Source organism: Clostridium tetani (assembly GCF_900167265.1).
Classification (GTDB): Bacteria; Bacillota; Clostridia; order Clostridiales; family Clostridiaceae; genus Clostridium_G; species Clostridium_G tetani.
Genome location: NZ_FUWT01000010.1, coordinates 1 through 57671, shown reverse-complemented (window position 1 = coordinate 57671; position 57671 = coordinate 1). Strand labels below are relative to the sequence as shown.

Sequence of the window (57671 nt, the reverse complement as noted above, 5' to 3'; positions counted from 1 at the left end):
TAACATTTGATGCTCCAGTTACTGCTAAAAGAGCCACCTTTCCCTTATATTTTCTTAATTTATATTCTAAATCTGTCATATCTAATCTTCCAAATTTATCTACTCTTATAAAGTCCATTTTAAATTTTCTCCAGGGTAGTATATTGGAATGATGCTCCATTTCTGTAGAAAGTATTATTTTATCAGGATCTTTATAATAGATCATATTTGATAATTTATTTATACCCTCTGTAGCATTTTTTACATAAATTACATTTGAATTATTTATATCTCCCTTTACAAAATTTAAAACTATCCTCCTCCCTTTTTCGTATACATCTGTTGAAATTTGAGATTTATACCCCATACCTCTATGAGCCGATGAGTAGTATGGTGAAAATCTTAATATATCATCAATGACTTTTTTAAAAGGGGGAGTGGTGGCAGCATTATCAAAATTTATATATCTTACATATCTATTGTTTGATGTCGGAACTAGAGTATTTGCACCGACTATCAAATCACTATATCTCAAAATAATCACTCCCATAATATAATGTCCCATTTATATATATTATGTAGTTTTGTTGTTAAGGTTTATATTTTTTTAGCCTCCCAAAGTAATATCCTGATTTTGATACCAATTTAAAGCATCATAAAAATGTTCTTTTTTAAAATCCGGCCAAAGGTCATCTATAATATAAAAATCAGAATAAACCGTTTGTAATGGTAAAAACCCACTTAATCTACATCTTCCGCCCCATCTTATTATTAAATCTATTCTAGATATTTCAGAAGAGTGTATATTTTTTATTGTATTTTTATACCTCAACTTTTTTCCTTCTTTATAATCTTTTATATCCCAATCCCATCCATAGTTTACTAAAAAATTTATTTTAATGCCCCCTTTTCCAAATTTAGTTCTACGGGTAAATGGAATAAGTTCTTTGGGAAATAAATCCGACTCATAATCTCCTACTACCAAAAGTTCTGCATCCTTTTTGCATAGTGACATGACAGCTTCAACACAAGCCCTTCTAAATTCCGTAGTTTGATCCTTAGGTCTTTTATTATTATCCTTTGTAAAACCATAAAAAGTTAATTCTTTTATACCTAATTCTCTGCATAAATCATACATTTCAAATCCTGGTTGTAATCCATATTTATATCCATCTTTTTTTTGCATATTATTTTTCACAGCCCATCTTCTATTGCCATCAGGTATTATTCCTATATGTTCTGGTAGTCTTTTAAATCTATCTATATTCATATATTAACTCCTTTAATATTATTTTCTCTTAAATATATTTCTCTTTTCTTATTTTATCCATATTCTATATATTTAAACTTATTTATAATATTAAAACTAAAAGGTCATCCAAATTGGATGACCTTTTTATATCTAGTAATTTTACCTATTGATTATAGGTTTCTTTGATATGCTTCTACCATTCTCTTAACCATTTCTCCACCTACAGAACCATTTTCTCTGGAGGTTAAGTTACCTTTATCCATGTTGTCATAGTTAGTTAATCCTAACTGATTTGCAACCTCCATTTTGAAATTGTTTAATCCTTGTCTTGCCTCTGGTACTAATATTTTATTTGAGCTATATCTTGCCATTGTTATTACCTCCTCTTAAAATTTATTTTTTATCTTGTGGTCTACTATCATTTTCTGCAGAATAGGGCAAAATTATTACAGAAGATTGTAGGAAATTGAGTTAATTTGTAGATAATTAGTATAAAACAACCACAACTTGTTAAAAAATAATTTTATATATATAATTAACTCGTAGCATAAAAAAACTGTGATACAGTTTTTTATTAATGAATAACTAACAATGAATAATAAACAATTTAGGTGGATTTTCTTACACTACGTTACAGAAAATCTTTAATTTTAAATATAATTGAAGATTAAGAATGATTTCAATGAATAGTTCGTTTAGAAAAGCTAAACATCAGTTTTTTATAAAATTAAAATTTTTTCGTAATGTTAATGAAGAAAAAATGTCTACAATTGTTCATTGTTCATTATTCATTATTCATTAAATAAGTTGTTCATTAAATAAGCCGGAGGTGATGTGATGAGAAAAGAGTACATAACTTTTCCTCAAGATATGCCTATAAAAATATCCTTTGCAAGTATAAAAGAATATCCCTTTCATTGGCATAATTCTATTCAAATTATTTTTGTATTAGAAGGCACCATTAAAGTTACTATTGAATCAGGGACCTATGAACTTGTTAAAAATGATTTAGAAATTATTAATGTAGATGAAACTCACAGAATTTTTAGTACTGATAAAAATAATAAAGTTTTAATTTTTTATTTTGATGTATCTTTTTTTGAAAAGTACTATAATGACATGGAAAATATATTTTTTTATACCAATACCTCTGATGATGGAGCACAAAATACTGTAGAGTATGATGAGCTTAGAACAATGCTCTCTATATTACTTTGTGAGTTTGTTCAAAAACAAGTTGATTATGATAAGGAAATTGAATCTACTTTAGTAGATTTACTTTACCACTTAATAAATAATTTTCATTATCTTATGTATGAGCAAGAGGATTTTAGAGAAAATAAAGATCAGCTTGGAAGATATCATAGAATAGCAAAATATATTTATAATAATTATAATAATAAAATTAGCCTTCAAGATATAGCAGATAAAGAGTTTCTAAGTACTCATTATCTTTCCCATGAAATAAAATATGCCCTGGGATATAGTTTTACAGACCTTCTAAACTTAACCCGTGTGGAAGAATCCGTTAAACTTTTATTAAATACAGATAAGACAATTTCTGAAATATCCGAAGATGTGGGCTTTTCCCACACCAGATATTATAACAAACATTTTAAAATTCATTATAAGATTTCTCCAAGTCAATTTAGAAAAAAGTATAAAGTTGATGAAGAAACTTTTCAAAATCAAAAGAAACTTACTTTCTTTGAATTAAAAGATAGTTTAGACTATATATATGCTTACCTTCAAAATTACGACAGATATAATTTTGAAAATAAAATTGTAAAAGTCCGCATTGATGTTGATGATGAAATAGATGAATTTGATAACTCCTTTAAAGATGTAATTAATATAGGGGATGCCTTTGACCTTCTTTTAGAAGACAATAAAGATATTCTAGAAGAAATTCAAGAAGAAATTTCCTTTAAATATGGTAGAATATTCAATCTCTTCTCCTCTGATATGGGGATATTTCCTTCCTGTAAATTTTTTAATTGGAATAGAGCTAAATCTGTTTTAGAATACATGGAATCTATAAATTTAAAACCTCTCATATTAATAGATTCTAATAATTTTTCTGAAGATGAATTCATGAGGATTTTACAAAGTTTTATAAATTATTTTGTAGATATAGAAGGAATTGATATATATAATTTAAGATTTCAATTTAGTTCACATATAGAAAAAGAATTAATTAATAAAATTAGCAATTTACTAAATTCTTACGAATTAGATATTTGTGATGAAGTGTTTTTTGATTCCTTAGATATAAATTTAATTTATGATACGGCTTATATGATACCTTATATAATAAATAAAACCATTCAAAAGAATAAAAATTGGAATAATTTAAGAGCTTTTGATGCTCTAGATAGACAGGTTAATCTTACAAATGAAGTCTTCTTTGGATATCCTGGAATTGTAAATGACATGGGCATTAAAAAACCTTCTTATTATGCTTATTATCTGTTAAATAAATTAGGCGACACTATGGTCTGCAAAGATGATGGGTACATTGTTACGAAAACTGAAGATGAATATCAAATACTTTTATATAGTTATAATGAAGATTTAGATAAACTTATTAAATTTGAAGACTTCTATAAATTAAGAGGTTTTAAAAATACTATTAAGCAAAAACTTTCTATTAACATACTAAATATTCCTACAGATACTAGAATGACTGTATATGAAGTAAATGAAAAAATAGGTTCTTCCTATAGTTACTGGAAGGGTATGGGAAGTCCAATAAGGCTTAATAAAGAAGAAAAAGAAATCCTTCATAAGGCTTCCTTTCCTAAAATACATTTTAGATATGCTAAAAAAAGTACTGTTTTAAATATAATTTCTGAACTACAAAGCTATGGAGCTACTTTAATTTTAATTAAGAAAATATCAAAGCACCTTAAATAAGGTGTTTTTCTGTTTTTTGTAAGCTTATGTAAATTTTAAATTATCCCACATTAGTACCTTTATCTCAGCACTTAAGGGAATGCAATGGCTCATACATATAATCTATAATAGAATATATAGATTTGCTTAATTTAACTGCAAAAAAATTATGAGGTGATATAAATGGGAGTTAATGACAATATTTTTGAAAGCAATAATATAGGAAAAACTCTTTTCAAACTTGCAGTTCCCTTAGTGTTATCCTTACTAGTAGCGGAACTTTATAATTTAGTAGATACAATATTTGTAGGACGTTATGTAGGGCCTAATGCAATAGGTGCCTTAACCATAGCCTTTCCTATACAAAGACTTCTAATTTCTGTTGGAATACTTATAGCAGTTGGTACTTCTACTTTTATTTCAAGAAGTCTTGGTGAACGAAATTATAATAATGTAAAAAAAGGAATATTAAACTCTATTAGTTTAACCATAGTAGCAATTATAGCTATATCAATTTTAATATACATTTTTAGAAAACCTATTATATATAAACTTGGAGCTAGTGATATATTATATCCTCTAGCAGAAGAATATATATCCATAATACTTTTAGGAGCATTGTTCCAATCTCTAACAGTTGTATTTTCATATATATTAACGTCCTTAGGCAATACTAAAATAGGATTATATGCAAATATGATAGGTGCTATGATAAATTTAATTATAGACTTTGTCTTGGTAGCAAATTTTAACATAGGCATAAGAGGAGCTGCAATAGCCACATCTTTATCCCAATTATTAGGTTTTGTTTATGCTTATTATGCATTTAAAAAGGTACAAAAAAACTTAAACTTTAAATTTTCTTTTACTTTAAATTTAAGCCTCCTTTGGATAATAGTTTCTGTAGGATTTTCAAGCTTTATAGTAGAATTCTCAGATGCTATAAATGCTGGACTTTTAAATAACTTACTACATGCTTCTGGCGGAGATGAAGCTGTAATTATAATAGGTGTAGTTACTAAACTATCTATGTTTATGTATATAACAATAATAGGAATAAGCATCGCAATGCAACCAATTATAGCTTACAATTATGGTGCAGGAAATTATACAAAAATGAAAAAAGCTTTAAAAGTAGCTATAATAGCTGTTATGGGAACATCTATTATTTTCTGGCTTGGTTTTCTTGTATTTGCAACACCTATTATAGGATTTTTCTTAAAGGAACAAGCCTTATTACCTAGAGCCGTAAAAGCCTTTAGATTGTGTATATCTTTACTTCCATCCGTTGGAATATATTATATTACCATATATTATCATCAAGCTCTTGGTGAATCTACAAAATCCTTCTTACTTTCAATTTATAGACAAATAATAGTATTCATACCGATAGCTATACTTCTTATTGGAAAATTAGGAGTACTCGGTGCATGGATAGCTTATCCATTATCTGATATAATATCAGCGGTTACATCTATTTACTTTATTAAAAAAGCACAAAAATTTGATTTTCAAGCCAATGAATCATTGAATAGAAAATACAATTCCCTTGTTAATTTTTAATTAACAAATTAAATACTATTTAAAACTTTTATAACAAAAGAAAGGAGCTAATGCCCTAGCTCCTTTCTTTTTTTGAATTTATGGATTACATACCTTACATGGAATATATCCTTTACTTTTTGCTTCTTCTAAAGATATAGCAATTTTGCTCTTTGTCAGGCTTTTACATCCCTCTTTATGATATTGTTCACCAGTTTTAGTTATATAAACTGCTTCTTTATCCTTTACTGTGTTATTATTATTTTTAGAATCATCAGCCACATTCTTCCCACTTTTTTCAAAATGAAAATTTATAGCATTTCCATTAGATGTTGCTATTATATTTCCCTTTTCGTCTGTTCTGTAAAAAGATATATTATTAGCTTTTAGCTTATCTAAAGTCTTTTCTGTTGGATGTCCATATTTGTTATCTTTTCCAACAGATATAACTGCATACTTAGGGTTTACCTTCTTTAAAAAATCCTCTGTAGTAGAACTGTTACTACCATGATGACCTACTTTTAAAACATCCGCACTAATATCTAGTTGCTTTTTTAAAATTTCACCTTCTGATACATCTTCTGCATCACCTGTGAATATAAATGAGTTATTTCCAAATTTTAATTTAGTTACAATAGAATAGTTATTCACGTCAGTATAAGAATCACTACTTGGTGCTAATATTGTCCAAACAGCATTTCCTAAATTATAACTCTCTCCTACTTTAGGGGTAGTTATTTTAAGTCCTTTATTATTTATAGCAGTTACAACACTTTTAAAAGTTTGAGTATTTGCTGTAGCCTTAGGCATAAACACTTGTCCTATTTCAAAATTATTTATAACTACATCTAATCCACCTATGTGGTCTTCATGAGGATGAGTACCTATTACATAATCTAATTTTGTTACACCATGGGATTTTAAATAATCTACTACAACTTTTCCGGAAGAATTCGGTCCACCATCTATAAGCATGTTTTTTCCATCTTGCTGAATTAAAATTGAATCTCCTTGTCCAACATTTATGTAGTTTACTTTTAAATTTCCTATTTCTTTATCTGTATCTAATTTACCTTGAATACTTTTAGCTACATCATCACTAACTACTGCACTTCCACCTAATATAATTACATTTTTAAACTTACAATCTTTTACAAAAGACATAACGGAGGTTTCTATTTTATTTGAAACCAATACTATAGGAGAATTAGTTTTAGATGCTAGAGCACTTCCTGAAAGAGCATCTGGATAATTGCTTCCCGCTGCTAAATATATATTTTCCAAATTTGCCTTATCAAAAAATTCTTTTAATATTGCTGCATTGGTATCATACCTACTATTTCCAAACAATCTTTTAGGATTTTTCAAATCTTTTTCAATAGTAGAACTTACAACTCCTTCGCCTCCTATTACATAACTTTTTTCATAAGAGTTTTTTCCTATAAATTCTTCTATCTCTAAAGGTAAACTTTCTTTTCTAGTTAAAAGTATGGGCATTTCCTTGTTAGCTGCTATAGGAGCTATAGATAAAGCATCTGCAAAGCCTAGTCCATTTGTTACTACAACACCCTTTGATGTACCTATTTCCTTTGCTACTTCTACACTAGTAGTAAATCTATCTTTACCATATATTCTTTTAGTTTTTATGTTTAATTTATTAATTTGTTCTTCTGCACTTTTAGATACAGAACCTGCTCCACCTACTATTATTACATTTTTTGCTTTGATTTTTCCCAATGCTTCCTGTGTTTTTTTGCTTAAAGTTTTGCTTTCAGTAAGAAGTATTGGAGCATCATATTTTTTAGCTAATGGTGCTGCACATAAAGCATCTGCAAATCCTTCTCCGCTAGCTATTATAGCATAGTCTGAACTTTTCCATCCATGTTCAGATATGGATGCAGATGTTTCATATCTGTTTGCACCACTTAATCTTGTAGTACTGATTTTTGTGCTAGTCTCTGCATTAACCTTGATATTAGATGTACCTGCTAAAAAGGATAATGCTACAAGAAAAGCTGCTAATTTTTTATTAACTTTTTTATTCATGTCAAACCTCCCTATATTTTGTATTTATTAGTCGTTTTTTATTATAATTTGTAGATTTTGTTGTTTCAATAATTACATAATGGAAGGTATTGAATAACTATGCACGTAATGAAAATATATCTAAAATAGGAATAATAATTAGCTATTTTGTTAAACATAATTACATGAGTAAAGGAGAGATATCTATGATTGGATTATTAATAAAATTAGTAATTTGTCCTATAACTTTGATATTATCAGATTCTATATTAACAACTTTAAATTTTGCTTCTATATATCAAGCTATAATAGTTGGAGTTGTATTTGCTATTTTTGCTCACATTCTAGAAGTGTTTTTCTTAATGCCAACTATGATTTGGATGAATAATTTACTGGATTTTATTGCTGCCATTTTTGTTATATATTTAAGTCAATATTTTATTTCAGGTGCTTATATAACTTTAACTGGTGCAACCCTAGCCTCTATTTTTATTAATGTTACTGAACTTATTGAGCACTATTATTTAGTTAGAAGCGGTAATGCTAAAAAAGATATTTAAATTTTGCATAAAAAAACAAATAAAAAGAATCATTGAACTCTTTTTATTTGTTTTAGTTTATATTTCTTAATTATTTGCATTCTTCATTCTTATGCTTTTCAGTCTTATGCTCCTTATCTGTATCTTCATAAACATTTATATACATCTCTTTTATTTCACTAATAAGTGGATATCTTGGATTTGCCACCGTGCATTGATCATCAAAGGCTTGTTCACTCATTTCATCTAAAGTTGCATAGAATTTTTCTTTAGGAACCCCAGCTTCACTAATAGTTTTAGGTATTCCTACTTTTTCATTTAATTCATCAATAGCTTTAATTAAAAGCTCTACTTTTTCATCATCTGTATTTCCTCCTAAATTTAAATGATCTGCTATCCTTCCATATCTCCATTTAGCATTAGGATATTTATATTGCGGATACGAAGCTTGTTTTCTAGGGTTATCAACTGCATTAAATTTGATTACCTCATTTATAAGAAGAGCATTAGAAAGGCCATGGGATAGATTATGCATTGCTCCTAATTTATGAGCCATGGAATGACATACTCCTAAGAAAGCATTGGCAAAAGCCATACCTGCCATAGTAGATGCATGTGCCATCTTTTCTCTTGCCTTTATATTATTAGCTCCTTCATTATAAGCATCGGGTAAATATTTAAATACAAGTCTTATTGCCTCTAGGGCTAAACCATTGGTATATTCTGAAGCAAGTACAGATACATATGCTTCTATACCATGAGTTAAGGCATCTATACCTGATGCTGCTGTTAATTCCTTTGGTATATTTAACATTAATTCAGCATCTATTATAGCCATATCTGGAGTCAACTCGTAATCAGCTAAAGGATACTTAATTCCTGTATTCTCATCGGTAATTACTGCAAAGGGAGTAACCTCTGAGCCAGTTCCAGCTGTAGTTGGTATTGCAACCATCATAGCTTTTTCTCCCATTTTCGGAAACTTGTATACTCTTTTTCTTATATCCATAAATCTCATAGTAAGATCTTCAAACTTCACATCAGGGTGTTCATACATTATCCACATGATTTTTGCAGCATCCATAGGCGAACCACCACCTAGGGCAATAATTGTATCTGGTTTAAAACTTTTCATATCTTCAGCACCCTTTTTTGCCGTTTTTAATGTTGGGTCAGATTCAACATCAAAGAATACTTTGAACTCAATTCCAATTTCCTCTAAAATCTTTTCTATTTTTTCTGCAAATCCAAGATTATAAAGTACTCTATCTGTTACTATAAAGGCTCTTTTTTTCTTCATATCCTTTAGTTCATTTAGTGCCATAGCAAGACAGCCATATTTAAAATATATCTTTTCTGGAACTCTAAACCATAGCATATTTTCTCTCCTCTCAGCTACACTTTTTATATTTATTAAATGTTTAACTCCAACGTTTTCTGAAACAGAGTTTCCTCCCCAAGTACCGCAACCTAAAGTTAATGATGGCTGAAGTTTAAAATTATATACATCTCCCATGGCACCTTGAGATGCAGGCATATTTATTATTGTTCTTCCTGTTTTCATAGTAAGACTAAATTTGTCCACTCTATCTTTTGACTTTACAATATTTGTATATAAAACCGAAGTATGCCCTCTTCCTCCATCTTCTATTAATGTTACAGCTTTATCTAGCGCCTCATTAAAATCCTTTACTCTATACATAGCAAGAACAGGGGATAATTTTTCATGAGCAAAGGGTTCATCAATTTCTACCGATTTAACTTCTCCTATAATAATTCTACTGCTTTGAGGTATTTCAACTCCCGCTAGTTTTGCTATTTTATAAGGAGGTTGTCCAACAATATCAGGATTAACTGCTCCATTTATTAGTATTATATTTCTTAGTTTATCTACTTCATCTCCTTTTAATATATAAGCTCCTCTTTCTTCAAACTCTTGTTTAACATCTTCATATACTTCATCTACTACAAGTACTGATTGTTCTGATGCACATATAACTCCATTATCAAAACTCTTTGACATAATTATTGAGTTTACTGCCATTTTTATATGTGCTGTTTCATCTATAATTGCTGGTGTATTTCCAGCACCAACACCTATGGCAGGTTTTCCTGAAGAGTATGCAGCTTTAACCATTCCAGGTCCGCCTGTAGCTAAAATCATATCTCCTTCATGCATAAGTTTTTGAGAAAGCTCTAGGGAAGGTTCATCTATCCATGCTATTATTTCTTTTGGAGCTCCAGCATCTATTGCTGCTTGAAGAACTATTTTAGCAGCAGCAATGGTAGATTTTTTTGCTTTAGGGTGTGGAGAAAATATTATTCCATTTCTAGCTTTTAGACAAATAAGTGCTTTAAATATTGTTGTAGATGTTGGATTAGTAATTGGAATAATAGCTGCTATAACTCCTCTTGGTTCCGCTACCTTAGAAATTCCAAAGGATTCATCCCTTTCAATAATTCCACAAGTCTTTTCATCTTTATATTTATTATAAATGTATTCTGATGCAAAATGATTTTTTATTACCTTATCTTCAATAATTCCCATACCTGTTTCTTCTACAGCTAGTTTAGCCAGTTCTATTCTTGCCTCATTTGCAGCTATAGCTGCACTTCTAAATATCTCATCTACCTGTTTTTGATTATAATTTGCAAATTCTTTTTGTGCCTTTCTTACATTTTCTATCTTTTCCATAAGCTGTTGAACATTTTCTACCTTCATAATTTAGTCCCCTCTCTTTTAAATAATTTTCAGTTTTTATAGATATAACATTTAATTCAATAGTATTTCCAACTTATTCGTTAAATATATAACAATTAACTTTACATATATTCTCTTTGTTATGTTAATTATATAACAAATATTCAAACTATTCAATTTTATATCTGCTTATTTAAACCGCTTTTAGCCATATATTTCACGTTTAATAACTAATTCTGTTATTTACTCTTGAATTTATCTAAAAAATTAATTAACTATTTAACAATTTACTATATATGTACTATTTATTGTTGTTATTTTTTATACAATCTTTTTTTAAAAAAACTTCTTTTTAAAAAGCAAATTCCTCCTAATTAAGTAAACACTACTAAAAAGTAATTCCTGCAATTCAAACCGCACACCTAGATTAAATTGATGCGCGGTTACTTAACTTTAGTAAAATATTTTTTAATCTAATTAAAAGCTCTCCAAAACTGTCCTCTCATATCTATAATAGCCATAATATCCTTATAAGGTATCCTAAAAGTAGGAAATCCCGCTGCATAAGGAGCAATTTCATAGGGTTCAAAGTAAATATATAATTCACTTTCTCCTATATAAAATGGTTGGTTCTCTTTTATACCTTTAAAAGCATCTGGAAAAACATAGGAATACTGTTCATCATGTTTTATTTGATAATCTATAATATCACTTAATACTTTTACATAATCACTATCTTTTTTAAATAAATCTTCTAATTCATAAAATTCTCCACTTATAAGATCTATATGAGGATATATCTTAGTAGGCATACCATGAGCTGCACCAAAATAATAAAGATATCCATTAAGCTCTAAAACTAATAGATTCTTTTTGAAAAATTCTACTGAAAAATCTCCAAAATAATTATAATCAAGCTGTACATCCGCTTCTATATATTTCACCTGAGAAAGTTCTTCTAGCTTTTTATTTACTCTTTTTTCTTCCTCTTTATCTTTCATACCTGAAATTTCAGGATAATACACTAAGTAATCTTTATTTAGTCTATACCTTTTTTCTATAATTTTATATTTATTATTAAGTGGAATTTCCTTGTTTTGTTGCCATATTACTTTTCCTGTTTTATCTAAATAAGATATTCTAAAGTCCACATCAGCTTTAATTATATCTTTTTTAAACTCTAATATACCACTTCCGCTTACTGCTGGTAAACTTTTAACCCTAACTCCGCTTTTATCAATAAAAAATGTATCCTTATCACTATAAGCTGATGCTAATCCATTTTTATAATCTGACACTCCATAGTAAATAAAGTCCGTAAGAAATTTTCCGTTATTATCCGCAATGGCATATTTAGAACCTATATAAGGTTTATCTTCTAAAATAGCCTTTCCAACAGCTAACCTTCCCTCTCCTAATTTATTTATATCATTATATTTTGCTTCAATTACGAACTTTCCCTTTGTATCTATAAGTCCATATTTATTTCCATAGTCTTTGGAAGTATTTACTATGGCTCTTCCCTCACTAAAAGCTCTAGCTTGTGTAAAATTAGGTTTTATAACAATATTTCCTTCTTTATTAATATATCCAAATTTGCTATCTGGTTTTTCCTGAAAAGCTAAAAGACCTTCACTAAGGTTTCCAACTAAATTATATTTATAGATATTTAATGTTTGTCCATTCCTATCTATAAGCCTAAATTCATTTTCTTTAACTTTGACTATAGCTTTTTCATCTTTAAAATCACCAGCAGACTGGTATCTAGCAGGTATTATCTCCCTTTCTTCTTTATCTAGATACCCATAAAAATATGCTCCATTATCACCCGAATTACCAAATACAGCCCTTCCATCTTTATAGGTTCCTATATAATCATAAGCTTTCGAAGTGACTTCACGCCCTTTTTCATCTATTACTTTAAAGCCTCTAGAGTCTATTACTGTAGCACGTCCTTCTGAGAATTCTGAAATAGATTCATATTTAGGTTCCACCACATATTTTCCAGATTGATTTATAATACCATAAAGGTTATTTAACTCAACTATAGCAAGACCATTATTTTGGAAATCAAAAGCTTGACCATATTGAGGTTTAATAATTAATTCTCCTCTATTATTTATATATCCCCATAAAACTCCCTTTGCAGTTTTTATGGAGGCTGGATATAAATTAATAGCTGCCTCTCTACATTTTAGTTTATTTAATATGTCTTTTTTTAATTTAATTAAAACATCTCTAGGTGGATACTCAAGATTTAAATTTATAGCCTTATTAATCGAAATTAAGGCATCTTTATACATACATGATTTAAATTGAGCATCTGCAAGATAGTACCAATAAAAGGCTGCATCGGGAATTTCTTTTACTCTTTCTTTATAAAAAGCCACTACCCTAGGAAAATAATAGGGATATACATCTTTAGCAGGAATTAACTCTCCATTTTCAAATCTATATACTTCAACTTTATAAGCATTACCTGTATCATGGATCCATAGCGCTATTTCACATATACCATCATAGCCGCTACATCCTTTCATATCTTCTACTTCAATTTTACTGTAATAAACCTCTTCTTTAAGTAAGTGTTTATAACCCTGTGGAGTGTACTGAATTATATCTAATTGAGCCCAAATAGCTCCAACTTGCCATCCCACAATTAGGCTATTTATGTTTTTTTCTGTAATTCTTGCAACCCCTAAGTAATTTATACCATATCCTCTACCTTTTATGTTTGCTACTACATACCATAGATTTTTATATCTTTTTAGTATAGTAATATAAATTTCTCCTTGCCATTTATATCCTACAATTATTTCTGGTATTCCATCTCCATCTAAATCAGCTATGCATATTGCTGGTTTTTTATGAGGTTCTTCTAACATTATAATTTCCGCTCCCCATGGTAAACACTTCTTTATAAAGCTTATTAAATTTATTTTATATTTCATATCAAAATCCTTTATAATTACTTCAGAAATATTATATGCAAAAGCCTTTAATATGTGCATATAAATTCATTAAGCTATATATTTTTAAATCCTTATTAATATATTATTTATATCTTCACTTACCTTTAATCTTTCCTCATAAACCCATTCTTCATCAAAGGGCAATTTAAGAGCCTTTGATGAAGAATAGTAAAGGTTTATCTTTTGATAATAAGTTTCTAGCTCATAAAGGGTTTTAAAAGGATATTTAGGTTTTGACAATCCCTTTCTCTTAGCTATAAAAATCTCATCCATATAATTTAAAAATGCACGCATTAAATCTGAATTTCCAACATCAAAAGGAATTTTTAAAAGTTGCCATTGTATACTTTCATCTAATTTATAAAATTTTATACTATCTAAAACTATTAAATATTCACTAATATCCATTTTTCTGTAATGAGGAATTTTTTCTTTTTGGGTACTCCAAATAGCTAATTTTTCCCTAAGGGGTAATCCTTTTATTTTTAATATAGCTTCTGTGGGTCCCACCACCGCCTTATCTATTGTTCTATCTTCAATATCTATCATTTCTTTTATAAAGTTTTGAGTGTTACCATAGGATGAAACATATCCAATCTCATATATTCCCTTTCTACCTGCTCTTCCTGCTATTTGTTTAACTTCTTGGGAGTTTAAATACCTTATTTCACTTCCATCAAATTTTTTAACATCCATAAATATTATTCTTCTTATGGGCAAGTTAACTCCCATGCCTATAGCATCGGTGGTTATCAAAATTGAAGATTCTTTATTTATAAATTGTTTATATTGTTTTTTTCTAACCTCTGGTGGTAAATCTCCATATATTAAACTGGATTTTATCCCCATATCAGCATAATTCTTAGCTAATTGAAGTACTCTTTTTTTAGAAAATACCACCAGAGCATCGCCTTCTTTAATATCTCTATAAGAAAAAGATTCGAATTCCATTTCCAATGGTATATCCCTTTTGTATTCTTTAAATTCATATTCATCCTGGCAATCTTCTACTATTTCTGTTATGATATCTTTTGAATTTATTGCTCCACATATATGTATTTCCTCACAATTTAAACCTAAAAATGCCCTTGTCCATGCAGCTCCCCTTTCATCATCATCTATCATTTGAATTTCATCTATTATTGCCACATCATAAACTTTATTAATATCTAATTTTTCTATGGTGCAAGATGTATGTGTAGCATTTTCTACTTTTATTTCTTCCTCGCCTGTTAATAGATTACATTTTATACCTTCATTATTTAATCTTTCAAAATTTTCTAATGCTAGTATTCTTAAAGGTGATAGATATATTCCATGTTTTGACTCCTTTAATTTTTGCATAGCATTATAGGTTTTTCCTGTATTGGTTTCTCCTAAGTGAATATAAAATTTCCTAGTAAGTTTTCTAGCTTCTTCATATTCATCTTTTGGGTTTTTAGGAAATACTGTATCAAATTTTTTATATATCATTTTTGGAATATGACTTGTTATTAATACAGTCATAATTCCAGATTTTAAATAAGCTTCATAATTATCTTTTACTACTTCGTGAAATTTAAAATCTGTATTATTATTTTTATTATAATTATTTATAATCCTTATGGATATATCCTCTAAAAGATCTAAATATCTTTCATAAACTCTATTAAAATCTCTAAAATTTTCATTTTTATATTCACCTAATGCCTTTAATTTTTTTCTAACCGCTGCTTCATGATCCCATAGAGCATTGTTTTTGGTATGCTTTACTATGTTCTCCATTTGATCTATTTGATGTTTTATCTTTCTAAAGTTTCTTTCCATTGTTCTCTTTTTCATAATACTCCTCCGATATAAAAACACATTCTTAACTTTTAATATCCCCTATTACTCTAATAATACCACCATTTCAAATTTTTATCTGATTTTATTATAGTGAATAAATCTATATCATATGAGCAAAAATAATTTAGAGAAGAGGTGAAAATATGGATAATGAAACTCAATTTATAAATAGTTTTCCAAAATCTATACCTGGTCAACATCAAACAAAGCATCCTGGCATTGAATCTATTATGAACCCAAGACCTATATTTGATAATCCAAACTATGTAGCTTCGGACAAATTAAAGGATAAAGTAGCTTTAATTACAGGAGGAGATAGTGGTATTGGAAGAGCTGTAGCTCTAGCTTATGCAAAGGAAGGCGCAGATATTTCCATTGTTTATTATGATGAGCATGAGGATGCAGAGGAAACAAAGGCTTTAATAGAAAACTTAGGTAGAAAATGCATACTAATTCCTGGTGATATAACAGATTCAAACTTTTGTAATAATGCTGTTAATGAAACTGTAAATTCCCTTAATGGTCTTCATATTTTAGTAAATAATGCCGCAGTACAATATACTCAAAATAGTATAGAAGACATAACTGAAGAACAATTAGAAAAGACATTTAGAACAAATATATTCAGTATGTTCTATTTAGTAAAAGCAAGCATTCCACATCTTAAACAAGGAAGTTCTATTATAAATACAGCTTCCATAACAGCTTATAAAGGAGATGAATTACTAATAGATTATTCCTGTACTAAGGGAGCTGTAGTAACCTTTACAAGATCCCTTGCTCTATCTTTGGCATCAATGGGTATAAGGGTAAATGCTGTGGCACCTGGTCCTATATGGACTCCACTTATTCCTTCTTCCTTTGATGTAGCTAAAGTAGAACAGTTTGGTAAAAATACTGCTCTTACAAGACCTGCACAACCTGTAGAATTAGCAGGTGCATATGTATATTTGGCCTCCTGTGATGCATCTTATGTAACTGGGGAAATAATACATGTAAATGGCGGAAAATTTGTAAGTGGATAAAATAAACCTATCACATATCTTTAAAAATATGTGATAGGTTTACAATTATTATATATTAATAAGACTTTCTACTAAAGTATGTATATTCTCTAGATATTTAATACTTTCTCCCTTTTCACCATATAATTTTATTCCTTCATCTTCTTTTCTAAAGCTAAAAACTTTTTTTCCCTGTTCTAGTGCGTAGGAAATTAATTGTACATTATCTTTATTAATTTCCCCTATTTTATAAGCTGAATCTATTACAAAAGATACATTATCTATCATAGATTTTGCCTTTTTAATATTTATATCTTTTATGCTTTCAAAGGCATTTTCTTTTAATACGGAAAGCCCCATAGTTCTTGCTATTTCATAATCCACATCATTTTCATGCAATATACCTGTATAAAAACCTATATTGTATTTTGTAAGTACTCTAAATATAGGAGCTCCACAACCACCTCCACCTATAACAAAAGCTCTAGGCTTATTAGTATTTGAAAGTTCTATAGAACCTAACAGATTATTAAAATTTGCATCTTTTATTCCATATAATTTTTCTATACCTTTTTCATCTACTACATCTTCTGGAGTTCCATAGACAATTATATTTCCTTTATTAACAAGAGCTACCTTATCACAGCTTTTCAGTGCCATATCTATTTCGTGAAGAGATAATATTACCGTTATTTTTCTTTCTTTTGTAAGTCTTTTTAAGATTTCAATAAGTTCTAATCTATGTTTTATATCTAAATGAGTTGTAGGTTCGTCTAAGACTATAACCTGTGGTTCTTGTGCAAGTGCTCTTGCCACTAGTACTTTTTGCTTTTGCCCATCACTTAATTCATCAAAATAACATTCTTTTATATCTTCCGCATTTACAATTTTTAAAGCTTCCATAATCTTTTCTATATCCTTATCACTTAAATATCCGAAAAAACCTGTGTAAGGATATCTTCCCATAGCCACTACATTAAAAACTGTCATTAGTCCACCATTAAATTTATTAGTTAAAACTACAGACATTTTCTTTGAAAGTTCTTTATTGGCTACATCCTGAATATTTTCCCCTTCTATATAGACTGTACCTTTTATAGGATCTAAAAGTTTGGATACAGTTCTTAAAATAGTTGTTTTTCCTGCTCCATTAGGTCCTAAAAGACAAAGGATTTCTCCCTTTATTAAGTTTATATTTATATCTTTAACAACTATTTTACTTTCATAGCCTACAGAAAGGTCTTTAGTACTTAAAGTTATCATAATGAAGCCCTCCTTTTAAGGATTAAATATATTACAATAGGGGCTCCAATAAAGGATGTTATAGCACTAATGGGCAGTTCTATAGGAGCAAATAAGGTTCTGCAAATTAAATCACAAAATGCTGTTACTATAGCTCCCAAAATAACTGTACCTGGAATTAGTACCCTATTATCAGAAGTTTTAAAAATAAGTCTTGAAATATGAGGAACTGCAAGACCAATAAAAGCTATAGGACCTGTAAAAGCTGTTACTACAGCAGTTAAAATACTTGCAATTAATATAATTATTAATCTAAATTTTTTTATATTAACACCCATGCTTTTAGCATATTCCTCTCCCATTAAAAATGCATTAAGAGGTTTTACTGTAAAAAAAGATGCTATTAATATTGGAATACCTACAGATGTAAGTACCCCTACATTGTTCCATGTAAACCCTGAAAAACTTCCCTTTGTCCACATGATAAAACCGTATAATTGTTCTTTATCTGCAAAGGCTGTTAAAATATTGGTTACAGCACTACAAATATATCCTACCATTATACCAATAATTAAAAGGGTTATTATATTTTTTACTCTCATGGCAAAGACTACAACTAACATCATAACCAATAATGATCCTAAAAAAGCACCAAAAACTAACACATAAGGAGAAGGATTTTCAAAACCTAATCTAAAACCTCCAAGCATTACTAAAGCTACAAATAGTGTAGCTCCTGATGAAATTCCTAATATATATGGCTCAACTATAGGATTTTTAAAAAATATTTGAAGAAGTAATCCTGAAAGTGCTAGAGCTGCTCCTCCAACTAACGTTGCAATTGCTCTTGGAAGCCTTATATCCATAATAATGTCTTTATTAGTAGAATTACTTAGTTCTTTATTAAATATAATCTGTATAACCTCTTTTAAATCTATTCTTACAGATCCAAATCCAACACAAAAGGCAAATGCAAAAAAGCTTAGAATTAAAAGAAATATTAAAAGAAATATATGTTTAGATCTTGCCTTATCTATAGTCTCCATTTTATATCCTTTCTACTTTTCTAATTTATGATAGTGTTGTATTTTATGATCTTTAAATTCCTCTGGATGGCATATTGCTGCTAAATCTTCAATAATTTCATGTAACTTATCTACAGATTGAGACCACCATGGCTGGGTTATCCATACTTGTCCACTTTTAACAGCCTTCATCTTTTCTGTTACCGGTGCCTCAGCTATAACATCCTTTATAGTTTTAGGTCTTGATGAAGTCATAGCTTCGTAAATATATATATCTGCATTAACACTCTTTGCATAAAAGTCTTCAAAACTTATGGAAGCTGCTCCTCCCTTTTTACTGTCTAAATTCTTAAAAACGTATTCTCCACCTGCTAAAGGATACATGTTTCCTTGGTATGAGCCTCCACGTCTTACTGAAAATTTACCCTTATGTGCAACACCTGCTGTTACAAGCGCTTTATTTTTTCCTTTTAGTTTATTATTTACATTAGTAATAGTTTCTTCTGCCATTTTTAAATGCTTGTCTGCTATATCTTCTTTATTATAGAAAAGAGACATGAATTTTATCCATTCCATTCTTCCTAAAGGATGATTTTCTAAAGATGATGATTCCACAATATATGGTATTCCAAGTTCATCAAATTTAGGAGCAAGTTTTGGCACATCTACTGATATAATAAAGGCAACTTCAGGTTTTTTAGATTTAATTAATTCATAGTCTAAAGCTTTAATTTTCCCAACGTATGTAATATCACCTTTTTGCATCCTCTTATTTATTTCATCAATATGTCCTTCATTAACATTATATTTTGTAACACATTTTATACTATCATATACATCTAATGGTTTTATTAAAGAAGTTTGCATAGTTGAACATAATAAAACGTTATCAATTGGTGTTCTTATAACTGGAACATTATCATAACCTTCTGGTTTCTTACCTTCCTTTGGTACTAATAATACTTTCCTATCAGCCCCGTCTGTTACCAGTTTAACGTTATTATCTAAATATTCCACACTAAATTTATTTGCATACTTATTTTCTGATTTAGCTTCTTTTGTAACTTGTTTAGAACCATTGGTATTTTTAGCATCGTCTTTCTTTTCACCACATGCAACTAAAGAAAAAGTTAATACTCCTAAAATAAAAATACTTAAACATTTCTTCATATATTTTTTCATATATTACACCTCTAACTTAATTTTATTTTTAATTATATTGTTTAAAAAAATAGGAACCCTCCTGACATTGAGCTGCCAAGAGGGTTAAAAATCCATTTTACACAAATGAATAATCACCTGTAAACACCCCCATCTCTCGTAGAGTTATAGTGTATTTAATTTAGGTAGGTATTCTGACTTAGGTTCATTATTTTTTCATACCTTCCCAGATATATTATCCAGTGGTTTACTTTGAAAAAACTCCCCATCACAGCGGCGGGACCGTTCAGGATTTTCACCTGCTTCCCTATTAAGCTATAAGCACCTAAATTTATTCTATAAATGTATCCAAATATTCCTTATTTTATATTAAGTTATCATATAGTTTATTTTGTGTCAAATGTATCCTATTTATTATGACCTTTACACCATCTTCTACAAAAATCTGCTTTCCTACTGCATACAATTTTTTCTGAACCACAGGCAGGGCAAGTATCTCTATCCTGCTTATAATTTATTTCATAAATATTTTCGCAATCTAAACATCTATATTTACATAGTTTTGTAGTATAGTTACCTCCACTAATTTTTATAGCCTTTCCTTCTGTTAGCGCAATAGCCACTTTATTTCTTGCACTGTCTATAATATTTTGAAAGGTTTGCCTTGAAACTTCCATTTTTTGAGCACATTCTTCTTGATTTAGTTTTTCAATGTCCTTAAGCCTCATAGCTTCTAATTCTTCTACTTTTAAAACCATTTCTTCTATTTGACATTTAGGTTTTCCCCAGGGTACAAAATAATTATCTTCTGGAAAAAATTCTACTCTTCTAAATTTGGTTGGCCTCGCCATTAAAATCCCTCCTGCATTTACTACATATATCCTATTATACTATCACATCTATAACATTCAATATAAAGCACATGGAGAAATATAAATTATCTTAATGGGTTTCTATTTTTGTTTAGATAAAGCTATACAAGAAGTAATAATTAAAACTCCTCCCAATACAGTTAACGTGTCAGGAATTTCCTTCCAAAATACAAATCCCCATATAGCATTAAAAACAATACCAATATAACGAGTTATCTCCACAACAATAGCGCTTTCATGTGTAAAGGCTTTGGTTAAAAATACTTGTCCTAATAAAGAAACAATGCCAATGCATAAAAGGTAAAAAAACTCTAGTGGAGTTGGCATAATAAAACTATTCCACATAAGTGGAATAGATACTACAGTACCTATTGCTAAAAAATAAAATATAATTTCATAAGTATGATGCTTTCTTTTAGTTAGTAGGCGTATGGTAATTCCTGCCGCTGCAGATAATAAAGCACTAAGGAGACCAAAAAGTGCTTCAACTGAGTAAGTACTATAATTAAAGGGTTTAATAAGCAGCATTGCACCTAAAAAAGCTATTGGAAGTAAATAAAGACTGTTTTTTGATAACTTCTCCTTTAAAAATATTGTGGAAAGAATAATGGCAAAGATAGGAGACATGTGCACTAATATGCTAGCATCTGTTAATGGTATCTTAGAAATAGTATAGAAATAAGTTATTAAGTATAGCGCTCCTAGAAGACCTCTAGTCATAAGCAAAGGTATGCCCTCTTTAGAAAACTTAACTTTATTTCCTTTCATAATGAAATATAGCAAAATTGTACCAATAAAACTTCTAAAAAACGCTACTTCTGTTGAGGGGATGGACAAACTAACCGCCTTTACAAGGGCATTCATAATACTAAAAACCAGTGAAGTTAAAATTGCAAAAATCACTCCATTTTTCATTTTTTCATCCTCCGTTTTCTTAAATATATAATTTAATTTACAAAATAAAAGCCACGAATTTTTATAAATTATGGATCCGTGACTTTTATTTTAATTTTTTTCTTAAGCTTCAAAAACCTTTAAAAGATCCTTTGTATAAGAATGTCTCTCTTTATCAAATAATTCTTTTCTATTACATCTATCAACAATTACCCCCTCTTTCATTACCATCATTCTTTGGCACATAAAATTAACTGCACTCAAATCATGAGAAATAAAAAAATATGAAAATCCCAAATTCTCTTGAAGATCCTTTAATAAATTTAATACTCTAGCTTGAATAGATACATCAAGACTAGCAGTAGGCTCGTCTAGTATTATAAGTGATGGCTCCACACTTATAGCTCTAGCAATTATAACTCTTTGTTTCTGTCCTCCACTTAGTTCACAAGGATATGAGTCTAAGTATCTTAATGGCAACTCAACCATATTAAGAAGAGCTTTTGCTGATTTTCTTCTATTACTTCTTATATCTTTTAAAAATGAAGGAATTACATCTGGTTGATAATCCAACGGTTCCATTAGAGAATCTATTATTTTTAACTTAGAATTTAGTGAAGCTGTTGGGTTTTGAAATACTGCCTGCATGTTTCTTTGTTTTTTCCTAAATTCAGTTTTTTTCATATTATGAATTGCTTCTCCGTTCAGCCACATCTCACCTTTATCAATTCTTTCAAACATAAGAATACATCTAGCAAGAGTACTCTTTCCACTTCCACTTTCACCTACTAGCCCAAGACATTCACCTTTTTTCATTGAAAAGGATGCCTCATTTACAGCTAAATACCCATTGGAATATTTTTTTACAATCTTATCTACTACTAGCAAATTATCTTTTATTTCCTCTTTTGATATACCAATACTATCCATATAAATTTTCTCCTTTTCTCAAAACCTATATAAAAGAACTCTGTTTATATTCATCTGTTATATATAAACGTTTTGGAACATGTCGCATAGGAGGAATTGAAGCAAATAAATTTTTAGTATAAATATGTTCAGGGTTATTTACTATTTTATCTCTACTTCCCATTTCAACTATCTTTCCATTGTGCATAATAGCTATCTTATTTGCATAATTCTTTGCACATCTTAAGTCATGAGTTATAAATAATAATGCACATTTTGTTTTTTCTTTTATATCCAAAAGCAATTCCAATACCTTTGAAGCGGTAAGTGCATCAAGTGCCGTGGTAGGTTCATCTGCTATTAAAAGTTTGGGTTTAAGTATAACAGCTTGTGCAATAGCTGCTCTTTGCAATTGTCCTCCACTTAATTGAAATGGATAACTATTAAATACTCTCTTTGCATCTAATCCAACATCATTTAATGAATTAAGAATTCTTTTTTTTCTCTCTTCATTTGATATGTCAATATGACATTTTATCATTTCCTCAATTTGCTTTCCGATCTTTATAAAGGGAGTAAATGCATTTTGATAGTCTTGAAATATGTATGCAACTTCTTTTCCTCTAATTTTTCTAAGTTCTTCTTCATTTAAACTTCTTATATCTATTCCATTAAGATTAATATCTCCTGAAACTAAGTTCAAATTCTTATGTATTAAAAGCCCTATAGAGGAAGCTGTTACACTTTTTCCACTTCCACTTTCACCTATTAGGGCAAGCCATTCCCCCTCATCTACTGAAAAGCTTACATTGTCTACTACTGGTCTTTTATTTGCATTGATTATCAAGTTATTTATGTTAACCACAGACATTTTCTCACCCCTTTTAGTTTCTAGTACTATATTGTTTACTAATTGAATCCCCAAATAAGTTTACTGCAAGTACCACAATCATTATGGCAAGTCCTGGTGCAATCATTAAATGAGGGGCACTTTGAAAAAAAGTTCTTCCTTCATTAAGCATAGAACCCCATTCTGGATTTGGAGGTTGTACTCCTAGACCAATATAGGAAAGGGATGCAATCATAAGTATTATCTTTCCCATATCCATAGTAGCCACTGCCGTAATATTCCCTACAATATGTGGTATTAGATGTTTATTAAGTATTGATATTGTATTTAACCCATTAAGTTTTGCCATAAGTATATAATCCTTGGTTTTTTCAGATTGAACAGTACTTCTTACAAGTCTTGCATAACGAACCCATTTCACTGCCACTATTGCAAGTATAAGATTAAATGTACCTGATCCGAGAATACCACTTAATACTATTGCTACTATATAATCAGGAAAAGCTATAAAGGAATCTATAAATCTCATAATCACCCAATCCACTTTTCCTCCCACATATCCTGAAAATAACCCTATAGGAATTCCTATTAAAAGGGAAAAAATCAGTATTATAATACCTGTTCCCACAGTTGTCCAAGCCCCTGAAAGTACTCGTGAGAATACATCCCTTCCTAAGTTGTCTGTTCCAAATAAGTGTTGGCTACTTGGAGGTTGTAGGCTAATTGACATATCTACTAAATTAGGATCATAGGGAGTAACCATCTTACCTATAACCATTACAAGTATTATAGAAATAAAGAAAACCATTTTAAAATTTATTTTAGATTTCAAGCTGCTCAGCCTCCTTAATAGCTATAGAAGGATCAATAAAACGGTGTAGAATATCTACAATTAGATTAATCACAAACACTAGCATTCCGGTAAATAATATAAATCCTTGTATCATAGAATAATCCCTATTGGTTATAGCTTCTATTGCTAGTTTTCCTAATCCAGGATAGGAGAACAAAACTTCAATGACAACAGTTCCTCCCATAAGACTTCCCATACTCATTCCAAAAAGTGTAAGTACGGGCATTAAACTCTTTCTAAGTACATGAAAAAAGAATATTCTTACCTCTAGCACTCCCCTTGCCTTTGCAGATTGAATAAAATCCTGTTCCATACTTTCAATTATGCTTGTCTTTAACAGTCTAACATAAGGTGGTGCCATGGATATCCCAAGAGTTAATGAAGGTAAAATGAGATGTTTTAGTCCTCCTACTCCCATTGATGGTAATAAGTTAAGCTTAATTGCAAAAATATCAACTAATATAAAACCAAGCCAGAATCCCGGTATAGATGAACCTATAAGATTAAAAATCTCACTTATTTTATTTATCACACCATCCCTGTAGAAAGCAGATCCTACTCCTAGTGGAACTGCTATAAGGAACATAACCGTAATAGAACTTAATGCTAGTAAAAGTGTACGTGGAAATGCTTTTCCTATTCCACTTGCAACGGATTTACCTGTTATTAATGAGTTTCCAAAATCCAAATGAATAACTTTTTTTAACCAATGACAATACTGAATTACCATTGGTTTATTAAGTCCAAGTTGTTCACGCAACTGTTCTACATCTTGATTTGAAACCGCTACTTCTTGAGTACCTAATATATTCATTACTGGATCTCCTGGTGCCAACTTTAAAATCATAAAACTAAAAAAGGACAAGAGAAAAAAGAATACTAAAACTTTAGCTAATCTCTTACTTATTCCATACATTTTTTATTTCACATCCAAATCTTTTGTTATCATATAAAACTCACTTGGGGAGGTTTTCCAATTACTAATTCGTTGATTATTATATGCTACTATTACATTTGGATAAGCTACATATGAGTTATAATTCTTTTTATTAATTATTGTAGTAGCCTGTTTAGCAAGTTCATTTCGTTTTGTTTCATCTATGCAGCTATTAAATTCATTTATAATAGCAGTTAGTTTATCATCATTAATATATCCATGATTAAGAGAACCCTCTGGTTTAATTGAAGAATTTAAATAGTAACCTGCGTCTCCTCTTGGAGCTGTAAGTAATGAATATACACAAAAATCCCAGTCATCACTTTTTAGATGGTTATCAACATTTTCACCTTCTACTATAGATATATTCATTTCTATGCCTATCTTTTTAGCATTCGATTGTACAAGTTGTGCAATAGGTGGTAATTCTGCTCTTGATGCATATGTAACTACTTTTAACTTTATTGGTTTGCCATTATCTAAAACCTTTCCATCAGTAACAGTTAATCCCGCCTTTTTGAAATTCTCAAGAGCTTTATCTAATCCAAATTGATTTTTTTTATAATCTATTGCAAAAGGAAGCCCTTCCATAAATGGACCATATGCAATAGTTGCTTGTGCTGACATTATATTCTCAACAATTTCTTTTCTATTTATAAGTGAATCTAAACCTTTTCTAAAATATTCATTGCCTGTAAGTGGTTTTTTTATGTTATATAATAATTCATTTGTACGCAATCCTGGCATAGTATCAATTGTAACCTTAGAATCCTTTTTAAGAGTTTCTATGGATTCAGCTGCTGGTTTGAAAATTATATCTGCATATCCAGACTGTAAAGCTTGAAGTCTTGCATTTGCATCTTGGTTAAATTCAAAATTTACCTTGTCCACCTTCACTTCCCCATCCCAATACTTGTCATTTTTTACTAATTGTATTGATGAATTATGTTTAAAGTTTTCAACCTTAAAAGCTCCTGTACCACAAGGTTTTGTATCTATATCAGAAGCATTTACATCTATAATTGCCGTATTTGGATGAACAAATTCTGATGGTAGTGATGCATTTGGTTTTTTTGTTACTATTTTTAAAATGTCTTCTTTAGCCTCCATAGATTCAATATTAAGCGCATTCTTAATACCTGGATTATTTTTAATACAAGCTTCTATATTTGCTTTTACTATATTTGCATCTAAAGAAGTTCCATTGTGAAATTTTATACCCTTTCTAACTTTGAACTCCCAATGTTTTGCATCCTTACTATTCCATTTTTCAAGTAACCATGGTTTAAGTTTTAAATCCTCATCTATTCTTACAAGTGTTTCAACTGCCCCAGTTCTTATTGGTATATTTCCACTTGCCTTTAAATGTGGATTTAATGTATTGGTGGCATGTACATAAAGATATGTAACTTTTTTCTCATCTTGTTTTTTATCATCTCCGATAGCTCCTGTATCCTTTGAGCCGTTACAGCCGGCAAAGGATATTACCATTAAAAATAACACTAATAAAATGCTTATACTTTTACTTATTTTATTTTTCATATAAATCCTCCTATACATAGTAAAAAATCCTTTTCATCGTCTAATAGATAAAAAGGATTTTTCATGAAATTGAATTAATTATATACAAAAATAAACCCCCTCCTATCATCCGTAGAGTATGATCTATAACAACAGGCAGGTCTTCTGACTTAAAAATCAACATAGTACAAAGCCTTCCCATATTAACAGTGGCATATTCTGCACTACTCTTTTATTACAGCGGCGGGACCGTACAGGAGTTACACCTGTTTCCCTTTTAATTGAAATAATAAATATTATTTCAAACCTGTTGTCTTATTATATTAACTTTTTAACAAATCTTACTAATTATATATTGAGTTTATTAATTTGTCAATATATTATAACTTTTTTAAAAATTATTAAATAATTATTGTCAAAGGTTGAAAAGGAATTATCACAAACATTGGATGATTTGTTTTGGGAAGAATAAATAAAAAACCCCGAATTATTTCTGGGTTTTTTATTTATATGATTTTTATCAAACTTTTAATGCTTATTAATATGTTCTTTATTACCATCATCTCTATTAATATCATTTTTATTACTCTTTAATTTAAAACTATTAGCAATATGGGTCCTTGAAAATTCTTCGTAAAACATTTTCTTATTTTTATTGAATAATCCTCTGAATAATTTAAATCCTATAATAAGAATAATAATCAAATATATAATATTAATAATACTTATTACTGTAGTATGAAAATTTGATAATAAATTCAAACCGAATATGATTCTTAATACAGATATAACTATTAGCCAAGAATATCTTTTTATCAACTCTATAAACTTTAATTTAGTGTTGCTTTCATTTACAATTTTTATTTTAACTAACTTTTTACCCAAAGTATATCCATTAGTTATATATGGTAACAAAATAATATATAAAATAAACCATATCGAAGTTATATCATTTTTCCTATTTATCAATGGAATAAAACTTATAACTAATAAATCTGCTGCAAAAGCTATTCCCCTTCTTATATAACCTACCTTTGATTCATCATAATTATATCTTAAATCTATTTCATCAATATTAGGAAGTATCTTTTTAGATATAGGAACTAAATAATATCCAATAACTCCACCTATAGTATTTAACATAAGATCATCTACATCAAACAATCTATAGGCATATTTATATATACCGAATATACCAGTTAATTGAGTTACTTCAAAAAACAAAGATGTAAGAAATGATATTGCTAATGCTTTTTTAAAGTTTATATTATAAAAATATCTTAAAAAGAATCCTAAGGGTGTTAATAATAATACGTTAAAAAACACCTGCCATAATCCCCTATTTTTTAATATGCTTGAATATGTACTAAATCCCCTAGCAACAAGATTACTATACTCTTTAAAAAAATCACCTATAAAATTAAATGGTATTAATTGAGGATGAATTATATGTTTAGGTACAAAGTTCCTATCTGGTAATGGTAATATTACTAAATAAAAGGCTGAAATTATATAAAATACAAATGCTATATGCATAAAAGATCTGTATTTACTTACAAAACCATGTTTTCTATACTGAATAATGCAATAAGGAATAAATGCCAAATATATTAAAAATATAACTGTCAATAATGCTATTTTTATTGGAAATACGTATGCATACATGATTAATACTCCCCCTTTCTTTTTTATAAGCCTATATTTATCATACTATTACAGTTAGTTTAAAAATTCTACTGCACTACATTATAACAAATTTCTTCAAAATCTCCTAATAACTTTTTTAAACTTTAAATTTATATTTAAAACTACAGTAGCAAATATAGAATATATAAATAAATTAATAATAGAGTAGAATTTTTAGGAGGTAATACATGAACTACGAAATAAAAGATTGCATTGACGCAGGCACTGAATATTGTCCCTGTCACTTAGCTGAAGCAAATGAATGTATACTTTGTTCACAGTTAAGAGACAAAGATTTTTGTGATTGTATAAATTGGAAAGGTGTTTGCATATATCAAGAATTTGTGTGGAACGGTAAAAAACCTAAAGAAGGAAGAAAAGAAATAGAGTGTACATTACTAGAGAAAGAATATCTTTATGAGGATTTAGCAATTTTAAAAATAGATGTACCACATAAATTAGCAAAGGAATTAACCTCCCCAGGAAGTTTTGTGTTTTTAAGAAATTTTTGTGAAGGACAGTTTTTTTCAGCCCCCATATCCGTTATGGAGTCAAATGTAGAGGAAAATATAATAACTTTAGCTTTAGAAATAAAAGGTATAAAAACAAAGAAAATAAATAAAGTAAATGCAGGTGAAAAAATACTTGTAAAAGGTCCCTTTTGGAATGGAATATTTGGTTTAAAAAATATAAATAAAAGCAAAGATAAAACCTCTATAGTTATAGCTAGAGGAATAGGTCAAGCTCCCATTGTACCTTTAATAAAAAAACTATATTCTAATGGGAATAAAATATATACTCTATTAGATGAAAAACCTTTTAATAAAAGCTTTATAGATAAATATTTAGAACAATACAATTGTCATGTAATTAATACTACTTTAATAGGAGATAAGGGAGAACTTACTTCAGAGTTTAAAAATATTCTCCTTTCAATTATCAGGAAAGAGGATGTAAATTTAGTTCATTCTTCGGCAGCAGATATAATAAACTACAATGTTTTAAATCTTATAGGAGAAACCATAGATTTTTCTTGTTGTAATAATGCAAAAATGTGTTGTGGAGAAGGTATTTGTGGCAGTTGTAGTGTAAAAAATAAATATTTTGATATAGAAAGATCTTGTAAATTGCAAATTGACCCTAGAAATATTTTAGAAGGAAGGAAGTTATTATGAAGGTAATAGTTATTGGTGGAGGTTGGGCTGGAGCTTCTGCAGCTATAACTGCAAAAAAAGCTGGTGCTCAAGTAATACTTTATGAAAAGACTGATATGTTAATAGGACTTGGAAATGTTGGAGGAATAATGAGAAATAACGGAAGATACACAGCAGCAGAAGAACTTATAAATTTAGGTGCAGGAGATCTTATTAAGATTACAGATAAAAATACAAGACATAAAAATATAGATTTTCCAGGGCATAATCATGCATGGCTATATGATGTGAATAAAATAGAACCAGATGTAAGAGATTATTTAAAGAGCTTAGGTATAGAAATAAATTTTATGAGCAGAGTGGTAGATATAGAAAAAGAAGATAAAACAATTAGAGGAATTTATCTTTCAGATGGAACTTATGTTAAAGGAGATGTTTTCATAGAAGCTACTGGCTCTACAGGTCCTATGGGAAATTGTCTAAGGTATGGAAATGGTTGCTCTATGTGTATATTAAGATGTCCCTCCTTTGGTCCTCGAGTTAGTATAAGTGCACGGGCCGGAGTAGAAGATTTACAAGGTGAAAGAGAAGATGATGTATACGGAGCCTTTAGTGGTTCTTGTAAACTTTGTAAAGAAAGCTTATCAGAGGATTTATTAAAGGAAATAGAAGAAAAAGGCTCTGTAGTTTTAAAAGTACCTCCTGAAGATGTTAATTTAGATAAGCTTAAATTAAAAGTATGTCAACAATATGCTCTAAAAGAATTTGCGGAAAATATCGTCCTTCTAGATACGGGACATATTAAGCTTATGTCCTCTTATTACCCTTTAGATAAGCTAAGAAAAATTAAGGGGCTAGAAAAAGCTAAATATATAGATCCATATGCTGGAGGTAAAGCTAATTCTATAAGATATCTATCCGTGGCTCCAAGAAGAGATAGTATGAAAGTAAAGGGAATTGATAATTTATTCTGTGCTGGGGAAAAAAGTGGCCTTTTTGTTGGGCATACTGAAGCTATGTGTACAGGTGCATTGGCAGGACACAATGCTGTAAGACACCTTTTAGGAATGCCTTTATTAATACTACCTAAAACCTTAGCTATAGGAGATTTGATATCCTATGCAAACTTTAAAATGGCTACAAAAGAAGGCAGAAGAAAAAGATACACCTTTGCAGGCGCAGAATACTTTGACAGAATGAAAAACACAGGGCTATATTCTACAGATAACCAAGAAATAGTTAAAAGAGTGGAAAAACTAAATCTTTTAGGCATAATGGAAGGAAAAATGGTATAAACCCTTAGTTAATGAACAAGTAACAATGAATAATGAATAATTATGGAGGATTTTCTTCCTTTCGTCAGAAAATCTTACATTTTATTAAACCCCACATTGGGTAAGGTTCTACCCAATGTGGGGTTATTTTTCTCAACTAATAGTTAACTACCAAATATTAATTACCTATTAAGAAATCTAAAATATTCCACCCATCAGAAGTCTCTCCTTTGTACAATTCTGTATATCAAATCATATTTAAAATAATATTTTTATCAAATAATAATTACCCTAATAAATTAAAATCCACCTAAAAATCTTATAAAATCAATGCACCAGTGAAATGATATAGCTGTTTCCAAATCTCTTTTATATTGTAAATAAGCCATAGATAATCCAAAAAATAAGCTAGTTAATATAAGCATTGTAATAGCATTTACTGGACTTATTATCCATAATTCAGAAAAGTGACACAAGCTATGAGGTACAACTCCTAAAAACATACTTATGACTACCATATGTTTTTTATCAATATGCTTATCTAAAATAGTAATAAATGCATTCATTATAAAAAATCTAAATATTATTTCTTCTGCAATACCTGGCTGAAGAGCTAAAAAAGCTGATGTAATTGGATTTTGCCAATTTAAATAGTACATTGTATTTTTAAAATACAAGAAATTTACAATGCCTAATGGTATACTTATAAATGCCCCTAATACAAAAGATGCTGCTGCTTTTTTAAATTTACTCTCTACCAATGAGGATTTAATATTATTATCACCCTTTGATAATAAGCATGCAGCTACAAAAGAGGAAAAAAGAATTATGGCTTCTTTTATAGTAGTACCAATATCAGATCTATTTAAAAGACTTACAGAACTAATTAAAGTTAATACTATTGCTGGAAATATAAATTCAGCTTTTATATGTTTAATTTTAATCACTATAACTATAAATGAAGCAATTCCTATTAAATACTCTGTCCACATCCATGCTCTATACATGAACATTCCATCATCTTTTACTTGTGTAACTTTAATTGATAATATATAACTAATAATAAAAACTATAAATGTAACTGCGGAAAATAAATAAACATTCCTCTTACCTTTACTTTCAGTTTTACTAAAAATATTATGATTTATTTGCATCTTTACCTCCAATCATTTAGAAATATATAACATATTATGTATTATAATTTATATTTTACCATACGATAAATTTATATGAAACCCATTATATTTATTTAATTATTAACCTAAGTATATATATTAGTTTACAAATAAAGATTTATCCAATGACATAGCCGTTTTTTACTCCCACCTTCTTCAAAGTGGAAGTGAAAAACGGCTACGTACCTGGATAACGATTTCTAGTCTTTAGAGTGAGTAAAAACTCCCTCTAAAGACTAGAACCCTGTTTATATTAAATAGATAAGCGTACTGCTGATTTTCTTTTTCTATCCATTATGTATTTTTTGATTCTTAATACTGCGTAAGTTCCAAAAATCAAAGTATAAATTATAATATCAATCCAGTGTTTATGAATTTTTGCAGAGTACAATACCATTACATGAATATATATCATAGCAAAGAATGGATAAGCTAATCTTTGAACCTTTTTCCATGTATATGCTTTCATTTTACTTCTTACACATTTAAAAGAGGTTATAAAAAGTGGTACCATAATTGATATCATAATGATAGTCAATGATACAGCTATAATATGTGTTCTACTTAAGGAACTTGGATTTAAAAATAATTTTGGGAAATAGTGTAACCCGTAAACTATATTATGCCCTATAGTTGAAATACACGCTATTATAGATATTTCTCCTCTTATACTAAACAATCTTTTTACTATTGTGTTGTTTTTTCTAATTGCTCCTAGAAACATAACGATAATAAATGTTGCTGTTGAAAAAGCTCCCCTTTTAAAAGGTCCTACAAGATAGGTTGTAATCCATTTTGGATATATTTCATACATTTTAACATTATAATAATAGATTACAAACACTGTGAGTATAATCATTAAGCAATAAAAAATCCATGAATTTTTCTTTATCTGTGCGCTTAATGTTGAATAAAATATTACTGAAAATAATAGTGATATAATAAGTATCATTTTAATCCGTTACCAAAAGTCTATAAAACCCTCTAAAAAGATTATAAAAATCTATAACTTTTGTTTCTTTCCTACTTCATAGTATCCGATTTTACCAAGTCTACTTTCATTTGTGTAACACTCCATAGGCTTTGCTATTGCCTTTGATAAGTGTTTATTTTTCATTATATTAGATACTTTTAAATCCTCCATAACTATCCTATCTGGTTTGGCTTTCACCATCTTAGAAGTAGTCTTATGTATATGATTTAATCTAATATTTTTAAGTTTACTATGAAGCTTTTTAATCTTCTTTTCAAGTTTTGCAATGTTCCTAGTTTTTTGATAACTCTCCCCCTTCTTATTTATAATATATTTTTTTGAACATTGTCTTTGAAGTCTTTTTAACTTTTTACTTAGCTTTTTAACTTTGTTTGTTTTATTAATATTTAAAGTATCTAAACCATCTATATTTGTTATTGCTAATTGTTTTCATCTAACAAAGATTACTTATAAGTATTAAGACTATTTTATAATATCACCTTGTCTTTTATTAGTCAATAATATTTTTCAATTGAAATCATTTATCAATTATTTTTTTGATAGATTTCTATATAATTCCGAAGTGATATAGCTAACAAGTTCCATATGCTCTAAAATATTCGTTTTAAACATTTCATGTAATTGGTACTTTTGTATATATTCCGTAATTATATTTCTGTCAGAAACTTTTTCATAATTATTACCATCATTCTATGAGAAATATATTTTTGGTATAAATAATGTATAAAAATAAAAAAAGATAGGCTGTCGCACTACGGAACTTACATACAATATATTGTAGTATTTATTCTTAATGCCACAGCCCTCCAAATAAATTATTTAAAATATAGTTAGATTAACGTTTATGGCAACAGCAATTTATATTTAGATAAACATTCTTAGCATATATATTAACTTTACCACAGTTTGGACATTTATGGTGCTTGTCTTTTCTTCTATCGCTGCTCTCAATAGCTTCCTTCATTTCTATTAATTCTTCTATATTAATATTATCTATCTCCATTAATTGTTCACCTCTTTTCATTTTTAACGCATAAATAACACCAACTTTTTGTAACTGTTCTTCTGTATTAATGGTGTTTACTTTTATCTTATGCACCTACTCTTTAATTTGTTCCTATATTTATATAAAATTTTATGTTTTTCTACATATTATTACAAAATACCTCAAGATGAAAAATAAGATGTTTATATAAATTATTTTAATATTTTAGTTTACTTTTAAATTTAGTTAACATAATTATTTTTAAGTAACCTTCTTATCTTTGTAATAACTATCGTACTTATAAGCTCCGCTAAATTACAAAATAATATGTATTCTTTTATTTATTCCACTTCTCAGATTCTATTTTAAAATAGAAAAAGCACCCAGAAAACTGGATGCTTCTTTTCTTCTAGCTTACTTAGTTTTAGTCATTTTTTCTTAATAAATCGTTATACTCATTAAGCAACTTGTCCAACTTTTGGCTTAATTGTATAACATTTGGGTCAAGAAGTTCATTTTTCTCATTTATAAGTTGATTCATTAGGTGTCTAACTTCTTCTATTTTGTCTAATAATAAATCTTTCTTTGACATAGTACTCCTCCTTTCTCTTTTAGATTACACATTCCGAGGAGCACTATGTAATGATTTATAAATTTAAGAAATATAGAAAACACCTGGTTTTCCAGATGTTCTAATATAATGAATATTGGAAAAAGCAATATTCATTAATTCTTTTCAATTGAATTTTACCTTTTCCCTTATAAAGTATTTCTGATATTCTTCCTTTCTCCTTTACAAAATAAAAAATACCGCATATTCACATTGAATAATACGGTGTTTTAAATAAATTATTTGATTATATAATTTTTACACGTTATAATAATATACATTAAGCAAATATATTCTGACATATTAGTTACCTATTAGAAAATCTAAAATATTCCACCCATCAGAAGTCTCTCCTTTATACAATTCTGTATACCCACATCTCTTACAACTGATAGTAATGAATTTCTTATTCTGTATATCAAATATTTTTGCAAAGTTTCCACCTGTTGCTTGAAACTGATCCGATTCGTATTCATTATTTCCGCACTTTGGACAAATGTATTGTCTTTTTTCCATTTTAATTCTCCCCTTAAACTTTTATATATATAATTATACCATATTTAAAATAATATTTTTATCTCATATTTATACATTGATATAAAGCCTTTTTGGGAAATGCCTTCTTTAATACAGGTGCTTATAAATGCGAAAGTCCCCAATACCCCTATTACATAATGAATCCAAGTATTGGCATAGGCATACATAATATATATAAAAACAATCACAGAAAATATTACGATAATAATTTCCATGTGAGTTTTTCTTGTTAGTATTATTAATTCTTTCATATATTTTAGCTGTCTTAATAGGCAGAATTATATGCTAACTTATAATTTTCTATTATTGTCAAATGCTAAATTAAAAGAACCAACTCACAAATTTTATTCATAAGTTGGTTCTATATTATATTTTATAAATTTAATTCATTGATTCTATAATATTTTGGGCAAGTTCTTCTATTGAATCCATGTCATCTTTTTTTATAGTAGAATTCAATGATATTTCATTATCTAAAATTGTCATTTCTTTCATTTCATCTAAAAGCTTATACATTAATTGTCCTGATTGAGGGGCCCAGGATCCATTTTCAATGAGAGCAAAGGTACGCTTTTGTAGATTTAATGCTTTCATATCCATAATATAATTAAACATTGGCGGATAAATGTTTAAATTGTAAGTTACAGAAGCAAGAACCACATGACTGTATTTAAATGTCTCAGAAATAAGATAAGATACATGAGTTTTTGAAACATCATACATAGCCACATTGGTCATTCCCTTTTCCACTAGCCTTGTTGCTAAATCGTTGGCAGCAGCTTCTGTATTTCCATACATTGATGCATAAACAATCATTACACCTTTTTCCTCAGGTTCATAACTACTCCACTTATCGTACTTATCAAGTAAGTAATCTAAATTATTACGCCATACTGGTCCATGTAATGGACAAATAATTTTAATATCTAAATCTGCTGCTTTCTTTAACAAAGATTGAACATGAGCTCCATACTTTCCTACAATGTTTGTATAATATCTTCTTCCCTCATCAATCCAATCTCTGTTAATGTTTATCTCATCATTAAATAACTTACCATCTAAGGAACCAAAAGAGCCAAAGGCATCGGCAGAAAATAGTATGCCTTCAGTAGTGTCATATGTTACCATAGCTTCTGGCCAATGCACCATTGGAGCAGACACAAATACTACTTGGTGTTTTCCAAAGGACATAGTGTCTCCTTCTTTAACTTCTATTACTTTTTCATCTATATTAAAACCAAATTGATTCATAAACATAAGTGCTTTTTCAGTACATATAATTTTTACATCAGGATAACGAAGAATAATTTCTTCAACACATGCTGCATGATCTGGCTCTACATGGTTAATTACCATATAATCTAAAGGTTTGTTCCCTAAAACTCCTTTAACATTTTCAATGAACTGGCGACAAATTGACCAGTCTACAGTATCAAAGAGTACAGTTTTTTCATCTAAAAGTAGATAAGAGTTATAGGAAACTCCCTTTGGAATGGGATGAATATTTTCAAAAAGGGCAAGGCGACGGTCGTTGCCACCAACCCAATAAAGGTCTTCAGTTATTTTTCTAACACAATACATGAGTTCAATCCTCCTTTAAGCTTCTATAAATTCATCTTTTTCTTCACCACAAGCGGGACATGTCCACTCATTAGGTAAGTCTTCAAATAGTGTACCAGGAAGTATTTCTCCTTCTGAATCACCTTCACCTGGATCGTATTCATAACCGCATCCATTACAAACATAATGTTTCCAATTTGGAACAATTTTTTTAGGAACAGCTCTTTTCATTTTCTTCATTGGTGGAGCCTCTTTTTTAGGTTCTCCATTATCTAAAGCCTTAATAAGTAATGGTAACACTTCCATTAAATCTCCTACTATGCCGTAATCAGCATTTTTGAAAATTTTAGCGTTAGGATCTATATTTATAGCAACAATTGTAGTAGCATTCTTTATGCCTTTTAAATGCTGACCTGCACCTGAAATACCACAAGCAATGTAAAGATTTCCGTTAAATTTTTGACCTGACATACCAACATAACGATTTAATGGTACATATCTTAAGGTTTCAGCTACGGGACGAGAAGAACCTATAGCTGCACCAGCTTGAACTGCCAAGTCTTCTATAAGTTTCATATTTTCTTTTTCTCCTATACCTAGTCCTACACTTACTACCCTTTCAGCTTTATTAATAGGAGTATCTAAAGGTATTCCAACAGTAAAATCATAACCATCTGCCTTAAGAGCCTCTACAAGGGCATCAACTCTTTCTTTAGGAGTTCCTTCATTGAACATTACTTTCTTACGATAACCTGTAGCAGGTCCACCTTGAGAAACTGTAGCTGTTTTATTAGGTTTTGCCACCTTACCAATAATATGAGAAGCAATGACAATACGTTGAATTTCATTAGTTCCTTCATATATTGTACAAATTTTAGCATCTCTGTAGGCACGCTCAACTTCCATACCTTTTAGATAGCCATTTCCTCCAAATATTTGAAGAGCGTCATTGACAATTTCAAGACAAACATCAGAAGCATATTGTTTTGCCATAGCTGATTCCATACTATAAGGTTCATTATTTTCCTTTAATTCTGCAGCACTGTAAATAAGTAATCTAGCTGCCCTGAGTTTTGTTGCCATATCAGCTAATTTAAAAGCAATGACCTGTTGCTGACAGATAGGTTTGCCAAATTGAATTCTTTCTTTTGAATACTCCAGTGCATGTTCATAAGCACCTTGGGCAATGCCGAGAGCTTGAGCTGCAATACCAATACGACCACCATCTAAGGTAGACATGGCAATTTTAAAACCTTCCCCTTCTTTTCCTAATAAATTTTCTTTAGGTACCTTAACATTGTTGAAAATTAACTCTCCAGTGGCAGAGGAACGAATACCCAATTTATCATAATGTTGACCAAAACTAAAACCTTCCCAGCCCTTCTCTACAATAAAAGCACTAATGCCACGAGTACCAATATTTGGTGTAGTAACTGCAAAGATAATATAAATATCAGCCTTGCCTGCGTTGGTTATAAATATTTTACTACCATTTAGAATATAATGGCCTCCTTCTAAAACAGCAGTAGTTTCTGTACCACCAGCATCACTACCGGCATTTTCTTCTGTTAGACCAAATGCACCAAGTTTTTCTCCCTTTGCCAGTGGAATTAAATATTTTTGTTTTTGTTCCTCTGTTCCATAGTCAGCAATTGGATATGCACCTAAAGATGTATGAGCTGAAAGAATTACTCCTGTACCACCATCTACTCTAGATAATTCTTCAACAGCAATTGCATAGCTTATTACATCTAAACCAGCTCCACCATATTCTTTAGCATATGGAATTCCCATCATACCCATTTTAGCTAGATTTTTAATAGCCTCTGTTGGAAATTCATTTTCTTTATCCAACATAAATGCTATAGGTTTAACTTCTTCTTCTGCAAATTCTCTAATTTTACTTCTTAAATTTTCATGTTCTCCTGTAGTCTTAAAAAACATATACTTACCCCCTTTAATTTCACTATAATATTTACCATATTCGAGATATCATTGAAAATATACCTTAAGTATCTATTTTTATTATATACCTTTTAAGTATACATTTCAATACTATTTTTAACTAATCTTCGTAAGAATTTGAATATTAGTATTAGGGGACGGTTAATGAAAATTTATCAATTACATGATAAATTTTCATTAACCGTCCCCTGCTTTTTGTTTTTTATAAATTTACTATTGTATCTAGGGCAACTTCCATCATTGCTTTAAATGTAGTTTGTCTTTCTTCAGCACTTGTAACTTCATGTGTTACAAAATGATCACTTACTGTTAATAATGTTAAAGCATTAACTCCATATTTAGCTGCAATTGTATATAGGGCTGCTGTTTCCATTTCCACTCCCAAACATCCGTATTTAGCCCATGTTTTCCAATCTTCTTTGTCATCATCATAGAATATATCTGAACTATATATGCTTCCAACTTTAGGTTCAAATCCCTTTTCTACTGCTATATCATAAGCTGGTTTTAATAGATCAAAACTTGCTGTTGGTGCAAAGGTTCTTCCTTTGAATGGTACTAAATTAATGTTTGAATTTGTACAAGCTGACATGGCAATTATTAAATCTCTAACCTTAACTTTTTCTACATAACTTCCACAAGTCCCAACTCTTATTAGATTTTTGACTCCATAACTTTCGATTAATTCAGTAGCATAAATTGACATTGATGGAATACCCATTCCTGTTCCTTGAACTGAAACTCTTTTACCTTTATATGTTCCTGTAAATCCATACATACCTCTTACTTCATTGTAGCAAACTACATCTTCTAAAAATGTATCTGCGATAAATTTAGCCCTTAGGGGATCTCCTGGTAATAATATACTTTCTGCAATGGCACCTTCTGGTGCATTAATATGAATACTCATTTTAAACCCTCCATATAGTTATTTTGTAAAGTATTAAAGAAGTTTTTCTAATACTGATTGTCCAATTGTATTTTTAGGCATATCTATTTCAAAATTTTCTGCTATGGTAGCTCCTATAGTGGCAAAACTATTACTTGTTTCCATTAACCCATTTCCTGTCATAGAAGGTGAGTATGCTAAAAAAGGAACATATTCACGAGTATGATCAGTACCTTTATAAGTTGGATCATTTCCATGATCCGCAGTAATTATTAATAAATCATCTTCTTTTAATTTATTTAATAATTTTTCTAAGTTAACATCAAATTTTTCTAGTTCTTCTGCATAACCTATTGGATTTCTTCTATGTCCCCATAAAGCGTCAAAATCTACTAAATTAACAAAACATACTCCTTTAAAATCTTTATCCATTATTTCCAAGGTTTGTTCCATTCCATGTACAGAGCTCTTTGATGCATTTGACTCTGTTATACCTTCGCCATCAAATATATCCTTTATTTTTCCAACAGATATTACATCTAATCCATTATCTTTTAAAGTATTAAGAACAGTAGTTCCATATGGTTTTAGAGCATAATCATGTCTATTACTTGTACGCTTAAATTCTCCTTTTTTCATTCCCACATATGGTCTTGCTATAACTCTTCCAACTTTCCATTCATCTTTAAGGGTTAAATCTCTTGCAATTTCACAACAACGATAAAGTTCATCTAATCCAAAGATTTCATTTTCTTCATGACCACAAATTTGTAAAACAGAGTCTGCTGAAGTATATACAATCATATCACCTGTTTTTATTTGATGTTCACCAAGTTCATCTAAAATTTCAGTACCACTAGCACTTTTATTTCCTACAATGCTACGACCTGTTCTCTTGGATAATTCATCTAATAATTCTTGAGGAAATCCTGTATCTGTAAATGTTTGAAAAGGCTTTTCAATTTTAAGACCCATCATTTCCCAATGACCAGTCATTGTATCTTTTCCCACACTGGCTTCCTTCATTTTCATAAAATAAGCTAATGGTTTTTCAACTGGCTCCACATGATTTATTGAATGTAAATTAGCCAGTCCTAGTTTTTGTAAGTTAGGAATATTGAAGCTTTCTACAGATTCTGATATATGTCTTAAGGTATCTACACCTATATCGCCATATTCTTTTGAATCTTCAGTTTCTCCAATTCCAAGTGAATCTACTACAATTGTAAAAATTCTATTATACTTTTTCATAATTTCCCCTCCTAAGTTGTAAATATATTTTGTTATTTAAATTTATATTAATGTAATTAATCCTACAATCATTGCACTTAAAACACTAACTGCAAATCCACCAATCATGGATTTAAAAGCTAGTCTTGCAAGTGTGTTTCTTTTTTCTGGGCACAATGTAGAAATACCTGAAATACAAATTCCCATACTAGAAATATTAGCAAAACCACAAAGTGATATAGTAAGTATTAATCCAGTTCTATGGCTTAATGCTGTAAACATTTTTCCCAATTGTTCGAAGGCAACGAATTCATTTAAAATTAATTTACTTCCTAATAATTGACCTGCTGTAAATATATCTGAGCCATTCAATCCCATAAAAAATCCAAATGGAGCAAATATATAAGAAAAGATTTGTTGTAAGGTTATACCGAAAACTCCCAACATTCCATTAACTAATGCTACTAAGGATATAATGGCAAGTAATGAAGCACCAATTGCTACAGCTGTTTGAAAACCATTTAGGGCACCTTCTGAAATAGCTCCTATAAGATTTTCATTATTTCCCTTATTATCCATACTTACATCTGCAATAGTCTGAACCTTTTCTTTTTCAGGTAATAGTATCTTTGCAATGGCAATACTCCCCATTGGTACCATAGCACTAGCTATTAATAAATATTCCATAGGAATTCCAAGGGCTGTATATCCCCCTATTATAGTGGCAGACATACTTCCCATACCTGATATTAACACAACTGTAATTTCACTATCTGTCATTTTATTTAAATATTTACTAATTAATATTGGACTTTCAGTTTGACCTAAAAACATATTAGCAACAGCAACAAAACTTTCAACCTGTGTTGTACCTAATATTTTACCTATAACTTTTCCTATGATTTTAACTATGAAACCCAATACTCCTAAATAATATAGAGCTGCTACTAAGGCTGAAATAAAAACTATATTTCCTAATACTTGTATAGCAAATATCATACCTGTTGGATATGAAGCATCTCCAAGACTACCAAATAAAAATCCTATTCCTTCCTTACCATAGTCAAGAACTTTCGTAACTGCATCAGAAACCTTTAATAATCCACTTCTTCCGGCTGGAAACTTTACTAGCAAAAATGCAATAATAAACTGTATTCCTATAGCTTTTGCCACTGTTTTATAGGGAATGCTCTTTCTATCAGAAGACAATAAATACATTATTCCTAATAATACCACTACACCTACTAAATTTATAATTATATTCATTTTTACCTCCTATGGATAATAATTATTATTTACTACAATATTGGAATACGATTACACAAATGCTTCATCGAAAATATTTTATGTGCAACTTGTCTAACAAGTTGTATTCTTGTCTGTATTAAAACAATATCATGCATATCGTTTACATGTCAAGAGAATTTGCTAAACCTTTTTATGCATTGAAATGGAATTATAATCAAGCTATAATGAATATAACGATTTCATTAATGGACTTGTTTGGACAAGTTTATTTTTTATAGAAAGGTGTTTTTTATGAATGTTTTTAATATAATGGACAAACCAAAAGAATTAAAATATGTTACTGTATATAACCAACTCTTTAAAATGATAAATGAAGGAATCTTTGTAAAAGGAAGCAGATTACCATCAGAACCTGAATTATCTAAAATGATAGGTGTTAGTAGAACTACATTGCGTCAAGCACTAGCTCTACTACAAGAGGATGGATTAGTAAAAAATATTCATGGAAAAGGTAATTTTATAATAAAATCTAAAAATGAAAAGATAATTGGATTAGAAAAAATAGGTCATCCTGTTTATAAATGTATAGATCAAAAAATTGATGTTGTGGAAATATCAATTCGTATAGAGCCTTCAACAGATTATATAGATCAAACTTTTGGACGTAAAACTACCGCTGTAGCTTTGATTGATAGATGGTATAAATTTAAGGATAAGGCAATAGCTTATACTTTTACTTTAATTCCCATTGATACTGTTTCCAATTTAGACATTGATTTAAATGATCAAGATAAAGTTTTAAAGATTTTAGAAGAAGATATTTATGAAATATGTGATGATATATTGTTAGAACTAAAATATTCTACTTCAGGAAACTTTGCTGCTAAAAAGTATCAACTTTCACATGAAGATCAATTTTACTTAATCCAAGAAACTTTATATAAAGGTAATAAATTTCCTATAATATCTAATAAACACTATTTACCTATAGAATCTAGTTCAATTAAATTTCATCCTTTAAAATAAACAATACCTGGGCAGGTTGTATGGAGATTAAATTAATTTTCGTATACCCTGCCCAAATTATTTTTATTTGGATATATTGATGTAACTAAATTAATTCAATATAAATATCTATTATACAGCATAACAAATAGTTAATATAAAAACCTATAGGATTGTACTATAATTAATTTGGAGATTGAGATAAAATTAACAAATTAATTTAAGCCAAGCAGTCAACCTTATATAATAAAACCATTCTCAAAATTATAATTTTTACATAGTAAAGGAGTTAGAGAAAAGTATCTAACTTCTTTTATATTAGAATTTAGAAAGGAAGTATCATTGTGAATAAAAAAACTAGATTTGAAAATATATTAACTATTGGTACAGTGCTTATTATTTTACTGATATGGTTTATGGCATCAACACTTGGATGGGTTGATCCTAAATTGATACCTTCTCCTAAATCAGTATGGACCGCTTTAGTTGATATTATGCAAAATGGATATAAGAATTATACATTGCTACAACACTTAGGGGCAAGTATAGAAAGACTTGTTGTTGCTTTTTTCTCTGCTGTTATCATTGCAACTCCTCTAGGCCTTGCTAGTGGATATAATTCAAAGATTAGAGCACTTTTAGAACCTATTATAGAATTTTATCGACCACTTCCACCATTGGCTTATTATACACTTTTAGTTTTATGGTTAGGAATCGAAAATGAATCTAAAATCGCACTTTTGTTCTTAGCTTGCTTTGCTCCAATTTATATTTCATGCGTATCAGCAGTTATAAAAATAAAAGAAGATTATATAAATAGTGCTTATACAGTAGGTGCTAATAAATGGCAAGTATTTATTTATGTAATATTTCCAGCATGTTTACCTGATATATTTACAGGACTAAGAACAGCTCTAGGTGTTGCTTATACAACACTGGTATCAGCTGAAATGGTTGCAGCTAAATCTGGTATAGGTTGGATGGTGTTAGATGCAAGTCGTTATTTAAGAAGTGATATCATTTTTTTAGGAATCATCATAATGGGTATAACAGGTATTTTATTAGATAAAAGCATACAATTTATTGAAAATAAAGTTGTTCCTTGGAAAGGTAAGGAATAAAAATACAATATACTAAATTAAGGAGGATAATTATGAAATTTAAAAAGGTATTAGCAAATGTTATAATGTTAACTATAATAGCAACATTATTTGTAGGATGTAAAAATTCAAAGGAACCTGCAAATAAAGCTTCATCAAATCTACCTAAGGTAGTAAATATAGGTACTCAACAAATGCCTAATGACGAGAAAATTGCTATAGCAAAGGGTTTTTTCGAAGAGGAACTTGGAATCAAAGTTAATATTGTTGAATTTAATGCCGGTGATATAAGAAATGCAATGATTGCAAAGAATATTGATTTTGCCCTACTTGGATCAGCTTCTGCAACACTTGGAATCGCAAGCGGTATGGATGCAGAAGTAATTTGGATACATGAAGTCCTTGGTGATGCAGAAAGATTAGTAGCTAAAACTAATTCAAATATTAATTCTATAAAGGATATTACAGGCAAAAAAATTGCCACTCCATTTTCTACTACAGCACATTATAGCTTGTTAAAAGCTTTAGAATTAAATAATATTTCTCAAAAGGATGTAACAATATATGATATGCAAATGTCTGATATATATGCAGCGTGGAAAAGGGGCGACATTGATGCAGCTTATGCATGGGAACCTACCCTTTCTGACCTTTTAAAAGAGGGTAAAGTTTTAGTTTCCAGTAAGGATTTAACTAAAAAAGGCATCGTTACATCTAATGTAGAAATTGTTAGAAGAGAATTTGCTGAAAAGTATCCAGATATTGTAACAAAATATATTAAAGCTGTTAATAAATCTATTAAACTTTATAATGAAAATCAGTCTGAGGCCACTAAAACAATTGCAAATGCTCTACATATTACAGAAGAAGACGCATTAAAACAAATGCAAGGTTCAATTTGGCTTACTGCTGAACAACAATTAGATTCTGCTTATTTTGGAACAAAGGATAAGAAAGGCAATTTAGTAAATTCATTAAAAGACATAGCTGATTTTTTATATGAACAAAAGAGCCTTATGACTAAACCAGAATTATCTACTTTTGAAAAAGCTGTAAATCCATCATATATAGAAAATGCTTTGAAATAAATTTTTGTATTAATTCAATAAAGTTTAAAGCAATATAATAGGAACGGAGAATTTTACATGAATGAGATATTAAATGATAAAAAAGATTATGTTGTATCGTTGAAAGATATTAATTTAAGTTATTCCGGCGAAAAAGGCGATGTTTCTGCCCTTCAAAACATAAATTTAGACATTAATGAAGGGGAATTTATATGTGTACTTGGTCCATCAGGCTGTGGTAAAAGTACATTGTTAAAAATTATTGCAGGATTTCTTAAACCATCAGATGGTACGGCTGCAATGGATGGACAAATTATTAATGAACCTAACTGGCATAGAGGTGTTGTTTTTCAAAGCCCTACCTTATATCCATGGCTAAATATTCATGATAATGTTGCTTTTGGCTTAAAAATGAGAAAGTTTCCTAAAAATGATATTGAAGAATTAACAAATAAATATTTAGATCTTGTTGGATTAAATGATTTTAAAAATCTTAAACCCTATGAACTTTCTGGGGGAATGAAACAAAGGGCATCTCTTGCAAGGGTTTTGGTAAATAAACCTAGAATGATTTTAATGGATGAACCTTTTGGAGCATTAGATGCTCTAACAAGAGAAAATATGCAAACCTTAATAAGAACAATCTGGACTAAAACAAAAAATACAGTTTTTCTTATTACCCATGATGTTGATGAAGCATTATCACTTGCTACAAGGATTATTGTACTATCTAAAAGACCTGGCAAAATTCTTAAGGAGTTTAATACAGAATTTACTTATGAAATTTCTGGTACAAATAATGAAAATGTAAGATATTCTGCTAAATATATGGAAATAAGAGAAGAAATCTTAAACATTATTAATTCCCAAAATTAATAATGTTTTAGGGACGGTTAATGAAAATCTATCATTTAATATATATGATAGATTTTCATTAACCGTCCCCTATTTTTCAATAATTATAGATTTTCTTTCCTATGATAATATAAAAAATTAAATCCATTATACTCTGATGTACCTATAAAATCCTCATGAACATGATAATCAAAATTATATTCTTCATCATCTTCCATTCCTATCATATATTCAAGGTCACATGCAAATTTTAAAAATACATCTCTATTAGTTGAGATTATTAAAATATTTTTAATACGCTTTGTACTTAATTTTTTTTCAAGTCGCCAGTGGTCTGGGTATTTTATATTATTATTTTCAATAATGACTTCTTTTTTGTATTCAACAGGAATACTTTTGATTTTAATAGCTTTTAATATTTCTTTTGGTTTAAGTTGTGTTCCACAATAATTCACTAGTACAATATCCATATCGAATATACCATATTTAAATATATCTCTATATTCATTTGAAGTTATAGGTTTCGTTTTTATATATATTATTTCTTGTGAATTAAGATTTGCTGCTAGAATGAATACTTTTCTTAAAAATTCATAGGCTATTGAATTTCCCATTATAGCTTTATCCCAAACTATTGGGTCTACTGCTGTAAGCTGTTTAGGTATCTTTTCAGGAATATATATTTTTAAATTTTTATTTCCATGCAGTATTACATCTCTTATTTTAAATTTCATTTTCTCCCCCATTATTTCTCCTGATCTTTTATTAATATTCTTCTACTACTATCTCTTCTTTTTTATCCTCCTTTTTACAAATAGTAAGCATAAACATTATTAGAAATATTTCTGCATTTACTTTTACAAAATCATATAATGAGTATATATAAATATTAATGTTTTCATATACATCTACTAAAGCTCCTATTATACCTATTACTAATATAAATAATAGTATTTTCCAAAGATATTTTTTACCAATTTCTTTTCCCTTTTCTAGGGCAATTTCTGGAGTTGTATCATGGTATACTAAATAAGATTTACATGGCATTAAGACTATTTCAAAATATAACGCTAGTCCTATTGTTAAAAGGGCTATAAATGGTACTCTAAAAGCAAAAATGCTTAAAAGTGTAACCCCTAATATAATAGCATATATAATTATGCTTAATCCCAGGTACCTTAAATAAAATCCTAAACTTTCTTTAAATTTTTCCTTATAATTTATATCATCTTTATTTAAAAATGCCTTCATAATTACTATTAAAAATACTTCAAATAAAGATACTATAAATAAATTAAATATTATTTGTATTGCATATTTAGCTACAATGGAACTATTAACTCCAAAATTTCCTGTTAAAATTTCTTCCTGTCTCATGAAAGTAAATTTATCAAAGATCATACTTTCAGTAAGTATGAACACAATAATTTCAAATGCTACCTTTACTAAAATAAACGGTAATATGAAATTAAAGCTTTCTTTATAATTTTTCCAAGTTTCTTCGTACATACCAATCCTCCTAAATAATTTTTAATTATTGTTGTATATATTTAGTATATTCCTCTAAGTACAATATAATTTTTTATTTAGTAAATAGTAATGAATATTTTTATTTATATAAAGCATAGTCTAAACTATCAACATAATCCTTTGCTTCCTTTAGTCCCATTCCTGTAGCATCTCTTAACTTTTTTATTGCCTTAATTTTTTTATTTTCCCTAACAAGTTCTATTAATTCATTTTTCAGTTCATCACTTATAGATCTTCTAGATAATTCAGGTAATCCAAGATGCTCCATAATTCTATCTAATTTTGATTCTATCCGTTTTTGGTCACGTTGTAATATGCTACTATTTATATTAATAATAGTCAGCAAAGCAATTATTAAACCTATAGATATGTATTCCATATAGTATCAAACTCCTTTAAATATATTTATATAATATGTATTTATTATACTATATATGGTAAAATACTTCCCATATATAAAGCTAATTTAATACTATATATAATGATACAGATAATGAAAATTCTTAATAGAAATTACAAATTTTCACTATCCGTCCCATTATATCAATAAATTAATATTCTAATTCTAATGTTTTCTCTTCCGCTTTTTCTTCTCTTTTACAAATAGACATAACGAACATATAAAAATAGACTTGTATATTTGTACTTATAAAGCTTATAAATATATAGGCAATAAAATTAGTTTTTGGAGTTATATTTAATGTTGACATTATACCTCCCATAACACCTAGCATAATACCTGTTACAATACCTATTAATATTATTTCTCCTGAATACTTTTTACCAAGTTCTATTCCTTTTTTTAAGGATTCTCCTACACTTGTATTGTAATATACTAAATATGCTTCGCATGGTGTTAATATTATATTAAAATAAATCATTAGAATAACCATAAATGGTATGAGTATAGTCCAAAATCCTAAAAATATCAGCACCATTGATATTGCAGAAATAATTATATTTAATACCAAATATCTTAAATAAAAACCTATACTTTCTTTGAAATCTTCACCATAGCTTATATTTTTTTCATTTAATAATGACTTTATAGTTATCATTAAAAATGAGTAAAATATAGCTCCTATAAATAGTTCTAATGATATTGGTATTATATTATCTATTATTAATTGATTAAATATTGATAAGTTTTCTATTAGACTTCCTCCTTTTCCAAATAAATCATAATCAGTAAATGCTAAATTTAAACCAGTACTTTTAAAAAGTATTTGTACTAAAATAAATGGCAGTAAGAATTTGAATCCTTTAATATACTTATTCCAAACTTCTTTATACATAAAATTAAACCTCCTATAAATTATTTAATTATATTAGTCTTTAATCTTTTCTAATTTTTAGTTAGTTGGTTAGTTACATGTATAACTAACTATATCACTAATGATACTAATTTGCAACTAAAACTCAAAATTAAAGTTATCTTTGTATTTTTTAAACAGAGAAAAACTAGGCTAAAATTAAGCTAGTTTTAATGCATTTATATTATAATTCCAATATTTTATTACCTGATTTACTTCCATATTTTTTTGATTTACTTTTTTCTATTTAATACATCTTCTCTTTTACAAATATACATAGAAAACATAAGTATATAGAATTTAATACTTACTTTTAAAAGATCCATTAATGAATATGTTATGATATTAAGATTTGTTGATGCATTGGTTAGTATATTTATAAAAGTTATTATAAAGCTTAAAAATATTATTCTCCAAAAATAATCTTTTCCTAGTTTTACTCCATCTGATAAAGCTTCATCTATACTTGAATTATAGTATACTAAATATGCTCCACAGGGTTTCAATAATGTATCCATAGATACTATAAGAATTGGGGATATAAGAACTGTATATGGGGATATTATAAAAATTCCACTTACAAGTGTTACTATTGCTAATATGATAGTCATTATTATATTAACTCCAAAGTATCTTGTAAAATAATCTATACTTTCTTCAAAGTTCTCTTTGTAATTTATAGGTCTTTGATTTACTATAGATTTTATAACTACTATTAAAAAAATATAAAATAATGATGACACAAACAAGAAAAATACAAGCCATATGGTACTATTTGCTATTGCATTTTCTAATCCTATGGAGTTTGCCATACTAGTTCCTATTTCCTTAATAAGCGTGTATGTGTCAATGTTGGAATCTCCAGTACGTCTAAATCCCACACCTTCAAAGATTACTTGTAATAAAATAAATGGTAATATAAATTTAAATCCTTTTTTATATTTTTGCCAAACCTCATTATACATAAAACTATCCCCCCAAAAACTTATTTATCTTGTATATATTGATATATTCGTCTTTATATGGTATATGTCCTTTATTTTGGATATACATCTACAATTTATATAAAAAAATAACTAAACCTTCAATAGATTTTTAGTTGAGATTTAGTTTAAAACCAAGAGCTCTGTTTATATCATTCCAAACATTATGAATCCTACAGTATTTATTAAAAAATTAACCATAAAATGAAACGTCTTCAAATACAACCTATAATTCCAATCATCAAAACAAACAAATTTAATTTCTTTTATATCTTTATACTTTTCTATGTTCTCTTTCATAGTTTTAAATACTATTTTAACTGCCAAGTCCTGTGGAAATCCATATACTCCTGTACTTATATTGGGAAATGCTATAGTTTTAATATCTTTTTCTTGCGCTAAATTTAAACTATTTATATAGCAATTTGCTAATAAAGTTTCTTCATTACAACTTCCACCTTGCCATATAGGACCTACTGCATGTATAACGTATTTTGCCTTTAACTTTCCTCCTGATGTTATAACTGCCTTTCCTGTTTCTAATTTTCCTATTTTATTTATAATTTCTTTACATTCTTTAAGAATTTCACTACCTCCTGCTCTATGTATGGCTCCATCTACCCCACCGCCACCAAGTAATACACTATTGGCAGCATTAACAATAGCATCTACACTTTCTTTAGTAATGTCTCCTTTTATTATGCTTATTTTATTTAAATTATTGTTTACCATAAATATCCCCTTCCTATTCTACCTCTAATTATATGTTACCATTTTATACGTATCAATGTTCTACTATATTTTTGTGGAGTTGTATGTAACCATTATCTAAACCGCTATTTATTAAATACAATTGTATTCCCCTTCATAACATGCTATAATTATCTAAAAATAATGTCATATTATGAATTTTTATGGTGTAATTTCACATTACGTAAAAGGGAAGCTTGGTGTAAATCCAGCACGGTCCCGCCACTGTAAGAGAGAGTATATCATTATATGCCACTGTTGTTTATCAATGGGAAGGCAATGATGTACTATGATCTCAAGTCAGGAGACCTACCATAAAAACTTATACAATTTGCTCACGCGGATGAGGAGGTGTCTATTTTTATTGATAAGTATAATGTTTATTAATCAGTAGAGCTATCTTCTCTTTATGGAGAAGATTTTTTTATTTTAAAAATAAACTTGGAGGTTTTCTATGTTAAAGCGATCATTTAATAAAAAAAATATATTTAATAAATTATTAGCACTTGTAATGGTATCATCTATTGCCTTATCAGGTTGTGGAACTAAATCTGAAAAAGATACTACAAAAACTGATAGTAACAAAGAAATAGTACTGGCATCTCCTAGAGATGTAGCCCCAGGAAAAGAAAATGTACATTTTGCTAATGTTCTATCCTATGTTTGGGAGCCACTTGTTTCTATGAATAAAAAAGGTGAGCCCACGCCTAAACTAGCTAAGTCCTGGGAAATGTCAAAGGATGCTAAAGAATGGACTTTTAAACTTCAAGAAGGAGTAACTTTCCATAATGGTGAAAAATTCAATGCAGATATAGTAGTTGCTAACTTTGATAGGTATAAAAAGCTTAAGAATGGTAAATCTAATTTCTATACTTTTAAAGTGGACAAGATATATCCAGGGTTAATAGATTGTGTAAAAACAGATGATTACACAGTTAAATTAAACTTTAAAAAACCTATACCTACACTAGCTTACAATATGGTTAACTTTGGAAGCCCTATATTCCATCCAAATGACTTTGGAAAAGATGGAAACTTTATAGTCGATAAGCCTAATGCAACAGGTCCTTTTAAACTAATAGAATCTAAAAAAAATTCCTATTGTTTATTAGAAGCTTTTGATAATTATTGGGGTGAAAAAGCAAAATCTAAAAAGATAAGAATAAAAACAATTCCTGAAGGACAAACAAGATACTCTGCTCTAAAAGCTGGAGAAGTTATGGGTGTTTTAGACTTAGGAGCAATAACTCCAAATTTAGCAGAGGAATTATTAAAGGATTCTAAATTTGAAAGTTCTATAGAAAAGTCCACTATTAATCATTTTCTTTCTCTTAATGGAACTAAATTTCCATTTAATGACCCTAAAATGAAAGAGGCTGTAAGTCTAGCTATAGACAGAAATTTAATAGTTGATAAATTCTATAAAGGATTTGGTAATCCTACACAAAATCTTTTAAACCATGTATCACCATTTTATAAGGAAATGAAACCTGAATATAATTTAGAAAAAGCAAAAAAATTAGCTTCAGAAGTATTAAAAGGTAAAAATACAAATGTTACTATGATTATTCCTTCTGAATTTACTAAGAAATATCCTTATAAAGAAGAAGCTCAATACATACAATCTGTACTAAAAGAATTAGGACTAAATGTAAATATAAACATATATGACTTTGCTACTTTCAATCAAATAAGAAACAAAGGAGACTTCAACTTACAAATGCATATTCAAGGTCTACCAAATATGGAACCATACACTATGTTTGATAACTACATGAGAAGTAATGGTTCTACAAATAAAAATTATCATTTTGGATATAAGAATGATAAAGTTGATAATCTTATGAATAAATTAGATGAAACTTTGGATATTGAAAAAAGAGCTGCTATATATGACGAACTTCAAAGTATATCAGCTAAAGATCCTTCTACAATACCTCTATTTAGTGAAATGAATTTAATTGTATCTAATAAAGAAGTTACTGGACACAATGCATTTATATATGGAACCACTCTTCCAGAACTTCAATGGAGTAAATAAATGAAAGAATCCTTAAAGTATTTATTTAAAAAATTAATTCATGCAATTCCTGTACTTATAGGTGTTTCACTTATATCCTTTATGTTAGGAATATTAGCACCGGGAGATCCGGCGCTTCAAATTCTTACTAAAGACTCTATAAGTCAGCCTACTAAAGAAGAAATCTATACCTTAAGGGAAGATATGGGCTTAAATGATCCAATATTAACTCAATATGGAAGATGGGCTAAAAAAGCTATAAAGTGTGATCTTGGAAAATCTTATATAACGGACCAACCTGTATTTGATGAATTAGTTAAGAGAATTCCTATAACCTTTTTAATATCTATATTTGCAGTAACTATTGCTGCACTATTGGGTATACCCTTGGGAATTATTATGGCAGTAAAAAATAATAGTCACATTGATAATGTAGGAAGAATTATAGCATTAATTTTTATTTCCATTCCAGGATTTTGGTTTGCATTTATTTTAATAACCATATTTTCAGAAAAACTTAAAATTCTCCCAACCAATGGTGTAGAAGGATTTAAAAATCTTATTATGCCCTCTTTTATATTAGCATCAGGAACCATAGGAGTAATAATGAGACTTACAAGAGCTACTGTTTTAAAGGAACTTAATAAAAATTACATAATAACCGCAGAATCAAAGGGACTTTCTTCTAAAACCATAGTTATAAAACATGCTTTCTTAAATTCCCTATTACCAGTAATAACACTTATAGGTAATTATTTTGCAGGAATCCTTGGAGGTACTGCTGTAATTGAAACCATATTTGCCATTCCTGGTATGGGTAGCTTTGCTATTAATGGAATATTTAATAGAGATTATCCTGTAATTCAAGGCTATGTTCTTTTTACAGGCATTATCTATATAATCTTTAATTTAATAATAGATTTATCCTACCTTGTTTTAAACCCTAAAATAAGGCTTGGAGGTGAATCTTAATATGAAAATACATAAATTTGCTGTTATTACCTTAGGTACAATTCTATTTTTAAGTATATTTGCTCCATTAATTTCTCCATACGATCCTATAAAAGTTGATATGGCAAACACACTATTGCCTGCCTCTAGAGAACACTTATTAGGTACAGATGCCTTAGGTAGAGATGTATTTAGTAGATTACTTTATGGTGGACGAAGTTCTATTTTATTATCTGTTGTAGCTTCAATAATAACTATGATTTTAGGTTTTATAATTGGATTACTATCAGGTTATTATGGTGGTAAGTTAGATTCCTTTATACAGATAATAGTAAATATCCTACAATCCATACCTTCCATGAGTTTTATGATTGCCATAATAGGTATAATGGGCCCTGGTATAAAAAGCATATTATTGTCCGTTGTAATTACATCTTGGGCTGGTTTTTCTAGAATAGTTAGAAGTGAAGTCTTAAGTATACGTGAAGAAGATTACATTGAAGGTGCTAGGGCTATTGGAGCTATGGATTTTTACATAATAATACATCATATAATTCCAAATATAATAGGTCCTTTTATAGTTTTATTCACAGTAAGAATAGGTAAAGTTATATTGTCCATAGCAAGTCTTAGCTTTTTAGGATTGGGACTACAACCTCCTACTCCTGATTGGGGAATAATGATAAATGACGCTAAAACCTATTATATTAGCCATCCTATGCTAATGATAGCTCCTGGTGCTTTTATTATGCTTTTAAGTTTAAGCATTAATATAATTGGAGATTTTATAAGAGATTACTTGGACAAAGGAAAAGATATTTATAATCAATATATATAAATGAGGTAATTTTATGAATATGGATATAGAAATAAAAAATTTAAAAGTAGAATTTCCTACTAAAGAAGGAAATGTACGGGCTGTAGATAATATCTCTCTTAAAATAAATATGGGAAAAGTATTAGGTCTCATTGGTGAGACAGGTAGTGGAAAGTCTGTACTAGGATTATCTATATTAGGTTTATTATCTAATAGTGCAATTATTTCTGGGGAAATATTGTATAAAAACACCAACTTATTATCATTAAATATAAATGATATGAGAAATTTAAGAGGAGTTGATATTGCATTAATTCCTCAAAATCCTAGTACCGCTTTAAACCCAATAATGAAGGTTGGAAAACAAATATGTGAAGGAGAAAATAATAATAAAAAGGATTGTAAAATTAAAGTAGTTAATTTGTTAAAAGAATTATTTCTCTCTAATCCTTCAAAGGTTGCAGACTCTTACCCATTTGAACTTAGCGGTGGTATGAAACAAAGAGCTTTGGCTTCTATGGGTATATATTGTAATCCCAATTGGATTATTGCAGATGAACCTACAAAAGGACTTGATGCTATAGTTCGAGGTCAAGTCTATGAAACTTTACATAAAATAACTAATAGTCGTAATTGTGGCATGCTTTTAATTACTCATGATTTAATGCTTTCTAAGAATTTATGCGATAATATAGCAGTTATGTATGGCGGTGACATAGTTGAAATTGGAAAAGCTTATGATGTTTTAGAAAACTCTAAGCATCCTTATACAAAGGGACTTGTATTTTCACAACCTCATAAAGGATTACAACCTATGAAGGGTTCTTCTCCTAGTCTTATTAACCCTCCTATAGGTTGTAAGTTTTCTCAAAGATGTTCTAATAAAATACCTATTTGTTCATTAAAAAAACCTGATTTTTATACACTAGAAAATGGCTCTAAAGTGAGGTGTTTTTTGTTTGATAAAAGTAAATAACCTAACTAAAAGCTTTAGCAGAAATGGTTTTATAAAGAATAAGTCCTTAGTTTTAGATAATGTATCTTTACATATAAAAAAAGGAATTACTCTTGGCCTCATTGGAGAAAGTGGTTGTGGAAAATCCACTTTAGGAAGAATAATTCTTAAACTTCTTTCCTGTGATAATGGAGAAATATATTTTAATAAAAAAGATATAACAAATTACTCTCCAAAGAACATGATAAATTTAAGAAAAGATATGCAAATAATATTTCAACATCCTGATACATCTTTAAATCCTAGTAAAACTATACTATTTAGTTTATTAGAGCCTATTTTGATTCATAATTTAATGGATAAAAATGAAGCTATTAAAAAAATAAAAAAATACTTAGACTATGTTAATTTAAGTGATGAAATCTTAAATAGATATCCTCATCAAATAAGTGGAGGACAAATTCAAAGAATAGCTATTCTTCGCGTTTTACTATTAAAGCCAAAGTTTATAGTTTTAGATGAACCAACTTCTATGCTAGATGTTTCTGTACAAGCTCAAATCATTCAGCTATTAAAGAAAATTCAAAAGGAATTTAATATAACCTACTTATTTATATCCCACGATTTAGATTTAGTTACAGCTTTTTGTGATGAAATAGCAGTAATGGATAAAGGTAAAATTATTGAAATAGGTAAAAATTATGATATATATAATAATCCTCAAGAAGAGTATACTAAAAAGTTAATTCATACCTTTAAAAAATTTAGAGATTAGAATAATGAGGACGGTTATAAACTTTTTGTAAGGGGTGTTAAATATGAATAAAAGTACATTTATACAACATACTAAAGAAAATTACGGATTGGACTTTGAAAAACTTTGGCAAGAAGGAATATTAGCTAAAAGTGGATATGATGTTCAAAGAGCAATGGATTTTTATGTAGAAAAAAACTTCTGGAAAGACTTTGCTCCTAAATATGATAATAAGCCAACCTTATATGACTATGCTCCAGAAGCTTTTGATAAACTACTGGAAATAATAGAAAGAGATAAAATCATAGCAGAAATAGGTCCCGGAACTGGAAAATTCACTTTACCAATGTCAAATCATTCAAAGAAAATATTAGCCATTGATGCTTCAGAATATATGTTAGAAATACTTAATAAAAAAATTTCTAAAAATAACATTTTAAATGTTAAATCTATTTGTTCTAAATGGGAAGATGCTTCTATTGAAAAAGTTGATACTATTTTTAATGTAAATGCTATATATCGTATGTGGAATATAAAAGATTCTTTGATAAAAATGAATAATTTAGCTAAAGAAAAAGTTGTTATAGTATGGACACTACAGCGTTCACCCTTCCATAATATTTTTTGCAAACTAGGGCAACCAGGGCTAAAAACCAAAAGTGATTATATATATATACAAAATATTTTATATGAATTAGGCATAGATTCCAATATAGAGTTTTTAGATATTATAAAACCTATACAATATAATAATAAAGAAGATTTGTATAAAAGCTTTACGAAGGAATATGGAAAAAGTCTTCCCATAGATAACATAAAGAAACTTTTGGACTGTCAAGTTATAACTTATAAGGATTATATAATATTTAATGCTAAATTAAAAGTTGCTTTTATACATTGGAATACATTGAAATAAATTTAAAGACTATGTTGGAGTTATTTTAAAATGTACCCTTTGTCAAGGACAGTTTAAAAAAAGACTAGGCGGTACTAAGAAGATGATTTCTGTATTTTACAGGAGTCATCTTTTTTAAATTCCATTGACCTCTATAATTATTATAATAATCCATATATTCATCAATTTCTTCCAAGAGTTCAGCAAATGTATTACAATTTTTAATATTTGTTTCATCCTTAAGATGTCCAAAGAATGACTCCTGTGGAGCATTATCCCAGCAGTTACCTCGTCTAGACATAGATTGTTTTATATTATATTTTTTAAGCAATTTCTGAAATATGGGACTAGTGTAATGTGCCCCTTGAT

The 57671-nt window shown here is 28.9% G+C and carries 52 protein-coding genes, 1 pseudogene and 3 riboswitches (1 of these 56 running past the window's edge); of the genes and pseudogenes, 16 read left to right on the top strand and 37 right to left on the bottom strand.

Annotated elements, in window-relative coordinates:
- From B5D21_RS08770 to B5D21_RS08760, 3 genes are all read right to left on the bottom strand, one after another.
- Positions 1 to 544 carry the 5' portion of an aminotransferase class V-fold PLP-dependent enzyme gene (locus B5D21_RS08770; RefSeq protein ID WP_011099582.1) on the bottom strand. Its footprint begins 779 nt before the window's first position, so only the first 544 of its 1323 coding nucleotides appear in the window; its start codon is at positions 542 to 544; its stop codon lies off the left edge, out of view.
- A gap of 42 nt (positions 545 to 586) precedes the next feature.
- Positions 587 to 1249 carry an undecaprenyl diphosphate synthase family protein gene (locus tag B5D21_RS08765; RefSeq protein WP_011099583.1) on the bottom strand — a complete coding sequence of 221 codons (663 nt, stop codon included), beginning with the start codon at positions 1247 to 1249 and terminating at the stop codon, positions 587 to 589.
- A 152-nt stretch (positions 1250 to 1401) separates the two neighbouring features.
- Positions 1402 to 1602, bottom strand: a complete 201-nt coding sequence (locus B5D21_RS08760; protein WP_023438264.1) for an alpha/beta-type small acid-soluble spore protein — start codon at positions 1600 to 1602, stop codon at positions 1402 to 1404.
- A 466-nt stretch (positions 1603 to 2068) separates the two neighbouring features.
- Between B5D21_RS08760 and B5D21_RS08755 the strand changes: the two genes are divergently transcribed.
- Together B5D21_RS08755 and B5D21_RS08750 are read left to right on the top strand one after the other, a co-directional pair.
- Positions 2069 to 4147 (top strand): AraC family transcriptional regulator, encoded by a 2079-nt coding sequence (locus B5D21_RS08755; protein WP_035124851.1) that lies wholly within the window; start codon positions 2069 to 2071, stop codon positions 4145 to 4147.
- A gap of 162 nt (positions 4148 to 4309) precedes the next feature.
- Entirely contained in the window at positions 4310 to 5689 is a 1380-nt protein-coding gene (locus B5D21_RS08750) for an MATE family efflux transporter (RefSeq protein WP_011099585.1), read from the top strand.
- Between the two features lie 78 nt (positions 5690 to 5767).
- On the opposite strand, the gene B5D21_RS08745 is transcribed toward B5D21_RS08750, so the two are convergent.
- Positions 5768 to 7714, bottom strand: a complete 1947-nt coding sequence (locus tag B5D21_RS08745) for a cell wall-binding repeat-containing protein (RefSeq protein ID WP_011099586.1) — start codon at positions 7712 to 7714, stop codon at positions 5768 to 5770.
- Between the two features lie 185 nt (positions 7715 to 7899).
- Here B5D21_RS08745 and B5D21_RS08740 point away from each other — a divergent pair, with 185 nt between their 5' ends.
- Entirely contained in the window at positions 7900 to 8253 is a 354-nt protein-coding gene (locus tag B5D21_RS08740; protein ID WP_035109824.1) for a hypothetical protein, read from the top strand.
- 70 nt (positions 8254 to 8323) lie between these two features.
- On the opposite strand, the gene adhE is transcribed toward B5D21_RS08740, so the two are convergent.
- The 3 genes from adhE to B5D21_RS08725 form a co-directional block, all read right to left on the bottom strand.
- Positions 8324 to 10954, bottom strand: a complete 2631-nt coding sequence (gene adhE, locus B5D21_RS08735) for a bifunctional acetaldehyde-CoA/alcohol dehydrogenase (RefSeq protein ID WP_011099588.1) — start codon at positions 10952 to 10954, stop codon at positions 8324 to 8326.
- A gap of 452 nt (positions 10955 to 11406) precedes the next feature.
- On the bottom strand, positions 11407 to 13884 hold the full coding sequence (locus tag B5D21_RS08730; protein ID WP_035124933.1) for a WG repeat-containing protein: 2478 nt from the start codon (positions 13882 to 13884) through the stop codon (positions 11407 to 11409).
- A gap of 84 nt (positions 13885 to 13968) precedes the next feature.
- Positions 13969 to 15726 (bottom strand): helicase-related protein, encoded by a 1758-nt coding sequence (locus B5D21_RS08725; protein WP_035124849.1) that lies wholly within the window; start codon positions 15724 to 15726, stop codon positions 13969 to 13971.
- 149 nt (positions 15727 to 15875) lie between these two features.
- On the opposite strand from B5D21_RS08725, the gene B5D21_RS08720 reads away from it, so the two are divergent.
- Complete coding sequence (locus B5D21_RS08720) at positions 15876 to 16757, top strand: SDR family oxidoreductase (protein ID WP_011099591.1); 882 nt, start codon at positions 15876 to 15878, stop codon at positions 16755 to 16757.
- Positions 16758 to 16805: 48 nt separating this feature from the next.
- Here the strand turns inward: B5D21_RS08720 and B5D21_RS08715 are convergent, their stop codons facing one another.
- The 11 genes from B5D21_RS08715 to B5D21_RS08665 form a co-directional block, all read right to left on the bottom strand.
- A complete protein-coding gene (locus B5D21_RS08715; RefSeq protein ID WP_011099592.1) occupies positions 16806 to 17999 on the bottom strand; it encodes an ABC transporter ATP-binding protein in 1194 nt (397 codons plus the stop codon).
- On the bottom strand, positions 17996 to 19024 hold the full coding sequence (locus tag B5D21_RS08710) for a FecCD family ABC transporter permease (RefSeq protein WP_011099593.1): 1029 nt from the start codon (positions 19022 to 19024) through the stop codon (positions 17996 to 17998). The genes B5D21_RS08715 and B5D21_RS08710 overlap by 4 nt, the downstream gene beginning before the upstream one ends.
- 12 nt (positions 19025 to 19036) lie before the next feature.
- A complete protein-coding gene (locus B5D21_RS08705) occupies positions 19037 to 20185 on the bottom strand; it encodes an ABC transporter substrate-binding protein (RefSeq protein ID WP_011099594.1) in 1149 nt (382 codons plus the stop codon).
- Between the two features lie 146 nt (positions 20186 to 20331).
- A riboswitch (cobalamin riboswitch) is annotated at positions 20332 to 20508 on the bottom strand.
- Positions 20509 to 20571: 63 nt separating this feature from the next.
- On the bottom strand, positions 20572 to 21015 hold the full coding sequence (locus B5D21_RS08700; RefSeq protein WP_011099595.1) for a DUF134 domain-containing protein: 444 nt from the start codon (positions 21013 to 21015) through the stop codon (positions 20572 to 20574).
- Positions 21016 to 21117: 102 nt separating this feature from the next.
- Positions 21118 to 21951 (bottom strand): DMT family transporter, encoded by an 834-nt coding sequence (locus B5D21_RS08695; RefSeq protein WP_011099596.1) that lies wholly within the window; start codon positions 21949 to 21951, stop codon positions 21118 to 21120.
- A 102-nt stretch (positions 21952 to 22053) separates the two neighbouring features.
- The gene (locus B5D21_RS08690; RefSeq protein WP_011099597.1) at positions 22054 to 22860 is read right to left on the bottom strand and encodes an ABC transporter ATP-binding protein; all 807 of its coding nucleotides are present in this window, start codon (positions 22858 to 22860) and stop codon (positions 22054 to 22056) included.
- Positions 22861 to 22885: 25 nt separating this feature from the next.
- Positions 22886 to 23710 carry an ABC transporter ATP-binding protein gene (locus B5D21_RS08685; RefSeq protein ID WP_035124846.1) on the bottom strand — a complete coding sequence of 275 codons (825 nt, stop codon included), beginning with the start codon at positions 23708 to 23710 and terminating at the stop codon, positions 22886 to 22888.
- Positions 23711 to 23723: 13 nt separating this feature from the next.
- The gene (gene nikC, locus B5D21_RS08680) at positions 23724 to 24521 is read right to left on the bottom strand and encodes a nickel transporter permease (RefSeq protein ID WP_011099599.1); all 798 of its coding nucleotides are present in this window, start codon (positions 24519 to 24521) and stop codon (positions 23724 to 23726) included.
- Complete coding sequence (gene nikB / locus B5D21_RS08675) at positions 24511 to 25458, bottom strand: nickel ABC transporter permease (protein WP_011099600.1); 948 nt, start codon at positions 25456 to 25458, stop codon at positions 24511 to 24513. Before nikB (B5D21_RS08675) ends, nikC begins: the two co-directional genes overlap by 11 nt.
- A 3-nt stretch (positions 25459 to 25461) precedes the next feature.
- Complete coding sequence (nikA, locus tag B5D21_RS08670) at positions 25462 to 27021, bottom strand: nickel ABC transporter substrate-binding protein (RefSeq protein ID WP_035124844.1); 1560 nt, start codon at positions 27019 to 27021, stop codon at positions 25462 to 25464.
- Positions 27022 to 27138: 117 nt separating this feature from the next.
- Positions 27139 to 27326, bottom strand: a riboswitch (cobalamin riboswitch).
- A gap of 202 nt (positions 27327 to 27528) precedes the next feature.
- Positions 27529 to 28665 carry a VanZ family protein gene (locus tag B5D21_RS08665; RefSeq protein ID WP_011099602.1) on the bottom strand — a complete coding sequence of 379 codons (1137 nt, stop codon included), beginning with the start codon at positions 28663 to 28665 and terminating at the stop codon, positions 27529 to 27531.
- Positions 28666 to 28874: 209 nt separating this feature from the next.
- On the opposite strand from B5D21_RS08665, the gene B5D21_RS08660 reads away from it, so the two are divergent.
- Together B5D21_RS08660 and B5D21_RS08655 are read left to right on the top strand one after the other, a co-directional pair.
- Positions 28875 to 29861 carry a sulfide/dihydroorotate dehydrogenase-like FAD/NAD-binding protein gene (locus B5D21_RS08660; protein ID WP_011099603.1) on the top strand — a complete coding sequence of 329 codons (987 nt, stop codon included), beginning with the start codon at positions 28875 to 28877 and terminating at the stop codon, positions 29859 to 29861.
- The gene (locus B5D21_RS08655; RefSeq protein ID WP_011099604.1) at positions 29858 to 31135 is read left to right on the top strand and encodes an FAD-dependent oxidoreductase; all 1278 of its coding nucleotides are present in this window, start codon (positions 29858 to 29860) and stop codon (positions 31133 to 31135) included. The genes B5D21_RS08660 and B5D21_RS08655 overlap by 4 nt, the downstream gene beginning before the upstream one ends.
- Before the next feature lie 157 nt (positions 31136 to 31292).
- Here B5D21_RS08655 and B5D21_RS14500 read toward each other — a convergent pair.
- The 12 genes and pseudogenes from B5D21_RS14500 to B5D21_RS08600 all read right to left on the bottom strand — a co-directional run.
- A pseudogene (locus tag B5D21_RS14500) lies at positions 31293 to 31358 on the bottom strand (zinc ribbon domain-containing protein); the annotation flags it as partial.
- 55 nt (positions 31359 to 31413) lie between these two features.
- On the bottom strand, positions 31414 to 32268 hold the full coding sequence (locus B5D21_RS08650) for a CPBP family glutamic-type intramembrane protease (RefSeq protein WP_035124842.1): 855 nt from the start codon (positions 32266 to 32268) through the stop codon (positions 31414 to 31416).
- Between the two features lie 274 nt (positions 32269 to 32542).
- Positions 32543 to 33103 carry a ferric reductase-like transmembrane domain-containing protein gene (locus B5D21_RS08645; RefSeq protein WP_197538928.1) on the bottom strand — a complete coding sequence of 187 codons (561 nt, stop codon included), beginning with the start codon at positions 33101 to 33103 and terminating at the stop codon, positions 32543 to 32545.
- Positions 33104 to 33292: 189 nt separating this feature from the next.
- Positions 33293 to 33463: a hypothetical protein gene (locus B5D21_RS14495; RefSeq protein ID WP_317722889.1), complete on the bottom strand. Its 171-nt coding sequence runs from the start codon at positions 33461 to 33463 to the stop codon at positions 33293 to 33295.
- Between the two features lie 655 nt (positions 33464 to 34118).
- Entirely contained in the window at positions 34119 to 34382 is a 264-nt protein-coding gene (locus B5D21_RS08635) for a hypothetical protein (RefSeq protein ID WP_035109803.1), read from the bottom strand.
- A gap of 310 nt (positions 34383 to 34692) precedes the next feature.
- Positions 34693 to 34860: an aspartyl-phosphate phosphatase Spo0E family protein gene (locus B5D21_RS08630; RefSeq protein WP_035109802.1), complete on the bottom strand. Its 168-nt coding sequence runs from the start codon at positions 34858 to 34860 to the stop codon at positions 34693 to 34695.
- 321 nt (positions 34861 to 35181) lie between these two features.
- Entirely contained in the window at positions 35182 to 35394 is a 213-nt protein-coding gene (locus B5D21_RS08625) for a zinc ribbon domain-containing protein (RefSeq protein WP_023438304.1), read from the bottom strand.
- A 402-nt stretch (positions 35395 to 35796) separates the two neighbouring features.
- A complete protein-coding gene (locus B5D21_RS08620; protein WP_011099607.1) occupies positions 35797 to 36996 on the bottom strand; it encodes an FprA family A-type flavoprotein in 1200 nt (399 codons plus the stop codon).
- Positions 36997 to 37011: 15 nt separating this feature from the next.
- The gene (locus B5D21_RS08615) at positions 37012 to 38919 is read right to left on the bottom strand and encodes an acyl-CoA dehydrogenase family protein (RefSeq protein WP_011099608.1); all 1908 of its coding nucleotides are present in this window, start codon (positions 38917 to 38919) and stop codon (positions 37012 to 37014) included.
- A gap of 223 nt (positions 38920 to 39142) precedes the next feature.
- A complete protein-coding gene (gene deoD, locus B5D21_RS08610; protein WP_011099609.1) occupies positions 39143 to 39850 on the bottom strand; it encodes a purine-nucleoside phosphorylase in 708 nt (235 codons plus the stop codon).
- A gap of 33 nt (positions 39851 to 39883) precedes the next feature.
- A complete protein-coding gene (locus tag B5D21_RS08605) occupies positions 39884 to 41080 on the bottom strand; it encodes a phosphopentomutase (RefSeq protein ID WP_011099610.1) in 1197 nt (398 codons plus the stop codon).
- A gap of 42 nt (positions 41081 to 41122) precedes the next feature.
- Complete coding sequence (locus tag B5D21_RS08600; protein WP_011099611.1) at positions 41123 to 42325, bottom strand: NupC/NupG family nucleoside CNT transporter; 1203 nt, start codon at positions 42323 to 42325, stop codon at positions 41123 to 41125.
- 273 nt (positions 42326 to 42598) lie between these two features.
- Here B5D21_RS08600 and B5D21_RS08595 point away from each other — a divergent pair, with 273 nt between their 5' ends.
- The 4 genes from B5D21_RS08595 (at position 42599) to B5D21_RS08580 (ending at position 46355) form a co-directional block, all read left to right on the top strand.
- On the top strand, positions 42599 to 43333 hold the full coding sequence (locus B5D21_RS08595) for a GntR family transcriptional regulator (RefSeq protein ID WP_035109796.1): 735 nt from the start codon (positions 42599 to 42601) through the stop codon (positions 43331 to 43333).
- A gap of 323 nt (positions 43334 to 43656) precedes the next feature.
- On the top strand, positions 43657 to 44433 hold the full coding sequence (locus B5D21_RS08590) for an ABC transporter permease (protein WP_011099613.1): 777 nt from the start codon (positions 43657 to 43659) through the stop codon (positions 44431 to 44433).
- 32 nt (positions 44434 to 44465) lie between these two features.
- Positions 44466 to 45500 carry a taurine ABC transporter substrate-binding protein gene (locus B5D21_RS08585; protein WP_011099614.1) on the top strand — a complete coding sequence of 345 codons (1035 nt, stop codon included), beginning with the start codon at positions 44466 to 44468 and terminating at the stop codon, positions 45498 to 45500.
- A 57-nt stretch (positions 45501 to 45557) separates the two neighbouring features.
- Positions 45558 to 46355 carry an ABC transporter ATP-binding protein gene (locus tag B5D21_RS08580; protein WP_011099615.1) on the top strand — a complete coding sequence of 266 codons (798 nt, stop codon included), beginning with the start codon at positions 45558 to 45560 and terminating at the stop codon, positions 46353 to 46355.
- Between the two features lie 83 nt (positions 46356 to 46438).
- Here B5D21_RS08580 and B5D21_RS08575 read toward each other — a convergent pair whose 3' ends face one another.
- The 6 genes from B5D21_RS08575 to B5D21_RS08550 all read right to left on the bottom strand — a co-directional run bounded on the left by B5D21_RS08575 (position 46439) and on the right by B5D21_RS08550 (position 50892).
- A complete protein-coding gene (locus tag B5D21_RS08575) occupies positions 46439 to 47068 on the bottom strand; it encodes a hypothetical protein (protein WP_035124924.1) in 630 nt (209 codons plus the stop codon).
- 31 nt (positions 47069 to 47099) lie between these two features.
- The gene (locus B5D21_RS08570) at positions 47100 to 47843 is read right to left on the bottom strand and encodes a hypothetical protein (protein WP_011099617.1); all 744 of its coding nucleotides are present in this window, start codon (positions 47841 to 47843) and stop codon (positions 47100 to 47102) included.
- Between the two features lie 100 nt (positions 47844 to 47943).
- On the bottom strand, positions 47944 to 48243 hold the full coding sequence (locus B5D21_RS08565; protein ID WP_035124836.1) for a ribosomal protein L7/L12: 300 nt from the start codon (positions 48241 to 48243) through the stop codon (positions 47944 to 47946).
- 172 nt (positions 48244 to 48415) lie between these two features.
- Positions 48416 to 49159 (bottom strand): hypothetical protein, encoded by a 744-nt coding sequence (locus tag B5D21_RS08560; RefSeq protein WP_011099618.1) that lies wholly within the window; start codon positions 49157 to 49159, stop codon positions 48416 to 48418.
- A gap of 251 nt (positions 49160 to 49410) precedes the next feature.
- Positions 49411 to 50142, bottom strand: a complete 732-nt coding sequence (locus B5D21_RS08555) for a hypothetical protein (protein ID WP_011099619.1) — start codon at positions 50140 to 50142, stop codon at positions 49411 to 49413.
- A gap of 165 nt (positions 50143 to 50307) precedes the next feature.
- Positions 50308 to 50892: an ADP-ribose-binding protein gene (locus B5D21_RS08550; protein WP_011099620.1), complete on the bottom strand. Its 585-nt coding sequence runs from the start codon at positions 50890 to 50892 to the stop codon at positions 50308 to 50310.
- Positions 50893 to 51058: 166 nt separating this feature from the next.
- A riboswitch (cobalamin riboswitch) is annotated at positions 51059 to 51241 on the top strand.
- A 123-nt stretch (positions 51242 to 51364) separates the two neighbouring features.
- Between B5D21_RS08550 and B5D21_RS08545 the strand changes: the two genes are divergently transcribed.
- Genes B5D21_RS08545 through B5D21_RS08520 form a run of 6 tightly spaced genes read left to right on the top strand, consistent with a single transcriptional unit; the run spans position 51365 to position 57323 of the window.
- Entirely contained in the window at positions 51365 to 52951 is a 1587-nt protein-coding gene (locus B5D21_RS08545) for an ABC transporter substrate-binding protein (protein ID WP_011099621.1), read from the top strand.
- Positions 52952 to 53902 carry a nickel ABC transporter permease gene (nikB, locus tag B5D21_RS08540; RefSeq protein WP_011099622.1) on the top strand — a complete coding sequence of 317 codons (951 nt, stop codon included), beginning with the start codon at positions 52952 to 52954 and terminating at the stop codon, positions 53900 to 53902.
- 1 nt (position 53903) lies between these two features.
- Positions 53904 to 54719, top strand: coding sequence for an ABC transporter permease (locus tag B5D21_RS08535; protein ID WP_035109782.1), 816 nt, complete (start codon positions 53904 to 53906; stop codon positions 54717 to 54719).
- A gap of 13 nt (positions 54720 to 54732) precedes the next feature.
- On the top strand, positions 54733 to 55674 hold the full coding sequence (locus B5D21_RS08530; RefSeq protein ID WP_011099624.1) for an ABC transporter ATP-binding protein: 942 nt from the start codon (positions 54733 to 54735) through the stop codon (positions 55672 to 55674).
- Positions 55658 to 56428 (top strand): ABC transporter ATP-binding protein, encoded by a 771-nt coding sequence (locus B5D21_RS08525; RefSeq protein ID WP_011099625.1) that lies wholly within the window; start codon positions 55658 to 55660, stop codon positions 56426 to 56428. Before B5D21_RS08530 ends, B5D21_RS08525 begins: the two co-directional genes overlap by 17 nt.
- A 43-nt stretch (positions 56429 to 56471) precedes the next feature.
- Complete coding sequence (locus B5D21_RS08520) at positions 56472 to 57323, top strand: class I SAM-dependent methyltransferase (protein WP_035109778.1); 852 nt, start codon at positions 56472 to 56474, stop codon at positions 57321 to 57323.
- A gap of 64 nt (positions 57324 to 57387) precedes the next feature.
- Here B5D21_RS08520 and B5D21_RS08515 read toward each other — a convergent pair.
- Positions 57388 to 57671, bottom strand: a 284-nt coding sequence (locus tag B5D21_RS08515; RefSeq protein WP_143323997.1) for an IS3 family transposase, incomplete at its 5' end; no start/stop codon positions are given.

Excerpts from the sequence above, each read along its gene's own strand:
- B5D21_RS08685 (WP_035124846.1), bottom strand. The coding sequence starts at position 23,710 with ATGTCTGTGGTTAACATAAATAACTTGATAATCAATGCAAATAAAAGA.
- B5D21_RS08595 (WP_035109796.1), top strand. The coding sequence starts at position 42,599 with ATGAATGTTTTTAATATAATGGACAAACCAAAAGAATTAAAATATGTT.
- B5D21_RS08570 (WP_011099617.1), bottom strand. The coding sequence starts at position 47,843 with ATGTACGAAGAAACTTGGAAAAATTATAAAGAAAGCTTTAATTTCATA.
- B5D21_RS08730 (WP_035124933.1), bottom strand. The coding sequence starts at position 13,884 with ATGAAATATAAAATAAATTTAATAAGCTTTATAAAGAAGTGTTTACCA.
- B5D21_RS08700 (WP_011099595.1), bottom strand. The coding sequence starts at position 21,015 with ATGGCGAGGCCAACCAAATTTAGAAGAGTAGAATTTTTTCCAGAAGAT.
- B5D21_RS08555 (WP_011099619.1), bottom strand. The coding sequence starts at position 50,142 with ATGTATAATGAGGTTTGGCAAAAATATAAAAAAGGATTTAAATTTATA.
- B5D21_RS08745 (WP_011099586.1), bottom strand. The coding sequence starts at position 7,714 with ATGAATAAAAAAGTTAATAAAAAATTAGCAGCTTTTCTTGTAGCATTA.
- B5D21_RS08660 (WP_011099603.1), top strand. The coding sequence starts at position 28,875 with ATGAACTACGAAATAAAAGATTGCATTGACGCAGGCACTGAATATTGT.
- nikA (WP_035124844.1), bottom strand. The coding sequence starts at position 27,021 with ATGAAAAATAAAATAAGTAAAAGTATAAGCATTTTATTAGTGTTATTT.
- B5D21_RS08550 (WP_011099620.1), bottom strand. The coding sequence starts at position 50,892 with ATGGTAAACAATAATTTAAATAAAATAAGCATAATAAAAGGAGACATT.
- B5D21_RS08765 (WP_011099583.1), bottom strand. The coding sequence starts at position 1,249 with ATGAATATAGATAGATTTAAAAGACTACCAGAACATATAGGAATAATA.
- B5D21_RS08560 (WP_011099618.1), bottom strand. The coding sequence starts at position 49,159 with ATGTATAAAGAAGTTTGGAATAAGTATATTAAAGGATTCAAATTCTTA.
- B5D21_RS08575 (WP_035124924.1), bottom strand. The coding sequence starts at position 47,068 with ATGAAATTTAAAATAAGAGATGTAATACTGCATGGAAATAAAAATTTA.
- B5D21_RS08565 (WP_035124836.1), bottom strand. The coding sequence starts at position 48,243 with ATGGAATACATATCTATAGGTTTAATAATTGCTTTGCTGACTATTATT.
- B5D21_RS08645 (WP_197538928.1), bottom strand. The coding sequence starts at position 33,103 with ATGTATGAAATATATCCAAAATGGATTACAACCTATCTTGTAGGACCT.
- B5D21_RS08605 (WP_011099610.1), bottom strand. The coding sequence starts at position 41,080 with ATGAAAAAGTATAATAGAATTTTTACAATTGTAGTAGATTCACTTGGA.
- B5D21_RS08625 (WP_023438304.1), bottom strand. The coding sequence starts at position 35,394 with ATGGAAAAAAGACAATACATTTGTCCAAAGTGCGGAAATAATGAATAC.
- B5D21_RS08725 (WP_035124849.1), bottom strand. The coding sequence starts at position 15,726 with ATGAAAAAGAGAACAATGGAAAGAAACTTTAGAAAGATAAAACATCAA.
- B5D21_RS14495 (WP_317722889.1), bottom strand. The coding sequence starts at position 33,463 with ATGGTGAAAGCCAAACCAGATAGGATAGTTATGGAGGATTTAAAAGTA.
- B5D21_RS08750 (WP_011099585.1), top strand. The coding sequence starts at position 4,310 with ATGGGAGTTAATGACAATATTTTTGAAAGCAATAATATAGGAAAAACT.
- B5D21_RS08600 (WP_011099611.1), bottom strand. The coding sequence starts at position 42,325 with ATGAATATAATTATAAATTTAGTAGGTGTAGTGGTATTATTAGGAATA.
- B5D21_RS08715 (WP_011099592.1), bottom strand. The coding sequence starts at position 17,999 with ATGATAACTTTAAGTACTAAAGACCTTTCTGTAGGCTATGAAAGTAAA.
- deoD (WP_011099609.1), bottom strand. The coding sequence starts at position 39,850 with ATGAGTATTCATATTAATGCACCAGAAGGTGCCATTGCAGAAAGTATA.
- B5D21_RS08690 (WP_011099597.1), bottom strand. The coding sequence starts at position 22,860 with ATGGATAGTATTGGTATATCAAAAGAGGAAATAAAAGATAATTTGCTA.
- B5D21_RS08630 (WP_035109802.1), bottom strand. The coding sequence starts at position 34,860 with ATGTCAAAGAAAGATTTATTATTAGACAAAATAGAAGAAGTTAGACAC.
- B5D21_RS08545 (WP_011099621.1), top strand. The coding sequence starts at position 51,365 with ATGTTAAAGCGATCATTTAATAAAAAAAATATATTTAATAAATTATTA.
- B5D21_RS08530 (WP_011099624.1), top strand. The coding sequence starts at position 54,733 with ATGAATATGGATATAGAAATAAAAAATTTAAAAGTAGAATTTCCTACT.
- adhE (WP_011099588.1), bottom strand. The coding sequence starts at position 10,954 with ATGAAGGTAGAAAATGTTCAACAGCTTATGGAAAAGATAGAAAATGTA.
- B5D21_RS08520 (WP_035109778.1), top strand. The coding sequence starts at position 56,472 with ATGAATAAAAGTACATTTATACAACATACTAAAGAAAATTACGGATTG.
- B5D21_RS08655 (WP_011099604.1), top strand. The coding sequence starts at position 29,858 with ATGAAGGTAATAGTTATTGGTGGAGGTTGGGCTGGAGCTTCTGCAGCT.
- B5D21_RS08665 (WP_011099602.1), bottom strand. The coding sequence starts at position 28,665 with ATGTATGCATACGTATTTCCAATAAAAATAGCATTATTGACAGTTATA.
- B5D21_RS08650 (WP_035124842.1), bottom strand. The coding sequence starts at position 32,268 with ATGCAAATAAATCATAATATTTTTAGTAAAACTGAAAGTAAAGGTAAG.
- B5D21_RS08755 (WP_035124851.1), top strand. The coding sequence starts at position 2,069 with ATGAGAAAAGAGTACATAACTTTTCCTCAAGATATGCCTATAAAAATA.
- B5D21_RS08580 (WP_011099615.1), top strand. The coding sequence starts at position 45,558 with ATGAATGAGATATTAAATGATAAAAAAGATTATGTTGTATCGTTGAAA.
- B5D21_RS08705 (WP_011099594.1), bottom strand. The coding sequence starts at position 20,185 with ATGAAAAAATATATGAAGAAATGTTTAAGTATTTTTATTTTAGGAGTA.
- B5D21_RS08740 (WP_035109824.1), top strand. The coding sequence starts at position 7,900 with ATGATTGGATTATTAATAAAATTAGTAATTTGTCCTATAACTTTGATA.
- B5D21_RS08615 (WP_011099608.1), bottom strand. The coding sequence starts at position 38,919 with ATGTTTTTTAAGACTACAGGAGAACATGAAAATTTAAGAAGTAAAATT.
- B5D21_RS08620 (WP_011099607.1), bottom strand. The coding sequence starts at position 36,996 with ATGTATTGTGTTAGAAAAATAACTGAAGACCTTTATTGGGTTGGTGGC.
- B5D21_RS08535 (WP_035109782.1), top strand. The coding sequence starts at position 53,904 with ATGAAAATACATAAATTTGCTGTTATTACCTTAGGTACAATTCTATTT.
- nikB (WP_011099622.1), top strand. The coding sequence starts at position 52,952 with ATGAAAGAATCCTTAAAGTATTTATTTAAAAAATTAATTCATGCAATT.
- B5D21_RS08760 (WP_023438264.1), bottom strand. The coding sequence starts at position 1,602 with ATGGCAAGATATAGCTCAAATAAAATATTAGTACCAGAGGCAAGACAA.
- B5D21_RS08695 (WP_011099596.1), bottom strand. The coding sequence starts at position 21,951 with ATGAAAAATGGAGTGATTTTTGCAATTTTAACTTCACTGGTTTTTAGT.
- nikB (WP_011099600.1), bottom strand. The coding sequence starts at position 25,458 with ATGTATGGAATAAGTAAGAGATTAGCTAAAGTTTTAGTATTCTTTTTT.
- B5D21_RS08720 (WP_011099591.1), top strand. The coding sequence starts at position 15,876 with ATGGATAATGAAACTCAATTTATAAATAGTTTTCCAAAATCTATACCT.
- B5D21_RS08585 (WP_011099614.1), top strand. The coding sequence starts at position 44,466 with ATGAAATTTAAAAAGGTATTAGCAAATGTTATAATGTTAACTATAATA.
- B5D21_RS08710 (WP_011099593.1), bottom strand. The coding sequence starts at position 19,024 with ATGGAGACTATAGATAAGGCAAGATCTAAACATATATTTCTTTTAATA.